Below are 55,829 nucleotides of genomic sequence, written 5' to 3'. Positions count from 1 at the left end.
TTCACGTCGAGCCCGCCGCGCTCCCACCACGCTGTTCCCCAGCGGGCGGCCAGGTGCCGGGCCATCCAGCCGACGTAGTGCAGCGACTGGGCGTTGGTCTGCTCCAGCCCCGCGGACTGGGCGAACGACTCGTCCGTGTGCGCACCGCCGCCGGTGTCCTCCCAGCCCCACCGGATCGCCCCCTGGGCAGCGAACACCGCCATCGCCTCCTGGCTCATCGGGACCGTGGCGACCGTCTCGAAGACCGGCTCGGGACGCGGTTCCGCCGGACCCCCGGTCCGCGGCTCCGGCCGGTACGACGGATCGCGCAGCACGCCGACCGCGATGGTCGTCTCGTTGACCACGAAGACCCGGCCGTCGGCGGACGCGTGCGTGAAGGAGAGGGTGAAGTACCGGAAGCCCCGGCGCTCGAACTTCTCCACGACGCGGCCGGTGGCGGTGACCGTCGTCCCGATCTCCAGCGGCCGGTACGACGTGAAGCGGTGACTGGCGTGGAAGCCCACCGTCTGGCCGAAGTCCAGCACCAGCGGGCTGTAGTCCCCGCAGAACAGCTCGGGCGGGACCCACCCGGCGGTGCCCTCCGGCGCGGGCGGACCGCCCACGGCGGTCAGGTAGCGGGCGACGTGCTCGTCGGTGACGGTGTAGCTCACCGGGGCGAGCTCGACGGCGACGGGGATGCGTTCCCAGACCTCGCGCATCTCGCGGTCGATCCGCCATGCCTCGTCGGGGACCGTGTTCTCGGCGGTCATCTGATTCCTTTCACGATCGCAGGTTGGTCGGGTCCATCGGGAACCCGAAGAGCTCCTGGTTGTGCGCGTGGCCGAGCTGGTGCAGCGCGAAGGCCTGGTCGACCGCGGCGCGCTGGCCCTGGGCGTCGACCATCGCGTTGACCGAGAGCTTGGCGAGCTTGAGCGCCATCAGCGGCTGCCGGCCTATCCGCTCGGCCAGCGCGTCCACCCGGCCCTCCAGCTCGTCGACCGGCGCCACGTCGGAGACCATGCCCAGGGCGAGGGCGTCCCGGGCGGACACCGGCTCGCCGGTGAAGAGCATGTGCTTGGCCCGGCGCGGGCCGAGCTCCCAGGGGTGCAGGAAGTACTCGACGCCCGGCATCCCGAAGGCCACCACCGGGTCCAGGAACTCGGTGTCGTCGGCGGCCACGATCAGGTCGCAGACCCAGGCCAGCATCAGGCCCGCGGCCATCACCTTGCCGTGCACCTGGGCGATGGTGGGCTTCGGGATCTCCCGCCACCGGCGGCAGAGCCCGAGGTACAGCTCCTCCTCGACGGCGAGCCGGCCCTCGCAGCCGGGGGCCTCGAACTCGCCCCAGGTCCCGACGGTGCTGCCCGGCTCCGGACGGCTCGGGTCACGCAGGTCGTGCCCGGAGGAGAAGTGCGGTCCGTTCCCGGACAGCACGATCACCTTCGTCGCCGGGTCCTGCGCGGCCTCGAGGAGAGCCCGGTCCAGGTCGTAGAGCAGCGCCGGGCTCTGCGCGTTCCGCGCGTCGGGCCGATCGAGCCGGATCCGCCGGACGCCGCCGGAGGTCGTCGGGTCCGACACCACCAGGCCGGTCATGAGCGACCGAGAACCTTCTCCAGACCGTCGAGCGCGGGCTCGAGCGTGCCGGCGAAGATCTTGAGCCGGGAGGCGGGGGCGGCGTAGACCGAGCTGACCACGACGGTGCTGCCGCCGACGTCGAGGACGTCGAGGGTGGCGCGGTGGGCGTCGACCTGGATGTCGCCGCCGGTGACCTCGTACTCCAGCCGGCGCAGCTCCGGGTCGACCTGGGTGATCGTCTCGACGATCGTCGCGCCGTTGCCGAGGGTCAGGGTGCGGGTCTCGCCGTCGACCACGCAGTCGGCGATCCCGGGGAACCAGTCACCGACCTTGGCCCAGTCCGACAGGATCGCCCAGACCTCGTCGGGCGTCGCGGACACGGTGCGGTGGGTGCGAGTGGACGTCATGACAACTCTCCTTCTGATTCACGGGTGTGCTTGAGACGTGCCAGCGTGCGGCGCAGCGACGACGTTGTCGCTGCGCCTCCGCGCGCCAGCCGGTCCACCCCGGCGGCGAGTCCGCCGGGGAGGAAGATCACGATGGCGAGGAGGACCCCGCCGTAGACGTACTGGTTGGTCGTGGCCGAGAACTCCAGGAAGCTCGGACCGGCGACCAGGACGATCCCGGCCAGGATCGGCCCCCAGGTCCGGGCCGCTCCCCCGACCGCCACGATGACGAACGCCTGGAAGGAGCTGGTCAGGAACGAGAACGGGCCGGGGTTCACGTACTGGATGACGAACGCGTAGAACACCCCGGCGACCGCCGCGAGCCCGGCCGTCACCGTGAACGCGAACACCCGGTAGCCGAGCGTCGTGTAGCCGAGCGACTGGCAGAGCAGCTCGTCCTCCCGGATCGCCTCGAGGGTGCGCCCGACCCGGTGGCCGCGGATCGCCGCGAACACGGCCAGGACCGCCACCAGGGCGACGCAGATCAACAGGTACATCGTCCGCAGCGACCCGGGGTCGCCGTCCTCGCCGAAGAACGGCAGCGGACCGGGGCGGGTGATCCCCGGGATGCCGAGCTCGCCGCCGAGGTCGTCGTTGCTCGCCACGATGTCGACGAAGATGCCGTTCAGCGCCAGCGTCGAGATCGCGAAGTAGAGGCTGCGGGTCCGCAGCAGGAGCGGTCCGACGATCAGCGAGACCACGACCGCGATCGCGACGGCGACCACGAGCGAGGCGCCGAGCGAATAGCCCTGCTTGGTGTTGAGCAGCGCCGCGCCGTACGCGCCGCAGCCGTAGAACACCCCGACCCCCAGGTTGACCGAGCCGCCCAGGCCCATCGAGACGTTCAGCGCGATCGCGACCATGATCGCCAGCGCCGAGGTCGCGGCGAGGGTGAGCAGGTAGGGGCTGCCGGTGCCGAGGATGCCGAGCCCGGCCACCAGGGCGGCCCACGGAAGGAACCTAGTCACGGGCGCGCTCCAACCCGAAGAGCCCGTTCGGCCGGGCCACCAGCACGACGAGCATGAAGAGGAAGACCATGCTGTCCTGGTAGCCGCCGGGGAAGACCGTGCCGGCGACGGCTTCGACGACCCCGAGCAGGACTCCTCCCCAGAGCACGTGGGCCACCGAGCCGATGCCGGCCAGGATGATCACCACCAGTGCCGAGAAGGTGACGTCCAGGCCGAGCGTCGTGGAGACCGGGAAGACCGTGCTGTAGACGCTGCCGGCGACCCCCGCGAGGGCCGAGCCCACCGCGAACGCGATCGCCCAGTTCTTGCGGACCGGGATGCCCATCAGCTGGGCGGTCTCGGCATCGGCGGCCATCGCCTTCATCGAGACGCCGGCGGTGGTCCGTGAGACGAGGAGCGCGGTGGCGCCGATGACCGCGGCGCTGATCGCGGCCAGGACGGCCCAGCTCCACGGGATGATCGCGTCGCCGATCTCGAACGAGCCGCTGACGCCGCCGGGAGTGACCCGCGGCGTGCTCGTCCAGATCGCGATCGCCGCGGTCTGGGTGATCACCACCGCGCCGAGCGAGGAGGCCAGCAGGTTCCACTCCGGGTGGTTCCGCATCGGCCAGTACACGGCGAAGCAGAGGAAGAGTCCGTAGCCGACCGAGGCGGCGACACCTACGGCCGCGCCGAGGAGCACCGGTAGGTGCAGGCTGGTCACGGCCCAGCAGGTCATCATCCCGGAGACCATCACTGATTCGCCGTGCGCGAAGTGCGGCACCCGGACGACGCCGAAGATCAGCACCAGGCCGGCTGCGATGAGCGCGTAGACCGTGCCCTGAGCCACGCCGTTGAGCAGCTCTTGCATAGGTCCTCCGTTCGTGGGGAAGGGGTGTCGGCGACAGGGGCGGCGAGGGCCGCCCCTGTCGTCGGCAGCAGGGTCAGCCGATCGCCTTGACCGTGGTCCAGGCGGCGCCGTCCCACGCGCGCAGGACCAGGGAGAAGTACGCCTGGTGGTCCTTGAAGATCCGGTCGCCCTCCTGGGGCACGACCTTCTCCGCGAGCTCGGGGACGTCGGCGACGGTGAGGTCGTCCAGGGCCTCGCGGACCTTGGCGTAGTCGGTCGTCGTGCCGGCCTTCTCCAGGGCGGCCGCGAGGATGTGGACACCGCCGTAGGCGCTCGCCGAGGTGTAGCCCGGCGGGGCGCCGAACTCCTTCTCGTAGGCGTCCGCGAACTTCTGCGCCGCTTCCGCGTTCAGCTTGAGCGCGACCAGGTCGGCCGGGAAGGCGGTGCCGATGTCGAAGACGTTCTTCAGGGCGTCGGCCGACACGTCGGCCTGCTTGACCTGGTCGGCGGTGGCACCGGACGCGGCGACCACCGTGCCGTCGTACCCCTGCGCACGGGCCTGCTTCACGAAGGTCATCAGGTCGGTGCCGTACCCCTGGAACAGGGCGACCTTGTTGCCGGCCCGCTTCAGCGCCGCGATCTGCGAGCTGAACTGGGTGGCGCCCATCTCGAAGTCGACCGGTCCGACGACCGTCTTCCCGGCCGCCTTGATCGCGTCGACGATCTTCGGAACCGCGACCGCGTTGGACTGCAGCTTCTTGTCCGACAGCACCGCGATGTTGTCGGTGCCGAGCTCGCCGGCCGTCTCGAGCGCGAGGGTCACCTCGGCGTCGACCGACTGGAAGGCGTCGGCCCGCGGGCGGTAGACCGAGATGTTCTCGTTCAGCCCCGGGTTCGCCGCTCCGACGACGATGTCGATGATGTCCTTGCGGTCCTTGATCACCGGCAGGTAGGCGCTGGCGACGGCACCGCTGAGGCTGCCGACCAGGTAGTGCACGCCGTCCTTGGTGAGGAGCTTCTGCACCGCCGTCACGCCGACGGTCGGGTCCGACTTGGTGTCCTCGGTACGCAGCTTGATCCGGACCTTCTTGTCGCCGATCCGGATGCCGCCAGCGGCGTTGATCTCGTCCACGGCGAGCTTGATCGCGTTGTGCTGCGGACCGCCGACCGCCTCGGCGGCTCCGGTGAGCTCAGCGACCTCACCGATCACGAGCTCCGAGCCGTCGGAGGATCCGCTGTCTTCACCGCACGCCGCTAGACCCGTGACTGCGAGGGCGGCGCCCGCCACCCACGCGATTGACCTGACTCTCATTCGTTCTTCCCATCGGTGAGGGCGCGACCGGATCGCGCGGTTGTTGGAACATCTGCGCCGGCCGCCCGGTAGGCGGCGAGCAGGTTGGCGCGGTCGGACCCGCCCGAGTCGACCTCCCGCAGCCGGCCGTCCACCAGGAGCTGGTGACCGCCGACGATTCCGTCGACGTTGTTCGCGGACTGCTCGGCCACGACCAACGCCACACCCCAGTGCTCCCGGATCGTCCTGAGGTGCTCCGCGACGCGCTTCACGACGACCGGGGCCAGGCCCATCGCCGGCTCGTCGACCAGCAGCACCGACGGCCGGCCCATCAGGGCACGGGCGATGGCGAGCATCTGCTGCTCGCCGCCGGACATCGTCTGCGCCTGCTGGTTCAGGCGCTCGCGCAGGCGCGGGAAGAGATCCAGGACCGCGTCGTACGGGTCGGCCGAGGACCCGGCCCGCGCGGCACCGGCGATGGTCCCCGTGCGCAGGTTCTCGTGCACGGTCAGGCCGCTGAAGACCCGGCGGCCCTCGGGGACGTGCAGCACCCCGGCGCGGGCGATCCGGTCCGGGCTGAGCCTGGTGATGTCGCGGCCCTCCAGCAGGATCCGCCCGGAGGCGGGCGCCACCAGTCCGGAGATCGTCCGCAGCAGCGTGGACTTGCCGGCACCGTTGGCGCCGACCACGCCCAGGCCCTCGCCCGGGCCGACCGAGAACGAGACGTCGTCGATGACCCGTGACCCGTGGTAGCCGGCGACGAGGGACTCCACGGTCAGCAGCGACTCGCTCATGCCGTCTCCTCCGCGGAGCCCAGGTACGCCGTCAGCACCCGTTCGTCGCGCAACGCGTCCTGGGTCGCACCGGTGAAGATCACTGCACCCAGGTCGAGGACGACGCTGGTCGGCGCGAGGGACGAGACGATCTCGAGGTTGTGCTCGACCAGTGCGACCGCGGCCCCGTCGCCGGCCATCGTCCGGATCGCCTCGGTGACCGCGTCGCGGTGCTCGGGTCCGACGCCGGCGTACGGCTCGTCGAGCAGCACGACCACCGCGCGGCCGACCCAGAGCATCGCCAGGTTGAGGAGCTTCTGGTGCCCGTACGGCAGGTCGGTGACGACCTGGTCGAGACGGTCGCCGAGGCCGAAGCGGTCCGCGACCGCCTTCCGGTCGCGGATGCCGCCGGAGCGCGGTGCGGACGCGGCCAGCCGCAGCATCGAGTCGACGGTCGCCCCGGCGAGCAGGTGCGGGTGCTGGAACGACCGGCGGATGCCGAGCCGGGCCCGACGGGCCATCGACGTACGGGTCACGTTGGCGCCGCGGAGCCGGATCGATCCCTGGGTCGGCCGGAGGAGTCCCGACGCCAGGTTGATCATCGTCGACTTGCCGGCCCCGTTCGGACCGATGAACCCGGTCACCTCGCCGGCGGCGAGCGCGCAGCTGACCGCGTCCACGGCCCGCACCCCCGCGAAGTCCTTGGTGACCCCGCTCAGCTCCAGGACCGGCTCAGTCATCGTGCTCGCCCCTGCTGATCCACCGCGGCTTCACCGCCGCGACGTCGGGTTCCCCGGTCGTCGCCAGGTCCCGGAGCGCCTCGCGGAGCTCCCGCTTGAGCACCTTGCCGTTGGAGTTGCGCGGGAGCGCGTCCACCGCGACCACGAACTTGGGCACGTTGTAGCCGGCCAGCTGCGACCGGACCCGCTCCTGGATCGAGGATGCGACCTCTGACGGATCCGCGTCCGCGAAGGCACCGGCCAGGACGACCACGGCGCAGACCGTCTCCACGAGCACCGGATCGGGCACCCCGACGACGGCCACCTCGGCGACGGCCTCGTGCCCGGCCAGGCCGGTCTCGACCTGGGCGGAGAAGATGTTGTGCGCACCGGAACGGACGATGTCCTTCTTCCGGTCGACCAGGACCAGGAAGCCGTGCTCGTCCTCGATCGCGATGTCTCCGGTCCGCAGCCCGCCCGCCAGCCGCGACTCCGCGGTCTCCTCGGGACGGTCCAGGTAGCCGTCGAAGGACGGACCGAACGCGACCACCTCGCCGGCGGTTCCGCGCGGCACCAGGTTTCCGTCGTCGTCGACCAGCTCCACCCGGACGCCGGGGATCGGCCGGCCGACGGCGGCCGGGTTGAGCGCGACCTCGTCCGGCGTCATCAGGGTCACGTACGGCCCGAACTCGGTGAGCCCGTAGGTGGCCGCGAACGCCACCTCCGGGTTGTGCTCGCGCAGCCGTCCCATGAACTCGTCGGCCAGGCCGGTGCCGTCCGCGTAGGCGCCGGCGTAGACCAGCCGCAGCGAGCTGAGATCCGCTCCGGCGAACGGCGCGCTGTCCATGAAGAGCCGGAGCATGGTGCCGCCGGCGAGCACTACGGTGACCCGTTCGCGCTGGATCTTCTCCACCACCACGGCAGCGTCGAAGTCCCGGATCAGCACGATCGAGGCACCGACGAGGAAGTACAGCTTCAGGTGGTCCCAGGACCCGGAGTGGAAGGTTCGGAAGCAGTCGATGTAGACGTCGTCGCGGCGCAGGCCGAGGGCCAGCGACATCCCGTAGGCGCTCTCGACGGTCCGCGCCTCGGAGAGCAGCGCGCCCTTGGGGGTGCCGGTCGTCCCCGAGGTGAAGATCATCATGTGCGGGTGGCCCGCGACCAGCGGCCGGGCGTCCGGGTCCGCACCCGCCGGCACCTCGCCGTACAGGGCGGTCCAGGGCGGCGAGACCTCGTCGTCACCGTGCCGGCCGTCCTCGACCACGACCACCGGTGCGCCGACCTCGGCGGCGAGCCCGGCGACCTGCGCCTCGAACTCGCGCTCGCAGACGACCAGGTCGGGGCGGGCGATGGCGAGCACCTCGCGCTGCTCGCCCTCGCGGTGCCAGTAGCTCAGCGGGACCATCGTGATGCCGGAGGCGGCGGTCGCGAAGTAGAGCGCGACGAAGTCGACCGCATGCCGGGACATCACGGCGACCCGGTCACCCGGCTCCAGCCCGCGCTCGGCCATCCCGGCCCGCAACGCCACGGCTCGGCCGAGGAGCTCGCCGTAGGAGACCCGCTCCGCGCCCATGACCACCGCAGGGTGGTCGGGAAGATGCCTGGCGTTGTTCCGCAGGACATCGAAGAGCCTGAGCACTGGAACCAACCCCTTGAACTAATGGTCATTAGTTTGAACGACACGAAACCTAACGGATCGGGTCCGCGACTTGTCAAGGGCTTCGTGAAATAAGTGGAAAACTTGTCCTCGTGACTTGGCTAGCGCGACGAATGGCCGTTAGTCTGCGCTCGTGAACTCAGAGACAGAGCGCATTCCCGGACCGATGAGCGGACGCGGTTCGGTCGGCGCGAAGGCCGCCCCGCGGGGCGCCGATCGGACCGACGAGATCCGTGCCGTCGCGCTCCGGCTGTTCGCGACCAACGGCTACCAGGCGACGACGATGGCCCACATCGCCGACGAGCTGGGGATCCGGGCACCGAGCATCTACAACCACGTCGGCTCGAAGAACCAGCTGCTGCGCGAGATCATCGTCCGGACGCTGGACTCGCTCACCGAGGGTTTCGACGAGGCGATCCGGTCGAGCCAGTCGCCGACGATCCGGCTGCGCCGGGCGTTCGAGGCGCACGTCCGCTTCCACGCGCGGCACAAGTACGAGGCGTTCATCGGGACCCGGGAGACGCGCAGCCTGGACCCCGAAGCGCTGGCCGAGGTGCTCGAACGCAGCTCGAGCTACGAGCGGCGGTTCCGGGAGCTGATCCGGGAAGGGGTCGACGCCGGTGAGTTCAACGTCGCGTCCGTCCACCTCGCCTCCTGCGCGCTGATCGACATGGGCATCGGTGTCGCCGCCTGGTACGAGGAGGACAGGTCGACCGGCGAGGACGGTCTGGTGTTCCACTACGGGGAGTGGGCGATGCGCCTCCTCGGCGTCGGCGCTGCCTGAGCGAGGGCTCAGGAGAGCACCAGCTCGCCGTCGTCCCGCCGGCGCCGGGCATCGGCGCGCAGGGCGCCCTTGGCGAGCTTGCCGCCCTCGGAGACCGGCAGCTCCTCGACGAGCACCAGGTACTCGGGCAGCCACTCCTTGCTCACACCCTGGTCGGCGAGGTGCCGGCGTACGGCGTCGAGGGTGACCGGCGCACCGGCCGGGATCACGTAGACGCACACCCGCTCGCCGAACACCTCGTCCGGTACGGCGACCGCCGCCGCCCGAAGCACCCCCGGGACCTCGCTGACGAGCTCCTCGACCGCCGGTGCGCTGATGTTCTTGCCGCCGCGGATGATGAAGTCCGAGGTCCGACCGACCACCTGGAGGTAGCCCTCGGCGTCGATGGTGACGAGGTCCCCCATCAGCATCCAGCCGTCCTCGGTGTACAGGGCGCGGTTCGCCTCGTCGTCCTGGTAGTAGCCGCGCGAGCGGACCGTCCCGATCAGGCCCGGCTGCCCGGGCCCGGACCCGAAGTCGATCTCGTTCCGGTCGGCGTCGAACAACCGCACCTCCACCTCCGGGATCAACCGGCCCGCGGTCGTGTGCCGGCGCTCGGGCGGGTCGTCGGTGGTGGTGTAGCTCAGCACGCCGCTCTCGTTCGAGCCGTACATGTTGAGGATGACGGCCCCGGTTCGGCGCTCGAACTCCTCGGCCTTGTGCCGCGGCACTGCCTCGCCTCCGGTGAACATCACCCGGAGCGCGGAGAGGTCGTAGTCGTCGAAGTCCGGCTGGCCGAGCATCATCACGAACTGGGTCGACACCGCCATGAACACCGTGACCCGCTCGTCCTGGAGCAGTTGGAGGGTGGCCCGCGGGTCGAACCTCGGAAGCACCACCGTCGGCGCCCCGAGCAGCGTCGGCGTGAAGTGCGCCGTCCAGAGGCCGAACCCGAACGGTGCCGGCACCACGCTGAGGCAGACGTCCTCGGTGCTGAGGTCGCCGCAGTCCACCGAGTACTCGTGGTACATCAGCCAGCGACGCTCGTCGTGCGCCACGCACTTCGGCAGCCCGGTCGTCCCCGAGGTGGAGTTGATGATCGACAGCGCGTCCACCGGCCGGCGACGACCCGCGATCCGCTGCTCCGCCCCGGCCAGCGCGTCCCGGTCCCCTGCCGAGCGCACCTCGCCGACGGGCGCGGGCACGATGCCCGGAAGGTCGAGGTAGCGGGTCAGCCGCGGCAGGTCCGCGGCGACTCGGTCGAAGACCTCCCGGGTCCCGACCTGCCCGATCGACGGCACCGTGAGCAGCGTCGTCGCCTCCGTCCGGGACAGCAGGTGCCGGACCTCGCGCTCACCGGAACGAGCGCCGATCCCGACCGCGACCACGCCCGCGCGCAGGGCGGCCGACAGCGCGGCGTGCACCAGGACGCCGTCCGGGATCCAGAGGGCGACCCGTTCGCCCGGCTCGATGCCGGCGTCCACCAGGGCCGCGGCGATCAGCGTGACGTAGCCGTCGTACGCCGCCCAGCTGAGCCGTCCGGCCGGTTCGATGTACGCCCAGTCGTCGGGCCGGGTCGCGGCATGGCTCCGGATCGCCTGGTCCAGCGACTCCCAGACGGGCACCCGGGACATCGCGTCCCGCAGGCGTTGCGTGGGCTGCATGGCTCACCCTCTCCGCGACCGGCCGGCCGAGGTCACTCGGCGCGGTGCGCGCCCGCTCCGCCGGCATCCACGCCGACTCCCGTGGACAAGGTCTGGCGCAGCCGCCGTACCGACCCGAAGAACTCCTCGGAGGTACGCGACTCCGCGTTGCGGGGCCGGGCCAGCGGGATGTCGACGACGTCGACGATCCGGCCCGGTTCCTTGCCCATCACGGCCACCCGGTCGGCGAGGAAGACGGCCTCGTCCATGTCGTGGGTGACGAAGATGATCGTCCTGCCGGTCGCGGACCAGATCCGGAGCAGCTCCTCGTTCAGCCGTTCGCGGGTGAACGCGTCGAGCGCTCCGAACGGTTCGTCCATCAGCAGCACGTTCGCCGAGTTGACCAGCGAGCGGGCGATCGAGACCCGCTGCTGCATGCCGCCGGAGAGCTCGGAGGGGAAGCGTCCCCCGAAGCCCTCGAGCTGGACCAGCTCGAGCAGCTCCTGGGCGCGCGCCTTGGCCTCCGCCTTGGGCACCTTCTTGCCGCGCCCGAGTGCGAGCGGAAGCATCACGTTCTCCAGGACCGTCTTCCACGGCAGCAGCCGCGGACTCTGGAAGACGATGCTGAAGTCCTCCTGCGGCCTGGTGATCTGCCGGTCCCCGACCCAGATCTCGCCCTCGGTCGGCTTCAGCAGACCGGCGATCATCCGGAGCAGGGTCGACTTGCCACAGCCGCTCGGGCCGACCAGCGCGAGGAACTCGCCCGGCTCGACCTCGATCGATGCCTCCTTCAAGGCCAGGAAGGGTGCTTCCCGCGGAATCTCGAAGCTCTTGCTCACGCCCCGAACGCTGATGCTGGCCCGAGCGACTGTGGCTGTCGTCATTTCTCTGGATCCTCTTGTCTCAGTAGTTCTTCGCCGAGTCGAGCGGTCCGCTCTCGTCGAAGTCGTTGTACTGCTTGGCGAACTCAAGGTCGACCAGCTGCTTCAGGTCCGGCATCTTCGGGAGGATCCCCGCGTCGACCTGGAACTGCAGCGACCCGGCCAGGTCCTTCTCGTCCGCCGTACCGTAGAAGCCGTCGGGGCCCTTGCCGAGGTAGGCCAGGTCGATCCGCTCCTTGATCGTGGCTGCCCACTGCGCGAGGACCTCGGGCTTGTCACCGTCAGCCGCCTTGGACGTCGGGTAGCGCTCCCAGTGGATCTTCACCGCGGCCTCGGGGTTGGCGTTCGCGAACGTCAGGCCCTTCAGGGTCGCCCTGATGAAGCCGATGATCGCCTCGGGGTTCTTCTCGATCATCTCGCGGCGCACCAGCCAGCCGCCGAACGCCGGCAGGGTGTCCGAGGGGACCGAGATCACCCGCATCGTCTGACCGGTCAGCTGGCCGATCACCGAGTTGAACGAGTCGGCACCGGCGTACGCCTGGATCTGGCCCTTCTCGAACGCGGCCGCGGCCTGGGTGCCGAGGCCCACCGGCAGGAACTTGACGTCCTTCTCCGGGTCGAGCCCGCCCTGGCTGACGACGGCCTTGCCGTACTGGATCATCGGACCGGCCATCGCGAGCACGCCGATGGTGGCGCCCTTGAGGTCGGCGGCGGTCTTGATGTCGCTGTCCTCGGGTACGACGAACCGGAACGAGTGCGACTTGTTCAGGTAGACGGCCACCAGGCTGTCGTCCTTGTCACCGGCGAACTGCACCATCGCGGGGCCGCCGGCCTGGACGATGTCCGCCTGACCGGACTGCACCATGGCGGCAGCGGCGTCAGCACCCTGCACACCGCGGGTCTCGACCGAGAGGCCCTCTTCCTTGAAGTACCCGAGCTTCTCGGGGACCGAGGAGTGGAACGCGGTCGTCGCGCCGAGGCCCGGGTCAGCGTTGACCTGGACGATCTTCGTGAGCGACTTGCCGTCCGCGCCCTTCTCGTCGTCACCCCCGCACGCGGCGGTCGTGACGAGGAGCCCTACAACCAGGCCCGCTACGTACATCTTCTTCTTGAACATACTTTTCCTTTCGCAGGTGTTGCCGTGACTCCCCGGGAAGTCAGTTGGGTGTGACATTTTTGGGACCGAGCTGGACGAGGGCGACCGCGAGCGCCTTCATCAGCAGGCCGATGATCGCCATGCAGAACAGGGCCGCGAAGACTCCCGGGGCATCGCCCATCTGGGAGAACTGGAGGACCAGGAAGCCGAGGCCCTCGCCGGACGCGACGAACTCGCCCGCGATCACGCCGAGCAGCGCCCCGACGATCGCCAGGTCCAGCGACGGGAGGATGAAGGCCAGCGCCCGCGGCACCCGCAGCAGCCGGAACTGCTGCCAGACCGTCGCCCGGTTGGACTCGAAGAGCTCGATCTCGTCGCGGTTGACCTCGCGCAGGCCGGCCGCCGTGTTGGCCAGCACCGGGAAGAACGCGATCGAGGCGCCGACCGCGACCTTCGAGGACATGCCGTAGCCGAACCAGAGCACGAAGAGCGGCGCGACCGCGATCTTCGGGAACGACAGCCCGATCAGCACGAACGGGTACAGCGTCCGCCGGGCCAGCGGCACGAACGCGAACAGGGCCCCGGCCGCGACCCCGATGCCGAGGCCGATCGCCACCGCGATCAGCGTCGCCAAGGTGGTCGCCCAGATGTGCGGCCAGTAGAGGTCCGACTCCAGGACGCCGGCCCGGAACGCGTCCCAGGTCTGCATCGGCGAGGGCAGCACGATGTTCGACATCAGCTCGCGGTCGTAGGTCCACTGCCAGCTCATCACCAGCAGGACGCCGACGATCGTGACCGCGACGGTGGTCACCGCCGCGCTCTGCAGGCGTTGAACCGATCGGCTCGAACGCCCCGAGCGCTTCGACGCGCCGTCGGTGAGTGCGGAGACGGTCTTGGTGCTCACGGAACTGTCCTCTCAGACTGACTTGCGGACGACGTGGGGTCCGGGCGGGCGCCGAAGAAGACGGTCTCCTCGACCTCGTAGATCCGGACGTTGGACTCGATCTCGGTGTCCATGAAGTTGACGTGGTCCTCGAACATCGCCGCCAGCTGCGGCCGCGCGAACGCCGCCTGCATGCTCGTGGCGTCGCGGAAGTACAGCTCGCAGAAGGCGTCGAAGTCCGGGACGACCTCGCGCCGCTCCGGGCGGTTGAAGTCGTTGACGGCAGCACTGCGCACCCGCTCGTACGCGACCGCGATGAAGCCGTCGACGCCGTCGAACCCGGCGCGGGCCAGCTCCATGTGCACGCTCCGGTAGTGCGCCTCGCACTCCTCGGCGGTCATGCCGGGGCGGTCGCGCCACCCGAATCTCATCTTGATCATGACGACGGAACTCCGTTCGGACAGACGACGACCTTGATCGCCGCGGCTGCGGGGTCGACTCCGGCGACGACGTCGATCGCCTGATCGGCGGCGGCAAGGTCGAAGCGGTGCGTGACCAGCGGCGCCAGCTGCTCGGCGTGCGCCGCCAGGAGTACGGCGGCCGCCGGGGCCGCGCTCGGACGGTTGGACAGGACGCCCTGCCAGCGCACCTGCTTCCAGATCAGGTCGCGCAGCGGCAGGCCCACGTCGTCGGTGGTGTTGATCGGGCTGGCCGCCACGATCGTCCCGCGCGGACGCACCGCGAGGGCCGCCGTGCGCGCGCTCTCCCGGTTGCCCGACACGTCGAGCACCACGTCGGCCATCGCACCGTTCGTCCGGGCGGCGACGACCTCGAGCACCGACTCGACGTCGGCCTCGACGACCACGTCGGCACCGAGGCTGGTGCCGGCGTCCAGGCGGTGCCGGTCACGGGCAAGACCGACCAGGATCACCTGCCCGGCTCCGCGAGCCTTCGCGGCGAGGCAGATCGCCAGCCCCTGGGGACCGGGGCCGAGGACCAGCACGGTCTGACCCGGCTGGACGCTGCCCCCGGTCTCGCCGGTCCAGTCGACCGCGTTGGCCAGCGGGCTGAACCAGCCGGCGGCGACGTCGGCACCGACTGCGTCGTCGACCTTGGTCAGCACCGACCCGGGGGCCAGGTGCATCAGCTCGCTCAGGCCGCCCCAGAGGGCGGGGGCGACGTCGGTGGTGACGTTGGACCCGTAACCGAGCCGGGCGGCGCAGGTCTGGGCGAAGCCATCCAGGCAGGAGCGGCAGGTCCCGCAGGCGATCCCGGCCTCGACCGCGACCCGGTCCCCCGCCTCGACGCCCCAGCGCTCGCGGGCGAGGTCGCCGATCTCGAGGATGCGGCCGACGACCTCGTGCCCGAGGATGCGCGGGACGTCGGCCCCGTCGCCGCGGAAGTGCACGTCGGTGCCGCAGATGCCGTTCGCCTCGACCAGGAGCAGCGCCGAGTCGGCATCCGTCGGCGGCCGGGGGAAGGTCTGGAGCTCGATCGCACCGGGGCCGGTGAGGACCGCGGCGCGCACCTGCTCGGACGGGCTCATGGCAGCCTGCCGAGGTTGCGGGCGACGCCGTCGACGAGCTGCTCGGCCAGGTCGGCGAGGAACTCCGCCGACCGGGTGGCGACCGGGTGCGGCGCGACCACGACTCCGTAGCCCGGAGCACCGAGCTTGGCGGCGTACGACGCGATCCGGCCCTGGAAGGGATCCGAGATCAGCACCGTGGCCGGGCGACCGGCGCGCTCCATCAGCAGCGCGTCCTGCAGGCTGCACGCCGAGCACCCGCCGCAGTCGCCGAGGCCGGTGAGGAAGACGTCGCCGCCGGCCGCCAGCTCCTGGACGGTCTCGTCGCTGACGGGCTGGGACGCGCCCGGCTTGGAGAAGATCGTGACCGCGGCCAACCCGTGCCGCTCCTTCAGCCCGGCGGCGAGCGCGCCGAGGAGCTCGTGCGCCCGCGGCTTCCCGTTCTCGATCACGGTCAGGCGCAGGCCGGCGAGCTCCCCGCGGGGCGCGAGCTCGGCACGTGCCTCGTCGTCCGGTTGCTCGGCGACCGGGCTCAGTACCGTCAGCTCGCTCATAGCCGTCCCTCCATCGCCGTCGGGTCGATCGCACAGGAATCCGGGCCGCAGTCGGGCAGCTCCTCGCCCTTGACCCGCACCCGGCGGGTGGCGATCTGGGCGTGCTGCCGGGGCGCCCAGGACGGGATCACCGCGGACCAGCCGGCCCCGGCACCGCCCGCGGAGACCACGTGGATGTCGGCGTCGGCCGCGACCGTCCGGAGGTAGCCGTCCGCGTCCGCGCTCATGTCGTGGTGGGTGCCCTCCTCGATCACGATGCCCGCCGCCCGGAGCTCGTCGACCCGGATCCGGCTGCCCTCGCGCAGCCGAGCCCGCAGGTCCGCCCGGGTCCAGCCGTTGTCGCGGAACGCCGCCTCGTGCTCGACCCCGAGCGCGATCACGAACTGCGCGCCACCTTTGCCGGTGGTGAACAGCGACGGCATCCGCATCGCCGCCGCCAGGCTCGCGGCGATCGCGTCCGGCTCCGCGGTGAGGTGGTTTCCGACCTGGATCGGTCCGGTCGTCGGCGCGACCGTCACGGTGGTGTCCTCCTCGGCGTACCCGAGGTCCTCGCGCAGCGACGACCACCCGGTCACCGGACGCTCGGCGAAGCAGAAGGTGTACTTGCCGGGGTTGCCGATCGACGACCCGTCGGTCCCGTCGACCTGGGTCCGCAGCAGGTTGACCGCGGCGAACCTGACCGCTCGGCCGATGGTCGCGTTCGCCCGGTTGCCCGAGGCGAGCGCGTTGTGCTCGGCATTCATCGCGAGCTCCGCGGCCAGCGGACCGCTGACGATCGTGCAGAGCGCCGGACCACCGGTGCTGGTGCAGGCGACCTGCAGGTTGAACAGCGGATCGAGCGTCGCTCCGACCGCGGCCAGCACGATCGGGAAGTACTCCGGGACGCACCCGGCCATCACGGCCGCGGTGGCCGCGTGCTCGGCGTCCATCGTCACGCCGTGCGCGGGGATCGCGCCGAGCACCTCGTCGGCGGCGACCCCGCCTCCGGCCAGCATCGCTTCGACCGCGGCGGCGGTCGGCGCGACGATCGGCAGCCCGTCGGTCCAGCCCTGGTCGTAGAAGTGCGACTGCAGGTCGTCAGCCGCGATCGTCATCGTCGTCCTCATCGCGATCTCCCTTCGTTGCGCCCCGCGTACGCCCCGGTCTGCTCCGCGAACCGGAGGGGCGCGTCCTCCAGCTCGGGCTTCAAGGTGTCGTTCCAGCGGTTGAAGAGGCCGAAGAGCGCGACCACCGCCACCTGCTCGGCGATCTGGCCGTCGGTGAAGGAGGCGCGCAGCTCGTCGAAGTCGGCGTCGGTGGTGGCGTTGGGGCTGTGCGCCGCGCCCAGCGCCAGGTTCAGCGCGGCCCGTTCGGCGCGCGAGAACAGCGGATCGGTCGCGAAGTCCCAGAGCGCGGCGACCTTCTCCTCGCGGACGCCGGCGGCGTGGGCGGCGTGGTAGCCGGTGTGCGCCGAGCAGTACTGGCAGCCCGCGGAGAGACTGGCCACGTGGGCGACCATCCACTTCAGGCCGGCGTCGATCCGTCCCGGTCCCATCACCGCCTCGCTGAGGTCGCCGACGGCCTCGAGCAGTCCGGGGACGTGCGCGAGCAGCGCGAAGCTGGACGGCTCGGAACCGTACGCGCCGCGGATGGTGGCGAGCAGGTCGGCATGGTTCCGGTCCAGGAGCTCGTCGGCGACCGGCTGGATCCTAGGCATCGGTGCTCACCGCCTCCGCGTCCCGCGGTGCCCAACCCAGCTGGTAGGGCATCGGCAGCCCGGGCACGTCCCAGCGGACCGTGCTGACCCGTCCCAGCCCCACCTCGGTGACGAAGAGCGTGCGCAGGTCGCTGCCGCCGAAGCAGACGTTGGTGACGTCGTTGCCGAACGGGATCCGGCCGAGGTCCTCGCCGTCCGCGGTGAACACCACGACGCACCCGGTGCCGGCGCCCGCGACGATCACCCGCCCGGCGGAGTCGAAGCAGAGCCCGTCGGGCAGGGTGCCCTCGCCGAGGAACGCGAACGGCTCCGGCTGACCCAGCCGGCCCGGGCCGAGGATCGGGAAGCGGTGCAGCCAGGAGGTGTACGACTCGGCCACGATCAGGGCGTCACCCGCCGCGGTGACGGCGAGACCGTTCGGGAAGCGCAGGCCCTCGTGCTCGTAGTGCGCGCGACCGTCGGCGGCGCGGTAGCCGATCTTCCCGGCGGACACCTGGCCGTCGGCGTCCGGCCAGACCGGGTCGGTGAACCAGAGGCCGCCGTCGCCGTCCAGGCAGAGGTCGTTGGGAGAGGTCAGCGGCCGGCCGTCGATCTCGGTCAGCAGCGGCGCCAGGTCGCCGTCCAGGGTGAGCCGCCAGAGCAGGCCCGGCTGGTCCCCCGGACCCTCACGAAGGTCCGCCGCCGACTCGGCGACCCAGCGGCCGCCGTTGTCGCAGACCCAGAGCGACCCGTCCGGGGCCACCACCTGACCGTTGGGCGAGCCCGCGAAGGTCGCCAGCGTGCGCTTGCCGCCCCGGGCATCGATCCGGGTGACCCGCCGTCCGGCCAGCTCGCAGACCACCAGGTCCCCGGACGGGAGCACGACCGGGCCTTCCGGGAAGAGCAGCCCCTCGACCCGGACCTCGGTCTCGAGGTCCAGGTCCGGGCGCCCGGTGGCGCTGCTCTTCGCGGTCGGCATCAGCGTCGGGCGCCTGCGTCGAGAGCGCGGCCGAGGGCTTCGACACCCTGGGCGATGATGTCGGTGGAGACGTTGCTGTACGCCATCCGCAGGTAGCGCTGCCCGGAGGCGTCGCCGGAGAAGCGCTCTCCCGGCCGGCAGAAGACGCCTTCCTCGGCGACCTTCTTCGCCGCCAGCTCCCAGTCGACCTGCTCGGAGATCCGCAGCCACAGGAAGAACGAGCCCTGCGGGACCTCGAAGTCGACCCACGCGCCGCAGTACTCGCGCAGCGCCTTCACCGCGGTGTCCCGCTTGGCGCGGTACACCTCCCGGATCTGCTCGATGTGCCGGTCCAGCTGGCCGGACTCGGTGTACCGGGCCATCACCCGGGCGTGGAACTGGTTCACGCCGAGGTCCTGGCGCACCGCCGCCACCGCCGCGATCGCCTGCTCGGAACCCAGCACCCAGCCGAGGCGCAGGGCAGGCGCGACGGTCTTGCTGAAGCTGTCCGACTGGATGACGATGCCCTGGTCGTCGAGGCTGAAGAGCGTCGGCAGGTACTCGCCGTCGTAGCGCAGCTGCGCGTAGACGTTGTCCTCGTGCACCATGATCCGCTCGCGCTGGGCGAGCGCGACCAGCTGGCGACGCCGCTCCAGCGGCATGCAGGTCCCGGTCGGCAGCTGGAACGTCGGGATCGTGTAGATCAGCTTCGGACGGCGGCCGGCAGCGCGCAGGTTCGCGATCTCCTGCTCCAGCAGGTCGACGCGCATGCCCTCGGAGTCGACGGGGACGGTCACGACCTCGGCACCGGCGGCCTCGAAGAAGCGGACGGCGTACGGGAACGTCGCGGCCTCGACCAGGACCACGTCGCCCGGGTCGAGGAACGCCCGGGCGACCAGGGCGATCCCGTGCACCGATCCCGAGGTCAGGATCACGTTCATCGGGTCGAGCTCCACCCCGTCGCGCGCGGCGAACCGGTCGGCGAGGACGCCGCGCAGGCCGCGCCAGCCGTAGACCAGCTCCTCGTAGCCGGTGTCGGCGTCGAAGTAGTCGAAGCTCGGTCCGCCGATCTCGCGGCGCACGTCCGCCTCGATGGCGGCCAGCTCGTCGAGCGGGAAGGTCTCCGTCGCCGGATTCCCCTGGTCGAAGTTGTAGTGGATCGGCTCCTCCGGCTGCGGGAAGAACATCGGCGGTCCGCCGGAGACTTCGGCGGAGACGAGATCGTCGATCGTGCGGGTCATCGAGGGCCTCTCAAGATTCAGGGGTGTGGTCGGGATCGGGAAGGACGGCGGTGACGTCGAGCTCGAGCAGCGCGCCGGGAAGGAGCAGCTCCTGCACCACCACGGCCGTGGTCGCGGGGAGCTGGTCGAGGAAGGTGCCGCGGGCCTCGGCGTACGCCTTGGCGTTCGCCTGGTCGGTCAGGTAGCAGACGAGCTTGACCACGTCGGTCAGCTGCCCGCCGGCCGCCCGCAGGATCGCCTCGACGTTGCGGAAGCACTGCACCGACTGGGCGTAGCAGTCGTCGGCACCGACCAGTCGGCCGTCCTCGCCGAGGCCGAGCTGGCCCGAGATGAAGACCTGGCGCCCGACCCGTACGGCGTGGGTCTGGCCCAGGCTCGCCAGCCCCGACACGTCGCTGATCGCGGCCCGGCCGGCGGTCGCCACCGGCGACACGCGGGCCGGGTCGGACCTAGGCGCCGTGGTAGGCATTCCAGCCACCCGCCACGTCGAGAGCGGCGCCGGTGACGTACCGCGCGCCTTCCGAGGCGAGGTAGAGCACCCCCGCCGTCGCGTCCTCGAGCTCCAGCCACGGGACGTGCATCGGGTTCAACCCGGCGAAGGTCTCGCGGACGTCGTCCTCCTGCGGATCCGCCAGGTCCGGGCGGAACAGCTTGTAGGTCGCCTCGTTGTGGCACATGTCGGTGGAGACCGACATCGGCGAGAACGCGTTGACGGTGATCCCCAGCGGCGCCAGCTCGATCGCCACCGACTTCACGAAGCCGATCACGCCCCACTTCGAGGCGGCGTAGTTGGCGTTGTTCGGGCCGCCCTCGCGGGCCACCGAGGACGAGGTCGCGATGATCCGTCCGGAACGCTGGGCCACCATCGTCGGGATCACCGCCCGGATCGACGTCGCGACGCCGTCCAGGTTGGTCGAGACGACGTCGTCCCACATCGGGTCGGTCATCTCCACGACCGGCCCGAAGCTGGCGACACCGGCGTTGGCGACGAAGACGTCGACGCGTCCCCAGCGCTCGACGGCGGTGTCGACGAACCGGCGCATGTCCGCGCTGCTGCGGGTGTCGCCCACCAGGGCGAAGGAGTCCGCACCGGCCTCGCCGAGCAGCTTCTGGGTCGTCGCCAGGTCCTCCTCGGTGGCCATCGGCGCGGAACCCGGGAACTGGCGGCAGATGTCCATCACGCCGACCCGTGCACCCTGGCGCGCGAAGGCGAGGGCGTGGTTGCGGCCCTGACCCTTCGCGCCGCCGGTGACGAGCACCACCCGGTCAACTGGCTCGGTCATCTCTTCCCCTCACTGGATTGGCTGGAGTACGTCGCAGCGGAGCCCGCTCCGCAGAAGTACGGCGTCATGACGAGTTCAGGGCGCTCAGCCCCGCCGAGACGTCCAGCACCGACCCGGTCATCGACGTACCGCCGCCGAGGAGGAACCGCGCCGCGCGGACGACGTCCTCCATCGGGACCCACGGCTCGCAGTTCGGGTGCCGCCGGCCCATCGCCTCGATGGCGTCCTGTCCGTGTACGACGTGCCGCAGGTCGGCGACCGCGGAGCGGAACTCCGCCGACGAGGACAGCTCGGTGTCGACCGGGCCGAGGCTGAGGACGTTCACCGCGACCCCGGCATCAGCGGTCTCCAGGGCGAGCGACTTGGCCAGCCCGATCGTCGCCCAGCCGGCGGCGCTCACGTGCGACAGGCCGGCCGCGCCGCGGCGGGCGGAGTCGCCCACCACGGCCACGATGTTCCCGGAGCCGCGCGCCGTCATGTGCGCCGTCACCGCACGGACCAGGTTGTAGAAACCGTTCAGGTTGGTGTCGACGACCTCCGACCAGGTGAGGTCGTCCATCTCCCCCGCGTCGGAGACGCTGCCGACGCCGGCGCAGTTGACGAGCATGTCGATGCGTCCCGCCTCGGCGATGCAGCGCTGCACGGTCTCGGCGACCCGCGGACGGTCGCGGACGTCGAGCTCGTACCCGGTGCAGGTGCCGCCGGCGGCCCGGATCTCCGCGACGGCGGACTCCAGGGCGTCGGCGTCCGGCAACGGGTAGCCGAGCGTCTGCATCGGGGCCGGCGCGTCGACCAGGACGATCTGCGCTCCGGCTCCGGCCAGCGACGTCGCGATCGCGCGCCCGATGCCGCGGGCGCCTCCCGCGATCATCACTACTTTGCTCTCGAACTCACTCATCGTTCACCTCGGATCTGACGAAGGGTGGGGGCACCTGCACGGCGGCCGCTCAGTAGCCGGCGAACCCGGGTCCGGCCTCGGGGGCGACGACGCCGTCGAAGAACGGCCCGGTCTTCATGGACTTCTCCCAGGCGTCGTCGGAGGCGAAGGTCCGCGCCATGGTCAGCCGGAACGCGTCCTCGCCGATCGGGATCCGCACCGGCGGGTTCTGCTGGAGCTCGACCATGTCCGCCATCACCATGCCGACGGCCTCCGGACCGGGCCGGGTCTCGGCCATCACCCGGAAGGCGTCGAGCGCCTTCTCGGCCGACTCCTGGTACGGGCTGGTGCCGGCGCTGAGCGCGTCGCACACCGCGAGCGAGGTGGTCGCCCAGTCGCTCTTGTACATGCCCGGCTCGAGCATGGTGACCTTGATGTTGAACCGGTCGACCTCGTAGCGCAGCGCCTCGGACATGGCCTCGATCGCCGCCTTGGTCGCCGAGTACATCCCGGTGAGCGGAGCCACGAAGCGCGCGCCGAGCGAGCTGACGTTGACGATCGTGCCGCCGCCGGCGGCGCGCATGTGCGGGACGACGGCCTTGCAGACCCGCCACTCACCCATGAAGTTCGTGTTGAACTGCTGGAACAGCTCCTCCTCGCTGAGGTCCTCGACGGCGCCGTACAGGCCGTAGCCGGCGTTGTTGACGACCGCGTCGATCCGGCCGTGCTCGGCGACGATCGACGAGACCACCGCGTTCACCGCCGCCGGGTCGGTGACGTCCAGGCTGACCGTCGTCATCAGGTCCTCGTAGCCGGCGCGCACCTTCTCGCCGTCGACCTCCGGCTTGCGCATGGACGCAATGACCCGGTGCCCTCGGCGTGCCAGTTCCCGGGCGGCGACCTCGCCGAATCCTCGAGACGCTCCGGTGATGAGCACAACGCGCTGGTCCACTTCGTTCTCCCTGTTTGTCCGTGTGGCGAGCACCACAGCTGATGGTGAGGCCAAGTTGAACATAGATTCATATGTTGAGCAAGTGTTCAGATCTTGAATTCCTATTCAATGTTGTTGAGACTGTCGATGACCACCAACGACCACCAGATAGGTTGCGACCATGGCCGCGGATCCGGAGGAGTCAACGACGGGCTCCCCTCTCGCAGGGACTGCTCCTCCGACGCCGGAGAAGGCCGCCGGAACAAGCCGCGGCCGGGACCCCGGGGGCCTGACCAAGCAGGGCCTCCGCACCCGTCGTCAGCTGCTCCGCGGCGCCAAGCGGGCCTTCGAGAAGCAGGGCTACCACCGCACCCGGGTCGCCGACATCACGACGGCCGCCCGGACCGCGGTCGGCTCCTTCTACACCTACTTCGACTCCAAGGAAGAGGTCTTCCACCTGCTCCTGGTCGAGCTCGAGAACGAGGTCTTCGACGAGCCGACCCGGCTGCCGCGGGACGCGGCCCCGTACGACCGTCTCCGCGACACCAACCGCCTGTACTTCGAGGCCTTCCGGCGCAACGCCGCGTTCTGGGCGGTGGTCGAGGAGGCCGCGATGCGCGACGAGAAGGCCAGGCTGGTGCTGACCTCCCGCCACCAGAACAGCCGGGAGCGCACCGAGTCCGCCTTCCGGATCTGGCAGGAGCAGGGCATCATCCCGGCACACGTCGACATCGCCTTCTGCGCGACCGCCCTGGGAGCGATGACCGAGCGCTGCGCCTTCCTGTGGTTCGTGCTCGGCGAGCCGTTCGACTTCGACGAGGGTGTCGAGCGGGTCACCGCCTTCTGGGCGCAAGCACTGCAGATCCCGCCGGCCTGAGCCGGACGGGAGCGCAGCCGCTCGATCGGCGCTCAAGGTCTCAGTCTTCGACTCGCTGGTTGACCTCGACCACGTTCATCGACGGGTCGTAGGTGTACAGCTGGTGGAATCCCCGGTACGACCAGCTGCCGGCGTCGTTGTACGGCATGTTCTGCTCCTTGAGCCGACGCATCACGGCCTGGATGTCGTCGACCTGGAGCGCGATGTGGCCGTTGATGACCGGGTGCAGGCGCAGGTCGTTGTCCCACGGCAGCGACGGGGTCGGCTTGCAGATGTGGATCTGCCGGCCGTTGACGTCCTCGAAGAGGGCGACGAAGTCGCCGCCGGTCTCGAGCTTGCCCTTGTCGCCGTCACCGGACCACGGGAACGGCACCTCGTTCATCCCGAAGACGCTGCTGTAGAAGTTGACCATCGCGCGGACGTCGTGCGCGGGAAGATTGACGTGGTGCAGGTTCCAGCTCATGGTGATGAATGCCTTTCGGGACGGATTTTCGAGAGGTGAGTGGTCGTGGCGGTCACATGCGGAGCGGGAACCCGCCGCCGATGACGAGGGTCTCCCCGGTCATGAACGCGGAGGCCTCGGAAGCCAGGAAGAGCGCGGGGCCGACGAGGTCGCCGGTCCGCCCCTGCCGCTGGATCAGCTGCTTGTTCGCGATGAACTCCTCGAGCAGGCTGCTCGGCAGGTCGGCCATCGCCGACTCGGTGTCCATCGGGCCGGGCGCGAGGCAGTTCACCCGGATCCCGTCGACGGCGAGCTCGGCGGCGAGCGCGGTGGTGAGGCCGCGGACCGCGAGCTTGCTGACGCCGTACACGTCGCGCGGCACGATGCCGGAGACCGACGAGATGTTGATGATGCTGGCGTTCTCGGACCGCGTCAGCCAGGGCCGCGCACTGCGGGCACACCGGACCAGGCCGACGACGTTGACCGACAGGATCGACATCCAGCCGGCCGAGTCGATCTCCGTCGGTGGCCGCGACCAGGCCATCAGGTGCAGGCCGGCGTTGTTGACCAGGCAGTCGATGCCGCCGCCCCACGCGGCGACCTGCTCCATCGCGGCCTGGACCGAGGCGTCGTCACCGACGTCGCACCCCACCCCGAAGGCGACGTCGGACCCGAGCTCGGCCGCGGTCGCCCGGGCCTGGTCCTCGTCCAGGTCGGCGAGTGCGACCCGGGCGCCGTTCGCGATCCAGTTCTCCGCGAGCACCCGGCCGATCCCGCGCGCGCCACCGGTGACGACGACCAGCGGAGCCGCGCTCACCGGGCACCCCTGGTCCGGACTGAAACAATCATGACTACCTCGTGTGTTCAGCAGAAAGAACGTTGTTCACTATTGACGACTGTAGTGTGGATCACAGTCACGGTCAACGATTTCCGAGACGACCCTTGTCTTTTATCGCAGAGCGGAGACGCCGAGGAGCTGCCGCCCCATCTGGAGGACCTGGATCTGCGAGGTTCCCTCCGGGATCGTGGCCTCGCGGGCGTCCCGGAAGTACCGCTCCACCGGGAACTCCTCCATCAGTCCGGCGCCCCCGTGGACCTGCAGCGCCAGCGTCGCGCTGCGACCGGCCGTCTCCCCGCAGTAGTACTTCGCCATCGAGCACTCGTACCGGGCGTCCGCACCGGCATCGAGGGCGCGCGCGGCGTCGTACCCGAGCAGCCGGGCGGTCTGGGTGCCCACGGCGATGTCGACGACCATCTGCTGGATGAGCTGGAACTCGGCGATGCTCTTGCCGAACTGCCGGCGCTCCTTGCTGAACCGCACCGCCGCCTCGAGGCAGGCCTGGGAGAGGCCGACGGCGCCCATCGCCATGTTCAGCCGGCCGATGTTGACCGCGGCCATCGCCTGCCGGAACCCCGACCCCGGCTCGCCGAGCAGGTTGGCCGCCGGGATCTCGGTGCCGTCGAAGACGAGCTCGCAGCTGGACGTGCTCCGGACCGGCATGTGCGCGATCTCGCTGACCCCGTACGGCGATTCGGCCGCCTCGACCAGGAACGCGGAGACGCCGAGGTCGGTGCCGTCGGCGTCGAGGTGGCGGGCCACCAGGATCCCGAAGTCCGAGCCCAGCGCGTTGGTGATGTAGATCTTCCGGCCCTTCAGCACGAACCGGTCACCGACCCGCTGGGCCGTGGTGGTCAGCGCGCCGGCGTCCGACCCGGCCTCGGACTCGGTCAGCGCGAACCAGCCGAACCGGGCGCCGGCGAGCATCGGGTCCAGGAACGTGCCGCGCTGCTCCGGCGTACCGGAACGGCTGAGCAGCATCGCGACCATGCCCTGCACGTTGACCGTGGTCCGCAGCGATCCCCAGCAGCGGCCGGCCTCCTCCATCAGGACGGCCTGCATCATCGCGCTCAGCTCGTCGCCGCCGTGCTCGGCCGCCACCATGCCGCGGACGTAGCCGAACTCGTAGAGGCCGGCGAGCACCTCCCAGGGGAACTCGCGGCGCTCCTCGTGCTCCGCGACCAGGGGCGCGATCTTGGTGTCGAGGTAGCGCCGGACGGCCAGCTGAAGATCTTGCTCGTCGGCGTTCAGGGCGATTGACATCGCGAATCCTTGCTCTAGGCTGTTCACTGTTGAGAACATCAAACAACATACAGAACACTCTGTCGAGAGGACGCTGATGAAGTCCACCGCCGTCATCGTGGATGCGGTACGCACGCCGATCGGACGCAGGAACGGTTCCCTCTCCGGAGTCCACCCCGTCGACCTGACCGCCCACGTCCTCGCCGCGATCACGGCGCGCAACGGCCTGGACCCGGCCCAGGTCGACGACGTCGTCTGGGGCTGCGTGACCCAGATCGGCGCCCAGTCGAGCAACGTCGGCCGCCTCGGAGCGCTGGCGGCGGGCTGGCCGGAGTCGGTCCCCGGCACCACCGTCGACCGGGCCTGCGGCTCCAGCCAGCAGGCCCTGCACTTCGCGGCAGCAACGGTCGCGGCCGGGCACCAGGACATCGTCATCGCTGGCGGCGTCGAGTCGATGTCGATGGTGCCGATCGGGTCGGCGCGGTCGGTGGGCGAGCCCTACGGGCCACGGGTCCGGGCCCGCTACGACCGGGACACCTTCAGCCAGGGCGAGGGCGCCGAGACCATCGCCCGTCGCTGGAACCTGAGCCGGACCGCCCTCGACGAGCTCTCCCTGGAGTCGCACGCCCGGGCCGCACGGGCCACCGACGCGGGCGCGTTCGCGGACCAGGTCATCGAGGTCCGGCTCCCCGAGGGCGAGCTCGCCGTCGACGAGGGCATCCGACGCGACACCTCGCTGGACAAGCTGGCCGGACTGAAGCCCGCCTTCGCCGACGACGGCGTGGTGACGGCCGGCAACGCCTCGCAGATCTCCGACGGCGCCGGCGCCCTCCTGATCATGACCCAGGAACGTGCCGAGCAGCTCGGACTGCGCCCGCTCGCGGCGTTCCGGCACGGCGTCGTCGTCGGCGACGATCCGGTCACGATGCTCACCGCGCCGATCCCGGCCACCCGGAAGCTGCTCGCGCGCAGCGGTCTCGGGATCGGCGACGTCGGCGCCTTCGAGGTGAACGAGGCCTTCGCCTCGGTCGTCGCCGCCTGGCAGGTCGAGACCGGCGCGGATCCCGAACGGGTCAACCCCAACGGCGGCGCGATCGCCGTCGGGCACCCGCTCGGCGGTTCCGGCGCGATCCTGATGACCCGCCTCGTCCACCACCTCCGCGACCAGAACCTCCGCTACGGGTTGCAGACGATGTGCGAGGCCGGCGGCATGGCCAACGCCACCCTCGTCGAGAACCTCTCCTAGTCCCCCGTCACCCTGAGAAAGGGAACCCTCTGTGCAGATCGAAGACTCCACCTTTGTCGTGACCGGCGGCGCCTCCGGGCTCGGTTCGGCGACCGCTGCGCTGCTGCTCGAGCAGGGCGCACGCGTCGTCAGCACCGACCAGCGCGCTGTCGAGACCGACGACCCCCGGCACCTGTTCCTCGAGGCCGACATCACCGACGAGGTGACCACCGCGGCGGTCTTCGACCTCGCCATCTCCTCCTTCGGGGGTGTCGACGGGGTGGTCCACTGCGCCGGACGCGGCGGCGACCGGGTCCGGATCCTCGACCGGGACGGCGAGCCCGGCTCGCTGGAGTCCTTCAGCGACGTGATCCGGACGAACCTGATCGGCACCTACAACGTGCTCCGGCTCGGCGCCAAGGCGATGCGCGGCAACGAGCTGCGCGAGGGCGAGCGCGGCGCCGTCGTCCTGACCGCGTCGGTCGCGGCGTTCGACGGCCAGATCGGGCAGACCTCGTACGCCGCCTCGAAGGCAGGCGTCCACGGCATGGTGCTGGTCGCGGCCCGCGACCTGGCCACGCACGGGATCCGGGTCAACGCGATCGCTCCCGGGATCTTCGACACCCCGATGCTGGCGCGCCTGCCCGAGACGGTGCGCGGCTCGCTCGCCGAGACCGTCCCCTACCCCAAGCGCCTGGGCTCCCCGCGCGAGTACGCCGCCCTGGCGGTGCAGATGCTCTCGAACGGCTACCTGAACGGCGAGACGGTCCGCCTCGACGGATCGATCCGGATGGCGCCCCGCTGATCAGGACGAACCAGTGCCCGGACGCCTCCCACGTCCGGGCACTGCTGTTTCCGGGCCCGGGATCGACCGGGTCAGTCCGCGACCAGGACCGCGTCGCGGGCCAGGTCCTCGGCGTCGGTGGCGAGCTGGGCGACGCGCTGACCGAGCCAGGCCAGCGGGCCCTCCTGCGAGAACCCGATCGCGCCGTACGCCTGGTGCGCCTGGTAGACCGCCTCGCGGGAGGCGGCGGCCGCGGCCCGCAGGGCGGTGTGCACGGACCGGGACTCCCCGGCACCGCCGCCGGCCTCGTCCAGCACCGCGGCCGCGCGCCGGGACAGACCCGCAGCAGCACGCACCCGGGCGTCGCACTCGGCGAGCGGGTGCGCCACCGCCGCAAAGTCCCCGATCCGGGTGCGGAACTGGGTGCGTTGCGCGGTGTAGGCGACCACGTCGGTCAGCACCCGCCGACCGGCGCCGCTCAGGTAGGCGGCCAGGCCCAGCTTGGTGAGCAGCTCGATGCGGGCCGGGACCGCGATCTCCGGCCCGTCGCCGACGAGGTCGCCCGCGAGCACCGGTTCGTGGCCCAGGGAGATCCAGGACTCGCGCACTCCGGCAACCCGCACCGGCCGCAGCAGCCAGGACCGGTCCGCGGCCTCGCCCAGCTCGAAGACGCGCTCGGCGACGGCGGCCCAGGGCACCCGGTCCGCCGTACCGGCGGTGACGACGACCTCCCCGGCCATCGCGGCCTCGGCGTCCTCGAGCACCGGGATCACCAGCAGCGACTGCCACCACGGACCCGGACAGCCGCCGTGGCCGAGCGCCTCACCGGCCGCGACCAGGTCCAGCGCCGAGGCACCGGTCTCCGGTGACGTCAGCGCGAGCGCGCCGGTCCGGCCGACCGCCTGCCAGTGCGCCCACGGGAACGCTCCCGACTCGTCGACCTCGGGAAGGGCCGGCTGGACGCGAGCAAGGGTGCGCTGGAAGTCCCGCTGTTCCTCCGAGTAGGGCCAATCAGTGCTCACCGAGCCACTCCTTCACTGCACGCTTGTCGACCTTCATCGCGGTGGTCAGCGGCAGCTCGGTGCCGACGACGACCCGCTTGGGAACCTTGTAGCCCACGAGTCGCTCCCGGCAGTGCCGGACCAGCTCGTCGACGACCTGCGCGGAGGCCGGTGCCCGGAGGACGACCATCGCCTCGACCCGCTCGCCCCACTCGGGGTCCGCGACACCGACCACGGCCGCGGTGGCCACCGCCGGGTGGTCGCACAGGACCCGCTCGACCTCGACCGGGAACACGTTCTCACCCCCGGTGATCACCAGCTCCTTGAGCCGGCCGCGCAACCGGATCCGGCCGTCGGCCTCACGGACGGCCAGGTCGCCGGAGCGGATCGCACCGTCGGCGACCGGTTCTAGACGCCCGTCGACGAGGTAGCCGGCCATCTGCCAAGGAGCCCGTACGACGACCTCGCCGACCTCTCCGTCCGGGACCGGCCGGCCGTGCTCGTCGACGATCTCCAGCGCGGCGCCCGGAACCGGCCACCCCACGCCGTCGAGTCCGTCGGGCGACTCCCACGAGCGCAGCCGGGTGACCGCGCCGAACTCGGTGGCGCCGTACCCGGTGACCAGGGTCGCGCCCGGGAACGCGGCCCGGAGCCGATCCGGCAGGTCCGGCTCGGAGGACGTCGATCCGAAGAGGACGCTGCGCACCGAGCCGGTCCGGGTCAGGTCGAGGTCGGGGTGCCCGATGATCCGGTCCAACGCGGTCGGCGGCCCGAAGAGCCGGGTCACCTCGCCCCGGTGGATCTTCTCGACGGCGCGCCCGGCGTCGAAGCGCGGCTCGAAGGTGACGCTGCCGCCGGCGTAGAGGGTGCTCATCGCGCACGTCGCCAGCGCGATGTGGAAGAAGGACGCGAAGTACAGCTCGACGTCGGTACGACGGGCCTCGAGCACCAGCGCACTGGACGCCAGGTACTCGGCCAGGCCGCCGGAGGTCCAGACGGCGCCCTTGGGCGTGCCGGTCGTGCCACCGGTCCCGACGACGAACGCGGGTGCGGTCGGCTCGGTGGGGACGTGGGTCCAGGTGCCGGCGGGCGCGCCGACGAGGTCGCTCTCCGAGCAGGTCGGGGAGCCCCCGGCGTCCGTCGCCGACCCCGTGACGACCAGGGTCGGCCGGAGGGCGCCGAGGTAGGTCTCCCGTTCGTCCGGTGCCAGCTTGAGGTTGACCGGTGCCGCTGCGGCGCCGGTCGCCATGATCCCGATCAGGACGCTCAGGTGCGCGACGCCGGGAGGCAGCGCGGTCGCGACCAGGTCACCGGGTCCGATGCCGCGCTTCGCGAGCGCCGAGCCGATCTCGCGGGAGCGCTCCCACAGCTCGCGGTGGTTCCAGGCAGCGTCCGGGTCGGAGACCGCCGGAGCCAGCGGTGCCTGGCTGGCGTGCCGGGCGATCACCTCGACGAAGGACGTGCTCATCGCGGGTTCAGGCCGAACTCGGTGCGGGCCAGGACGCTGCGCATGATCTCGGAGGTCCCGCCGGCGAGGGTCTCCATCACCGACTCGCGCCAGAGGAAGGCGAGGTCGCCGTCGCGATCGGTGGCCTCGACGTAGCCGTGCTCGAAGGCCGCGCGCGCGATGTCCTGGGTGGCGCCGGAGCCGACGAGCTTCACCCGGGCCGCTTCCGCCGCGCAGTCGGCACCCTCCAGGGCGCGCGCCAGCGCCTCGGCCGCGAGCACCTCGGTCGCGCAGACGTCGATCTCGAGCCGGTCCAGCCGGGCCCGGAACACCGGGTCCGCGAAGGCCCTCGTCCCTCGCGCCCAGGAGACCAGATCGTCCAGGTCCCGCCGTACCCGCCCGGGCAGCACCATCAGGTGCCGCTCCACCGCCAGCGCCTCCCGGATCAGGTTCCACGCCTGGCCCTCGTCACCGACCCGGTGGGCGACCGGCACCACGACGTCGTCGAGAAAGACCTCGTTGAGCCGGTGGCCGTCGATGGTCTCGATCGGCCGGATGTCGACGCCTTCGGCCCGGAGGTCGAGGATCAGCAGGGTGTGCCCTCCCGCCTCCCCGGCACGGCAGAGCAGCCAGAGGTAGTCGGAGCAGTGCGCGTCCGAGGTCCAGCGCTTCTCCCCGGTCACCCGGTAGACGTCGCCGTCGCGGACGGCGCGGGTGCGGACCGCCCGGAGGTCGGAGCCGGCCTCGGGCTCGGAGTAGCCCAGCGCGAAGCCGATCCGGCCGGCGGCGATGCCGGGCAGGAAGGTCTCCTTCTGCTCGTCGGTGCCGTGCACGACCAAGGTCTTGGCGACGATCCCCGAGGCCAGGTCCGGACGCGCTGCCCGGGCGTAGGCGAGCTCGTCCCAGAGCGCGAACTCGTGCGCCAGGGTGGCCGGGACCGCGCCGGTCGGCTGCGGCCAGCCGAGCGCGAGCCAGCCGCGGCGGCCGAGCTCCTGGTACAGCTCGCGGGTCGCACCGCCGCGGCCGTGGAAGAACTGGCGCGGATCGAGCCGGGAGCCGAAGTCCGCGAGCACGGACCGGACCTCGGCGCGGAACACCTCCACGTCGAGGTCGGCGACCTCGGTCGCCACCTCGTGGGTCACGGTTCCCCCACCGTCCAGCGCGGGGCGCGCTTCTCCGCGAACGCCCGGGCGCCCTCCAGGAAGTCCGGGTGCTTCCAGTGCTCCTGGGCGATCTGCCATCCGGCCGCTTCGGCCTCCTGCCGCGGCCGTCCGAGCGAGTCCCAGAGGACCGCGCGCGAGAGCTGGACGGCACGCGGCGAGTTCGCCGCGATGCTGCGGGCGATCTCCAGGGCGGTCGTCTCCAGCTCGGCCGCGGGCACCACCTCGTCGACCAGCCCGAGAGCGTGCGCGCGCGCGGCGTCCAGCCGGTAGCCCGTCCCCTGGAGGGTCATCCGCATAGCGGTGCCGAACGGCAGCCGGTGGGTCAGGCCGACGTTCTCGACAGCCCCGACCTGGCCGACGCTGACGTGGGTGTCCAGGAAGGCGGCGTGCTCCGCGGCGATCACGATGTCGGCATCGGCCACGAAGTGCAGTCCCCCGCCGGCCGCGACTCCGTTGACGGCGCAGAGGACCGGCTTGCGGACCCCGCGGGCGACCGGCGACCAGACGATCGGCTCGTCGGCCGCGTCGCCCGACGGGACCGCGCCGTCGCCGGCGATCTCGCGGACGTCGGCGCCGGTGCAGAAGTGCCGGTCACCGGCACCGGTGACCACCGCGACCCGGAGGTCGTCGTCGGCGTCGAGCCGCTCCCAGATCCGGGCCATCGGCTCGCGCATGCGCCTGCTGAGCGAGTTCCCGACCTCGGGCCGGTTGATCCGGACCAGCAGGACGTGGTCGACGATCAGGACTTCGAAGCCGAAGAGGTTCTCCGCCCATTCGGGATCAGACGGGGATGACGCCCGCATCGCTCCTCGATTCAGTATAGAGAATGTCGTTCACCAGAGAGTACGAGCCGGAACTCAGGGCGTCAAGGCGACCCGGCGGAGAACGCCGCGCCGGCGGCCACCAGCCGTTCGATCTCCTCGGTCCGGTAGCCCAGTCCCGCGAGCACCGCACCAGTGTCCGCCGCGGGTCCGCGGCGCGGCTTGGCGACGGCCGGGCTCGCCGACAACCGCGGCGCCGGCGCCGGTTGCCGGATGCCGTCCCACTCGACGAAGACCTCCCGGGCCGCGAGCTCCGGATCGGCCGCTGCTTCCTCGGGCGTGGCCACCCCGCTGACGCAGGCATCGGTCCCCGCGAAGGTCGCCACCCACTCCGCCCGGGTGCGGGCCGCGAAGATCGCCGCCAGGGCCTCCCGCTGCTCGGGCCAGCGGGCGCGATCGTGCTGCGGCCACTCCTCGGGGTCGATCCCGAGACCGTGCAGCAGCGCGCGGTGGAAGGCGGGCTCGATCGCACCGACGGCGACGTACCGGTCGTCCCGGGTGCGGTAGGTGCGGTAGAACGGCGCGGCGCCGTCGAAGAGGTTGGTGCCGCGCTCGGATCCCCAGGACCCGGACGCCATCATCGCGTGCAGCATCGTGGTCAGCGAGGCCGATCCGTCGACCATCGCGCAGTCGATCACCTGTCCGGTGCCGGTGCGACCGCGCTGCATCAGGGCCGCCAGCACGCCGAGCGCGAGGTAGCTCCCGCCGCCGCCGAAGTCGGCCACCAGGTTGAGCGGCACCGTCGGCGGCCGGTCGGCGTCACCCAACGGGTAGAGCGCCCCGGCACGAGCGATGTAGTTGATGTCGTGGCCGACCTGGGAGGCGAGCGGCCCCTGCTGGCCCCAGCCCGTCATCCGCGCGTAGACGAGGCCGGGGTTGCGGGCACGCATCTCGTCGGGCCCGAGGCCGAGGCGCTCCATCGCACCGGGGCGCATCCCTTCCATCAGCACATCGGCCGACGCGATCAGCCGTGCGGCCGCCGCTGCGCCGTCGGGGCTCTTCAAGTCCAGACCGACGGAGAGCTGGCCGCGGGTGCGCGGATCGTCGCCGAGGGAGGTGCCGATCACGCCGGCCGCGCCGGCCCGGTCGATCCGGATCACCTCCGCGCCCAGGTCCGCGAGCAGCATGGCCGCGAACGGCACCGGCCCCAGGGCCGCGGGGAACACCACCCGTACGCCGCTCAGCGCCTGGTCCGGGTGATCGGTCCGGCTCTCCTCGACCACGGTCATCGGCGGGCTATCCGCTCAACTGCCGCGACTGGGCGCTGACCGCGCCGATCCGGTCGCACACCTGGCGGAGGTCGGCGCCGTACTCGGCGGCCGTGGCGTCGTCGATCAGGTTGGAGAACCCGACGGCCGCGACGACCAGGGACACCCGTCCCTCGGAGTCGAAGACCGGCGCCGCGACGGTCGAGATGCCGAGCGCGTAGCCCTCGTGGTCGACGGCCCAGCCCCGCTCGCGCACCCGGCCCAGCTCGTCGCGGAAGGCCTGGACGTCGGTGACGCTCTTCGGGGTGAACGCCTGCAGTCCGTGCCGGAGCACCTGCTCCAGCGACTCGGGGCTCTCGTAGGCGAGGAACGCCCGCCCGAAGGATCCGCCCTGGATCGGGATCCGCTCGCCGGGCTGCAAGGTGATCCGGACCCGGTTGGGGCGCTCCATCTTGTCCAGCAGCGAGATCTCCTCGAGGCCGACCCGGCGGTAGATGACGATCGTGGCCTGGACCTTCTCGATCAGCTCGCCGAGATAGCGGCGGGCGAGGGCGAGTTCGCCGTACTGGCCGCTCGCGGCGGCGCCGAGCTCGAGCAGCGTCGGCCCGAGCCGGTAGGTCCGCATCCGCTCGTCGTAGTCCACCGCCTCCAGCGAGGTCAGCGTGCGCAGGATGTAGAAGGCCGTGCTCTTGTTGATGCCGGTCTCCTCGACGATGTCGGCCAGGACCGAGGGACCCTTGCTGGCCAGGAACCCGAGCACGCTGAACGCCCGGGTGACCGCTGGGGCGCGATCCTTGTCATCGACCATGGCCACTGTCCTCTCGGTGCACTGTCATCCAACCCACGACGCGGGCGACACTACTCGGGAATCAGAGATCGCGATCCCCTCCGACCAGGCGGTTCGCGACCAGTCGTCGGAGGATCTCCGAGGAACCGTCGGCGATCTGCACGGTCCGCACCATGTTCCAGGCCTCCGACATCCCGACCTCGGTGGTGATGCCCATGCCGCCCAGGGTCTGCATCGCGCGATCGATCGTCCGGGTCGCCATCTCCGTGGAGAAGATCTTGGACATCGCGGCCTCCATGATCGCCGGGTCGCCGGCGTCGATCCGCGCCGCCGTGTCCAGGCCGAGCACGTGCGCGGCATGGACGTCGGTCGCGCACGCGGCCAGCGGGAACATCACGCCCTGGTGCTCGGTCAGTTTCTTCCCGAACGACCGGCGTTCGGCCGCGTAGTCGAGGGCCTGGTCGAGTGCCCACCGGGACAGCCCGACCGACTTCGCGCTGTTGTACATCCGGCCCAGGTTGATGCCGCCGAGCCCGATACCGGCGGCGGCCCCCTCGGCACCGACCAGCTCGCGACGGCTCACCGCGACTTGGTCGAGCGAGATGATCGAGTGGTTGCCGCCGGTCTCGCCGTACAGGCCGATCACGCTGTCGACCTTGAAGCCGGGGGCGTCGGTGTCGACGAGGAAGGCGCTCAGCCCGCCGCGGCGCTGCTCCAGTGCCTCAGCATCGGTGACCGCGAAGACCATCCCGAAGTCGGCGTACGGGCCGTTGGTGGTCCACTGCTTGGTGCCGGTGATCCGCCACCCGTCCCCGTCGGCGACAGCGCGGGTGCGCATCGCCCAGGCGTCCGAGCCGGCATCGGGCTCGGACATCATGAAGCACATCGTCTTCTCGCCGGACATCAGCTGCGGCAGGACGCGGTCACGCACCTCGTCGCCGACGAGGCCGAACACGAAGCTGGGACCGGTGGCCCAGTGCGCCAGGATCTCGTGGGCCAGCCAGCGGTGCGGACCGCTGAGCCGGTAGATCAGCTCCCAGGCGGCGTACGTCGGCACCGCACCCAGCCCGCCGCCGCCGAGGTCGCTCGGCACCGTCATCGTGAAGTAGCCGGCCTCCGCGGACGCCGTCCGGACCCGGCGCCGCAGCTCCTCGACCTGCGGGACGTGCCGTCCGTCGGCGGAGTAGCGCTCGCGCGGGTTGTTGAGGACCTCGGCGTACTCCTCGTGGAGCGGGAACACCTCCGCAGTGAGGAAGCCCTCGAGCCCTCGCAGGATCGACGTCGTTTCCTCTGACAAAGCCATGGGCGCTTGCTCCTTATAGAGAACGGTGTTCTTGATGTAGAATAGCGTTCTCGACGTCACTCGTCTATCTCCGGAGGCTCCATGACACAGGAAACTGGCGACGCGGTACGGGTCGACGCTCGGGACGGCGTCCTGACGATCACGATCAACCGACCGGAGAAGCGCAACGCGGTGAACCGTGAGGTTGCCGAGAGCATCTCCGCCGCGCTCGACCGGCTCGACGCCGACAGCAGCCTCCGGGTCGGCGTGCTGACCGGCGCCGGAGAGACCTTCTGCGCCGGCCTGGACCTGGGTGCGTTCGCCCGCGGCGAGGTCGCCCGGTCGGCGACCCGCGGGTTCGCCGGGATCGTGGAGAAGCCGCCGACCAAGCCGCTGATCGGAGCCGCCGAGGGCTGGGCGCTCGGCGGCGGTCTGGAAATCCTGTTGTGCTGCGACCTGATCGTCGCCGCCGAGACCGCGCGCTTCGGCCTCCCCGAGGTCACCCGCGGCCTGGTCGCTCGCGGCGGTGGTGCCATCCGGCTCACCCAGCGGCTGCCGCGCTCGCGCGCCCTGGAGATGCTCCTGACCGGCGAGCCGATGACGGCCGAGGAGGCCTGGCGGTTCGGCCTGGTCAACAAGCTGGCCGCCGACGGCGAGGCCCTGGGTACGGCGACCGAGCTCGCTCGGCTGATCGCCGCCAACGCCCCGCTCGCCGTGGCCGCCTCCAAGCGGGTCGCGCTGGAGTCGCCGAGCTGGCCGGTCGAGGATTCGTTCGCGCTGCAAGGCGCCATCCTGGAGCCGGTCTTCAGCTCCGAGGACGCGCGCGAGGGCGCGCTCGCCTTCCAGGAGCGCCGCCCGGCCCGCTGGTCCGGTCGGTAGCCCTCAGCCGGCACCGAGAGTCGCGACGACCCAGCCACTGATCTCCTCGGTCATGTCGGCAAGACAGCCCACGTAGCCGCCGTCGAGAGCATCCGACGCGAGTTGCTGAACGGCGCAGACCACGCCGACGTACGCACTCTCGACCAGGGTGGGATGGTCCGGCCAGGTCTCCTCCCGCATCGCCTTCACCAGCCTGCCCATCCCCTGGTTCGCGCGGCGGCGGCGCTCGCGCGCGGGCCTGCCGAGGGCATCCATCTCGACCTCGAACGCCCTGGCCACGACCGGGTCGGCATCGAGCGCAGCGAGGTAGGAGCGCACGACCTGCCGAACCCGCTCCTCCCACTCCGTGCCCTGCTCGAGCGCCGGTTCCAGGCGGCCGAGCAGCACGACGACGAAGCGGTCGTAGGCAGCGAAGTAGCAGGCGTCCTTGTCGGTGAAGCAGTCGTAGAACGTCGCCAACGAGACCTTGGCCCGCCCGACGATGTCCCGCACGCCGACCCCGCGGTACCCGTGCTGCGCCACCAGCTCGGTGACCGCGATCAGCATCCGCTCGCGCTGGGCCAGCCGGACCTCGGCGCGTCGGAGGTCGTTCCCGCGGCGACGGAACTCGGCAGGGACGACGAAGAACGCGCCGTCCGCGACGCGCGACCTGCTCATCGTCGACGGCTTCACAGGCTCGAGGTCAGAGAGGTTTGAGACCGATGATCGCCCAGTTGCCGCCCTTGCGCTCGGCGGTGATGCTCAGCTGGGCTGCGGACACGGAAGCCTGCTTGTCGTTCTCACGGGTGCTCTTCTGGTCGAGGAAGACCAGCAGCTTGGCCCGGGATTCGGTCAGCTCCTGGACACCGACGACCTGGACTTGCGCGGAGAGCGTCAGCTTCTGGCCGGGCGCCCGTTGCTGGAGACTCGCGAACAGGGTGTCGTACTCCTTGCGAGCCTGACCCTGCAGGACCTGCTCGGCAACCGCTCGGGTTGCGTCAGGATCCTGCCAGTCGTAGCTCAGCACGGACGTCAGGCTTCGGGACACACCTGCCACCAGCTCGTCGGCGTCCCGCTGGTCGAGGAGCGCCCGGTTGGCCAGCACCGGGTCGTCGTTCAGGCGCTTGGCCTGCAAGGCGAAGACGCCGGCGGTCACCAGCAGCGCCACCGCCACCAGTACGACGATCCCCTGCCGGGTGCCTACCTTGCGCACCAGCAACCCGATCCGCGCCCTCACAGCTTCACCGCCACTTGCTGAAGGTCTTCGAGCTTCCAGGTGCCCTTCACCAGGACCAGGTCCGCCGCGTAGCGGTTTCGCTTCACCGCGGGCTCGGCATCGGTCTCGCTGTCTCGGACGGTGACCTCGACCGCCACGATCATCCGCGCCGTACTGCCCTTGAGGTCGGTCAGCGCTGCCTGGACCACCCGCCCGGTGGCGATCTTCCCCTGGTCGGCGAGCAGCTTCTTCTGGTCGGCGTCGATCGCGATCAGCTGGTCGTGCAGAACGCCGGTGGAGACGCCCTGCCAGGCCTTGACCCCGGCTTCCACATCGCGGTGGTCCATCGTGTTCATGGTCTCGACCGCCTTGATCCCCTGGATCATGGCGAGATCGCGAGCCGCGCCACGGGCGCGGTCGGGGTCACCGTCCGCGCTTCGCCAGGAGGTGAAGGCGATCACGACCGCGACGACTGCAGCGGCGAGGAACAGCCAGGTCCCAAAGCCGGCGCCCTTGCTGGCCGGTTGCGGCGTCTCGACAGGCTCGACGCCCTTGCTGGCCGGTTGCGGCGTCTCGACAGGCTCGACGTCCGAGGCCGGCACAGGCGTCTCGACAAGCTCGACGTCCGAGGCCGCCTTGCCCTTGCGTCCGCGGAACTCGAAGGGCTTCTCCGTTGTCACTCACTGCCTCCCAGCAGGTCTCCCAGGTCGTCAGCCTGGTCCACGGTCGTGGTGCGCGAGCCGGCCGGCCTCTTGTCGAGGACGGCGCGCGGGCCGCGTACGTTCACTCCCGAGGATGGTGACATGGTGCAGCCGGCCTTGGTGTTGAACGGCTTGCCCGGCGAGGTATCGAGACCTGGGCGCATCGTGGTGCCTTCGTACCCCTGAACGCAGGGCAGCGGGTTGAAGAAGCTCAGCTGCACACCCGAGCGCATGCCTTGGCTGGTCATCGTCGCGAAGGTGATCGAGATGCCCTCGGGGAGTCTGATCAGGGTCTCCTTGACGGCACCCGCGTTGGTGCCGAAGACCTCGGCTGTCGAGATCAGGTTGGTCATGAGCTGGCCCAGCGGAACCCCGACGCCGCTGAAGAGCCCGTCGAGCGCGCGCATCGACGGCGGTACCTGCCGGATCACCTCGCGCCAGTCGGCGTCCTGCTCGGCGAACGCGTGCGCCAGCAGGCGCATGTCCTGGGAGAAGCTCTGGAAGCTGGCCGCGGTCGACTCCTGGGTGGCGAGCACCTTCCCGGAGTTGTCGATCAGGCTGGCGGTCATCAGGAAGTTCCGGTCCGCGGTCTCGGCGAACTGAGCCGAGGTGTCAAGCAACCGGGAGAGGTTCTGGCCGTTGCCGCGGGTGAACTCGTACCCCTCGTCGATGACCGTGTTCAGGTCCACCGACGGCATGGACGCCACCATGTCCCTGCTGCTGCGGAGGAGCTTGTCGATCGCGGGCGGCAGGTCAGCAGCAGTCATGGTCACGCGGGCACCGTCACCCAGTTCGTCGTTGCCGACCGAACCGCCGCGCAGGTCCAGGTACTGCTCACCGATCGCCGACCGGTTCACGACCCGGGCAGTGACCTCGGCCGGCATCTCCGGGGCGCCCGACTCGATGTGGACCACTGCCCGGGCACCGTCCTTCGTCGCCTCCAGCGACTCGACCCGACCGACCGGCACACCGCGGTAGGTCACCTCGGAGTTCTTGAAGAGACCACCGGCTTCGGGCATCTCCACCGTGATCCGGTAGCCGCCGCCCAGCAACCGGTCCAGGCCGACGTAGTGCACGGAGAGGAAGGCGGTCGTGGCCAGCGACAGCGCGACGAACACGGCCACCTTCGTCTTGGTCAGGAATGTCAGCATCAGCGGGCCTTACGTGCGGTGGGGACCTGGACCGAGCGCTGCCCGAGTCCGGGAGCCGCGGAATCGGTCGGGGGGAGCAGGCTCGGCGACGGAGTCACGGACGGCGTCGAGGTCGGCCCGTCCGTCGGCGAGGCCGAGCTCGACGGCGACGGCCCGGGACCGGCTGGCGTCGCGGACCCCGACGGCGACGCAGGTCCGGACGGCGACGCGGACCCCGACGGCGACGGCTGGTCGGACGCTGCCGGAGGCGAGCTCGGAGCGGGAGCGACCAAGCCGGGCATCGCCATCCGTCCCGCCGAATCCAGCTCCGCTTCCCAATCAAAGGGCGGCATGGTCCCGGTGTCCGGCATCTGCGGCCACGGGCACCCGAGCCCGGTGCAGCTCGCCGGCAGCGAGGTGTAGTTCGCGGTCGCGAACACGTTGAAGTAGTCACCCCTGATCGCGTTCAGCACCTCGTCCGGGAACGGGTAGGTCAGCAGCAGCTCGAGCGAGTCCGGGAGCGCATTCCCCGATTCGGCCAGCTCGCGCAGAATCGGCTCGAGCAGCTTCATGTCCTCGATCATGTCCTCCTGGGACGCGTCGAGGGTGCGGACCGACACGGTGCTCAGCTTGTCGAGCGCCGTGAGCATCGAGACCAGCTCCTTGCGCTGGTCGACGAGCACCTGCATCCCGGGACTGAGTCCCTCGAGGGCCTGGGCGATCTTCTCCTTGTCCTGGTTCAGCGTGGTCGAGAGCCCGGCCATCGCGTCGAGCGCGTCCGTCACGGCGCCCTTGCGCGCATCGAGGCCCGCCACGAAGGTCCCCACGTTGCGCAGGAAGCCGCGAATCTCCTCCGGACGACCGGTCGAGACCTTCTGGAGCTCCCGCGAGATCTCCTGGAACTTGGCCACGCCGCCACCGTTGATCACCATCGAGAGGGCTCCGAGCACCTGCTCCACCTCGGCGACCTGGCTGGTCTCCCGGATCGGGATGTTCGCGCCCGAGCGCAGCGAGCCCGATCCGGCCTCGCCCTCCTCGGGTCGGACCAGTGCCACGTACTTCTCACCGAGGAGCGACGTCTGCTGCAAGCGAGCCGCGGTCCCCTCGGGGAGGTCGACGTCGCCGCGGATCAGGATGGTCGCCCGGGCGCTACGCCCGTCCTCGTTCAGCTTGATCGACTCGACCCGACCGACGGCGATGTTCTCGACCTTGACCGCGCTCTGCGGCACCAGGTCGAGCACGTCCGAGAAGTCGGCCGTGATCCGCACCGGGTCGGAGCCGACGTCGGCGCCTCCCGGGAGCGGCATCGAGTACAGGTCCGTTCCGCACCCGCTGAACATGAGCGTTCCGGTCAGCGCCAGGCCGCTCACCAGTGCGACCGTCTTCTTGGTCCTCATCGGGTGCTCCGATCGTTCGTGCCGGCCAGCAAGGTCGGCGGTGCGTTCCGCGACGTGCGGGCGGTCAGCCCGTCGTTGCTCCACAACGACACCTCGTTGACGTTGCCTCGACCCGCGATCAGGTTGTTGACCGGGTCGTAGCTGTCCTTCAGGTTCGCCAGCAGGAGCGGCCCGAGCCGGACCATCGTGTCCAAGGACTTCCGCTGCTTCTTGAGCGTCTGCACCGTCGGCAGCAGGTTCCGAACACTCTGGTCCAGGTGGTCCTGGTTCTCGGTAATGAAGTCGTCGAGGATCGTCATCGCGGCCGCGAGGTTCTCGGCCGCCTCCCCCATCTCGTCGCGATCGTCGGCGAGGAAGCCGGCCACCTCGGCGAATTGGTGATTCACCGCCGCCACCGCGTCGTCGTTCGCGACCAGCATGTCGCTGAGGTCGTTGAGGTTCTTCAGGGTGCCGAAGAAGTCCTCGTCGATGCTGGAGAGCGTCGCACTGGCCTTCCCGAACTCGGCGATCATCTGGTTCAGCTTGGCGCCCTGGCCCTGGAGGTTCTCGGCACCGGTGGTGATCAGCTCGCTCAACGCACCGTTCTTGTTGGCGCCGCGCGGACCCAGCGCCTCGGAGAAGTCCTCGAGACCGCGGTAGAGGTCGTCGATCTCGACGGGAACGGCGGTCCGCTCGGTGCTCAGCACGGTCCCGCTGCCGAGCCGGGCGTCACCCGAGCCCTTCTTCCACGGGGTGGTCAGCTGGACGAACCGGTCGCTGACCATCGTCGGCGCGATGATCACCGCCTTCGTGTCAGCGGCGACCGGCTGCTCGGGGTCGATCTCCATGGTGACCCGCACGCTCTCGCCCTCGACGAACACGCCGGTGACCTCGCCGACCGGTACGCCGAGCACCTGCACGTCGTTGCCGACGTACAGGCCGACCGTCGAGTCGAACATCGCGGTGATCTTGACGGGGTCGGTGCCGAACAGCGCCTTGGCGCCGATCCCGGCCACGACGAGCAGCCCGATCGCCACGAGGACGATCGTGCGCTTTCCGAGTGCTACTGGCCTACTCACTGCGCACCTCCGGGTCGGCAGTTGCGAACCACGTCGTTCTCCAGGACCGGCTCGTTGTTCCCGTCGAACAAGCCGCACAGGTAGGAGTCGATCCACTTGCCGTTGCCGGTCGCCGAGGCCAGCACGTTGTAGTACGGGCCCAGCTTCGCGAGCGCGGCGTTCAGGTTCGCCTGGTTGCGGTTGAGGATCGCCGAGACCCGGTCGATCTTCTCCAGGGCCGGGGAGAGCGCCTTCTCGTTGTCCTTGACCAGCCCGTGCAGGTGCTCCCCGAGGTCCCGGGTTCCGACCCAGAGCTTGTGCACGGCATCGCGTCGCTTCTGCAGTTCCCCGAGCAGGTCGGACCCGTCGGTGATCAGACCGGCCAGCTCGTTGTTGCGCTCGGCCAGTGTCCCGCTGACGCCCTTGGAGGCCTCGAAGAGCGAGGCGAGGTCGGCATCTCGGGTCGAGATGCTCCGCGACAGGTCCGAGAGACCGGAGACCAGCTTCTGGACCGACTCGGGGGTGTCCTTGAACGCAGCGGACAGGGCGCGGAAGCTGCCCTCGAGCTGCTCGGTGTCGATCTCCCCGAGCGTGCTGGCGAAGTCGGACACGGCCGCGTTGACGTCGTACGGCGTGAGCGTGCGCTCGAGCGGGATCGGTCCCGACAGCTTCCCGGATCCGAGGGGGTCGAGCGCCAGGTACTTCTGCCCGAGCATCGTCTTCACCTTGATCGCGGCACTGCTCTCGTCGGGAAGGTCGACATCCTTCGCCTGGAAGCTGACCCGGACCTGGTCGCCTTCCAGCTGGACCTTCGTCACTTCGCCGACGCGCACGCCGGCGACGCGGACCTCGTCCCCAGGACGCAGACCGGCGGCCTCGCGGAAGATCGCTTGACGTTGCTGCCCGTCACCGATGATCGGGAGCGAGGTGATGTTGACGGCCGCGTAGAACGCCGCACCGAGAGCGACCAACCCGACAACGGCGATCCAGACGCGGTTGCGTTCGGCGAACGCCAGGGGGAAGCGGGACATCAGCGGCACCTCCCGGCCACCGGCAGCACGCCGACGTCGCCCATGTAGCCCTCAGCCATCGGGATCCGTCCGTCCATGGAGCACAGGTAGAAGTTGAGCCAGGACCCGTAGCTGGCGGTCCGGGCGATCCGGTCGAGCTTGATCGGCGTCGTCCTCAGGAAGTTCTCGACGTCGTCGCTGTTCGTGTCGAGCGTCTGGGCGAGCACCCCGAGGTGCCTGATCGAGCGGCGCAGCGCGGGCCGAGTCTCCCCGACCAGGGTCGAGACCCTCGTGGTCAGCGCCCCCATGCCCTCCAGGGAGGCGCCGATCGCCTGCCGGTCCTCGGAGAGGCCGGTGACCAGCTGCTGCATCGTCACCAGGGTCGTGTCGAGCTGACCGGAGCGCGAGTTGATGTCGGTCAGCACGCTGCTCAGGCCGGTGATCAGCTCACCGATGACCTGGTCCTTCTCAGCGAGCGCGGTGGTCAGGCTGGCGGTGCTCTGCATCAGGCCCTCGACGGTGGCGTCCTCGCCCTGGAACACGGCGATGATCTGCTCACTCAGGTTGTTGACGTCCTCGGGGTCGAGGAGCCGCATCAGGGGGCGGAAGCCGTTGAACAGGACGGTGAGGTCCAACGCGGGGCGCGTCTGCTCGACGCCGAACACGTGGCCCGGCTCGACCCGTGCCGACGCGCTCACGGGCGTCGCGTCGCTCCCGGAGGGATCCGGTTGCTGCAGCGCGATGTAGCGCTGGCCGACCAGGTTGCGGAACTTGATCTGGAGGACCGAGTCCGACGCGGCGGGGACCCCGTCACGGATCGTGAACTTCACCCGCGCGAGCCGCTTGTCGGTGATCTGGATGTCCTCGACCGTCCCGACCTTGACCCCGGCGGCCCGGACGTCGTCGCCCCGGTTCAGGCTGGTGACATCGGTGAAGATCGCGGTGTACGTGTGCAGGTCCCCGGAGGATGAGTTCCGGATCGTCAGCGCGAGCAGTCCGGTGGCGACCCCCGTGATCAGCGTGAAGACGATGCTCTTGACCGCAATGACCCAGAGCGGACCATGGTTGGCGTCGTTGCTCATCGGAGCACCACCTTCGTGTTGCGCAGGGTCGGCCCGAGCAGCAGGCTGCTCCAGTCCGGGTACTCGGAGGGAGCCATGCCTTGGGTCGGGGCGATCAGCTCGGCGATCAGCTGGTTCTCGGCCGGGGAGTTCGCGTCACCCAGGCCCGTCAACGCTGCCAGGTGGGCCTGCGCGTGGGCTGCCGGCGGCGGCGCGATCTGCTGCGGGTCGTTGGTACCGCCGTCCGTCTCCGGCGCGATCGACCCGGAGCCGGCATCGGGCCAGACTGCCGCAGCTGCCGTTCTCTTGGCGGGGCTGGTTCCGACGGAGCCGGTGACGTAGGGGCAGCGGGGCGGCGGGGTGCCCTTGGTGTAGGTCAGGTTGTCCTTGCCGGCCAGGTACTTGGACCGGGCCGGAGTCACCTTGAGCACGGCGTGGATGCCCGGCTCGTCGGTGCCCTTGCCGAGCGCCTGCTCCATCCGCGGCTTCATCTTCACCACGGCCCGGAACAGGCAAGGGAACTGGGACGCGTACGGAGCGGTCGCGCGCAGGGCCGCCTTGCTCCGGTCGGAGAGCACCACGATGGTGTTCTCGTTCTTCGTCATCCACCCCCGCACGGTGTCGGAGGAACCGATGACGCTCGCGTACACGTCGCGCAGGTTCTCGCGCTCCTCGACGAGCGTCTGGGATGACGTCGTCATCGTCGCGAGGGCGTCGATCAGGTCCGGTGCCGCGATCTTGTAGGAGTCGGCAACGACGGCCAGCTTCTTGAAGTCCTCCATCATCTGAGGAACCTTCGGATTCATCTTCTTCATGTAGCTGGACCAGGCGACCATCGAGTCGCCCATCTCGGTCCCGTTGCCCCGCAGCATGTCGGAGAACTCGCCGAGCATCGCCGAGAGCTTCTCAGGCTGGATGGCACGCAGCACCGGCAAGAGCTCGTCGAGCACCTGCTGCAGCTCGGTGGCCTCGGCCGATGCGTCCTGGAAGACCACGTCACCCTGGGCCAGCGCCGCACTGCTCTTGATCTCGGGGACGACGAGCGCCACGTAGCGCTCGCCGAACATCGTCTTGGGCAGCAGCCGGGCGACGACGTTGGACGGCACGTCGTCCAGGACGTCGGGATCGAGTGCCAGGGTCAGGTCGGCGCCCTCGTCGGTGGCGGTGATCTTGGAGACCGCCCCGATCGGCACGCCGAAGTACTTCACGTCGGATCCGACCTGGAGCGCGTTGCCGACGACGTCGGTCCGCAGCGTCACGTCGCGGTGCGGCACCAGGGTCCGGTTGAACGAGAGGTAGGCGACGACGAGGCCGCCGACGATCAGGGCTAGTGCCAGGATCCCGAGGAGCAGGTCACGCACGCGTGCGGCGCTCATCCGGCGATCCTCACCGTGGTCGAGGCACCCCACAGGGCCATCGAGAGGACGAGGTCGAGCACCGCCACCGTCACCAGGCTCCGCCTTACGGCGCGGCCGACAGCGACGCCGACCCCGGCCGGACCGCCGGTCGCCTGGTAGCCCATCCGGCAGTGCACCAGGATGATGATCACCGAGAAGAACAGCACCTTGAAGAACGACAGCAGGATGTCCACCGGTGGCAGGAACAGGTTGAAGTAGTGGTCGTACGTCCCCGGCGACTGGCCGTAGACGAGGACCGTGATCAGGCGGGACCCGGCGTACGACGTGAGCAGACCGACGACGTACAGCGGGATGATCGCGACGAAGCCGGCGATCACCCGGGTCGTGATCAGGTACGGCACCGGCGACACCGCCATCGCACGGAGCGCGTCGACCTCCTCGTTGATCCGCATCGCGCCGAGCTGCGCGGTGAAGCCGGAGCCGACGGTGGCCGACAGCGCCAGCGCGGCGACCATGGGGGCGACCTCACGCGTGTTGAAGTACGCCGAGATGAACCCGTTGAGCGCGGCCGCGCCGATCTGGTCGAGCGCGGCGTAGCCCTGGATGCCGACGACGAACCCGACCGCGAGGGTCAGGCCGAGCATGACGCCGATCGTCCCGCCGATGACGGCGAGCGCACCTGACCCGAAGCTGACCTCCGACAGCAGCCGGAGCACCTCCTTCGGATAGCTCTTCAGCGTCGCCGGGATCTGGCCGAGCACCGACCCGTAGAAGCGGAGGTCGGCGCCGAGGTTGACCACCCGGTCGACCGGGCGCGACAGGAGCGCCGCGGCGCGACCCTGCGTCCTGGCGGGCGGACGCTGGGCCCGCCTGCGCGGCGCTGGCAGCTCGGGCGGAAAGGACGGTTCGGCGAACACGGCGTTGTCTGCCATGTCAGGCCCCCTTCATGGGAACGATCGTCAGGTACAGCGCCGTGAGGACGAAGTTGACGAAGAAGAGCAGCAGGAACGTGATGACCACCGACTGGTTCACCGAGTCGCCGACCCCCTTGGGGCCGGGAGCCGTGTTCAGGCCCCGGTAGCTGGCGACGACGCCGGCCAGGAACCCGAAGACGATCGCCTTGATCTCCCCGATCCACAGGTCGGAGATCTGAGCGAGCGCGGTGAAGCTGGACAGGTAGGCACCGGGAGTCCCGCCCTGGAGCACGACGTTGAAGAAGTACCCGCCGAGCACGCCGACCACCGAGACCAGGCCGTTGAGCAGGACCGCCGCCACCACGCAGGCGACGACCCGCGGTACGACGATCCGCTGCACCGGATCGAGACCCATCACCTTCATCGCGTCGATCTCGTCCCGGATCTTGCGCGATCCGATCTCGGCGCAGATCGCCGCGCCGCCAGCTCCGGCGATCACGAGCGTGGTCACCATCGGCGCTGCCTGCTGGACGACCGCGAGCACGCTCGCCGCACCCGTCATCGACTGCGCACCGATCTGCTTGGTCAGGGTGCCCAGCTGGAGGGCGATGACCGCTCCGAGCGGGATGGAGATCAGGACCGCCGGCACCCAGGAGACACTGACGACGAACCAGAACTGCTGCAGCGTCTCCTTCGCCGAGAACGGTCGCCGGAAGGCGGCGCGCAGGGTGTCGAGCCCGAGCGCGAACAGGTGTCCGACGCTGTCGAGCGCCCGAGCCGGGAGGATCGGCTTCGCGATGGACCGGTCTCGGTCGCTCTCCTCGTCGTCGGCGACGTAGAGGCTCGCTGCCCCGGAGGTGACCCGCTGGCGGTGCCGCTCGGCGCTGGCACGGACGGCGCCGGAACGGGGAGCCAGCTGCCGGGGCAGCACCTCGATGGCCCGCGCGCCGGTGTGGATCGTGGTGGACCCCGGGTAGGTGCCGTCGTAGTCGATCGGGTCGTTTCGCTTGTGATCAGCCTCCTCGCTCATCCCGATCGGGCCGTCGGGGTCACCGCTCATGAACTGGGAGACGACCGGGTGGTCGGTCATCAGGAAGTCCTCGCGCGGACCGAACATCACCAGCTCGCGCCGGTAGAGCATGCCGAGGTTGTCGGGCAGGGTGCGCGCCAGCTCGATGTTGTGCGTGACCACCAGCATGGTGGCGTCGGTGGCCGCGTTCACCTCGATGAGCAGCTGGGCCAGGTTGGAGGTCCGGACCGGGTCGAGGCCCGAGTCGGGCTCGTCGATCAGGATGATCTCGGGGTCGGTGACCAGCGAGCGCGCCAGACCGGCTCGCTTCTTCATGCCGCCGGAGATCTCGCCGGGCAGCTTGTGCTCCTGCCCGACCAGGCCGACCATCTCGAGCTTCTCCATCACCAGGTTGCGCACCTGGTGCTCCTTGAGGTTGGTGTGCTCGCGCAACGGGAACGCCACGTTGTCGTAGACGGGCAGGGACCCGAACAGGGCACCGTCCTGGAAGAGCACGCCGAACTTCTTGCGCAGCTCGAGCCGGTGCGACTCCCGCGCCGAGACCATGTCGATGCCGTCGATCAGGATCTGGCCCTCCTCCGGGTCGGTCAGCCCGATGATCGACTTGAGGAACACCGACTTACCGGTTCCCGAGGGGCCCATCATCGCGGTGATCTCGCCGGGGGGCAGGGTCAGCGTGACGTCGTGCCAGATGTTCTGGCGCCCGTACGTCTTGCTGAGTCCGAAGACTTCGACCGATCCGCCCACGGGGGACCTCCTGAATAGCTTGGTGACCCTGTCTGGGCCAGGTGGGTTGGTACGAAAGGTTGGAGAGCTGCCGTCTGCCGACGGGCCGCGCCTACTCGTCGCGTTCCGGGTACTCGAAGGGTTGCGGTCCGGCGCAGTTCGCCTTCTTCGGCGTGTTCTTGCCCGGAGGAGCGGGGACGATGATCGAGCCGGTCTCGTTCAGCTGGATGCAGGAGAACGGCCAGCCGGACCGGGCCTGCATCGGGTTGTCCGGCCCCGACGCCGCGAGCGTGATGAGCCGCGACAGGTCGTCACCGGCACTGGTCGTGCAACCCGTGAAAGGCGGGATCGTGATCGCCCCCTTCAGGGAGCCGCCGTACAACGGGTGGTAGTAGGTTTCCGGATCCTTCTTGGCGTACCACTCGGCCGCAGGGTTGGCGTCGGTGTCGCGGCGAACCGTCTCGGGCCCGACCACCCGGAACGGTGCTGGCTCCTTGGTCCGGCAGTTGCCGTTCAGCTGCATGTCCTGCCCGTCGACCCGGACGGACAGGACCCGGACGTTCACGCTGTCCTCGACGACGAACTCCCGGTTGTACTCGTCCCAGGTCCCGTCCGGTTGCTTGTACTGATCGGTCTTGATGAGGACCGGCACCGGGACGGGGAACCCGTTGCGTCGACGCTGGCTGATCTGGACCGTGGCCTCCACCGGCATGATGCCGAAACCCACGGAACGCACCGTCATGGGCTCCATGTAGCCGAACTGCTCCGGCGCACCGTCGGGTGAGACGAAGTAGCTCTCGGCCCGGATCTCCCAGTGCGCGATGGTCTGGTCGAGACTCTTCTGATCCGCGACGTACTCCGTCGTCACGATGCCGGCTGGAGCCTTGAACCACTGCTTCGCGCGCTTGGTGTACGCCATCCCGGACTGGGACGTCGACGTCCAGTTGCCGAACGTCGAATCAGGGAGTCCGGGGTAGTACTCGTACGCCTGGGAGGACGGCGCGACCATCCCCAGGGTCACAGCGAACGCGCCGACCAGCGCCCAGCGTCGAGCGCGTTGCTTGAACTTCATGCGTGGACCTTTCATCGGTGGCGGCCGTCACAGCAAGCAGAACGGCGAGAACGTCCGGCGCCGGGACCGCAGTTGTTACCCGGATGACAACTGCGGCCCGGCGTGCGGGCTGGGTTCGGCCCGTCCTACTTGGACTTGAACCGGATCGCTCGGGACTTCGCGGGCAGGTAGTAGGTGCTGCCCAGGTAGGTCACCGTCGCGGTCCAGGTGCCCTTCTTCAGCTTGGGGAGCCTGCCGACAGCCTTGCCGTTGACGACCCTCAGGTTCACCTTCTTGGTGACCCTGCCCTGCTTCAGCACGACCTGGGCGGTGCCGGCCGCCTTGACCAGTCCAGCTCCGGTCGCGACCGTCACGGTGGCCGTGCCCTTCTTCTTCGGACTCGCCTTGACGACCTTGAGGACGACCGCCCCGGACCTGCCCTTGCCAATCGTCAACGTCCCGGTCGCACTACCCGGACTGAACGACTCGCTCCCGGCATAGGTCGCCTGGAGAGCGTGCCTGCCCGGTGCCGTGGTCCCAGCGATGCTGAAGACGGCCTTGCCGCCGGACAGCGCCTTCGTCCCCGCCGGCCGGCCACCGATGGTGAGCGCCACGTTCCCGGCCGCCCCCGCGACAGCGACGGTGACCGCCGATGCCTTTCCGTACGCGCCGACCGCAGCCGTGACCTTGACACTCGCTGCACTCGGGACGGTCAACGACGACGAGGTCGAGGAGATGGTGGTCTGGCCGGTCTTCGACGCGGTCGACCGGTAGCTGATCGCCTTGCCCGCCATCGCGGAGGTCACCGTCAGCGTCGCCGTCACGGCACCCTCGATCGGGTCCCCGTTGGCCAGCCACTGACCGGCAACATCGTCCGGCGAGGCCGAGAACGTTCCCGGGGTCCCGGTCAGCGTGCTCCCGACAGCCGGGACACCGGTCACCTTCGGCAGCTCAGCCCGCAACAGCTTCCGGATCACCACACCCCCGCGGACCTGGGTCGGGATGGTGTCGATGTTGCCCGAGTAGTTGCCGATCACCATCTGGGTGATGTCCCGACCATTCAGGTCCGCAGGGATCTCACCCGGAATCGGGGCCGGGACCTGTCCCGGAGGATTCTGTCCGTTCCAGTAGTGGATGTTCCGATCGGCGTCAACGAACGCCATCTCGTAGTTGCCGGTTCCGCTTGCGATCAGGACGGGCTCCCCCGTATCGAAAACCGCGGGAGGCGGGGAGTAGTTGACCATCGTGGTGGAGAAGGCCATCTTGCCGCTCGGCAGGATCCCGATCGCGGCGAAGGGGTTGGTCGCCAGGGACTTGAGGATCGGCCGCACCGCAGTCGTGACGCGCGGCGAACCGGACGTCCAGCCCCCGACGTTGCAGGCGTCACCCCAGCTCTCGATCACGCCCTCCGGAGTCAGCGCCAAGTAGCACCCGGCTCCGGACGCCGCGATACTGGTGGCCACCAGCCCCTCCGGCACGTTCTTGACGCCGTAGTTGAAGGTTCCTCCGTCTCCCCAGGCCACCACCGATCCGTCGTTCTTCAAGGCAGCGGCTCCGAGCGCGTAGGTGGCGACCTGCTTGACGTCGGTGAGCCCTTCGGGGACGTTCAGCGGAGTATCGAACGCCCGCGTCTTGCCCCAGGCAAGGACACGTCCGTCCTCGGTGACTGCCAGCGCGTGCTGGTCACCCGCGGCGATCTGCACGACCTTGGCCGCTTGAACCACCGCGGGGATCTTCTCCAGCTGGACGGGATTCGCACCCCACCCGACAACCCGTCCGGTTGCGGTCAGCGCCACGACGCTGTCCATCGGGAGCAGCACCTGCTTGAACGCAACCCCGTCCAGCTCCGCCGGCATCGTCAGCTGACCGATCGAGTTGTCCCCCCACAGCCGCAGTTCGCCAGCCTGGTCGAACGAGACCGCCATGCCCGGTTGCGAGATCGGCGTGACCTCGACGGGCTCGTCCTCTGCCGACGCGGGCGTCAGACCCACGGGACTCAGTGCTCCCAGCACCAAGGCTGCCGCCAGTGCGACACCGCTCCAATTCAGCCGTCTGCGCATAACCACTCCTCCGGGAACGAAACCCGCACGTCGTCCGACGTGACCTGCGACACAAGGTAGGTCCGCCTGTGCGCCGTTCGACGCGCTCGCGGAAAATGCATCGCTCCCGGTCCCCGAACTTGTCACCCAGATGACGAATCCGGCTCCCACGGGCCGCCAGGCAGGCATCGATCGTGAGTGAAGAATCCGGCTCCCACGGGCCGCCAGGCACGCGTCGATCGTGAGTTGTGAGGCGGGTCACAACTTTCTGGGTTCTCCTTACCCGGTTGGTTCCCAAACCCCCTCAGCGTGCTCGACCTCAGGGATGGTCGGCGACACCACGGGAGGTGTCTGCCTCCACCGAACAGGAGAAGAACATGCGTCTAAGACATTTCCTGGCAGCGACAGCCGTCAGCAGCCTGATCGTCGGAGGGGCCGCCGTACCCGCGCACTCCGCAACCACTCTGCCGGCGGAGAAGGTCGGCACCCTCAGCACCTGGGGCAACACGGGACACTTCTGGGCGGCAGCAGCCATTCCGATCCCCGAGGATCTCACTGGTCCCGTGAAGTCCGTCGCCGTCGGGTTCCGTGCCACCGGCGTAGTCACCCTGGACGGTCATGTTCGGGTCTGGGGCGCCGCCTTCGCGCCCGAGTGGATGAGTGTTCCTGCTGGAATCACCGACGCCGAGGCGCTCTCTTTGTCGCTCGGCAGTGGCGCCGCGCTGCACACCGACGGCCACATCACTGCCTGGGGTGGCGAGACCGAGGAGTTCTCCGCACCTCCCAGCGAACTGCGGGCCAAGGCGATCGCCGTCATCAGCGACACCGGGTACGCCGTGCGTCCGGACGGGACGGTCGCCACCTGGGGAATTGCGAACCCGATCTTCCCGGTCCCGAACGGCCTGGCAGACGTGACCGACGTCGAGGCATCCACGACCTCCGTCCTGGCCCTCCGCTCCGACGGCACCGTTGCTTCGTGGGGCAGCACTGGTGCGCTCGAAGTCCCCGACTTCGAGGGCAAGAAGGCCGTCCAGATCAGCAACGGTCCGGGAGCAAGCGGCGTCATCTTCGAGGACGGCACCATCAAGACCTGGGGAACGGTTCCGGACGGCGAACCGACCTTCGACGGCCTCACCCCCGCCACCAAGGTGATCAGCCTCGCCATCGGGAACAACAGTGCCGCCGTCACCGCTGACGGTGTCGTGCACGCCTGGGGTGCCGAGACCGCGGTCACGACCATCCCGGACGAGCTGACCGGGGAGCCGGTCAACACCGTCGTGGTGGGCATGGCGCACGCTGCCGCCATCACGACGATCTTCCGCGACCTGACCAAGCCGACCATCGCGGGTACGCCGACCGTCGGACAGATCCTGACCGCCACGCCGGCCACCTTCTCCCTGGCTCCGGACGCCCCGGCGACCGGCCAGTGGTACGCCGGAGAGGACCCGATCGCCGGAGAGACCGGTACGACGCTGACCCTGGGCGTGGCCCAGCTCGGCCAGGCCATCAGCTACCGCACCAGCGCCACCCGCGGGGACGAGGACCTGGTGTCCAGCTCCGACGCGACTGCCGCCGTCGCCAAGATCACCTCGACCACCAGCGTCTCGGTCGCCCCCGGGACGTCACCGGTCGGGACCGTCAGGACCCTGACGGCCACCGTGACCGCCCCGGACGCGTCCCCCACCGGCACGGTGACCTTCACCGTGGACGGCACCGCTGGCGATGCCACGGCACTGACGGCGGGCACGGCCACGCTGGCCCTCCCTGCCGACCTGGCAGCGGGTGACCACACGGTGACGGCCGCCTACAGCGGTGACGCGTCGGTCGCCGGGTCCACCTCGGTGAACCTCGTCGTGACTGTGGCGAAGGTGGTGTCGACCACCTCCCTGACCGTCAGCCCCGGTACCTCGCCCGTCCGGACCGGTCGGACCGTGACGGCAACCGTGACCGCACTCGGAGGGACCAGCACCGGTTCGGTGACCTTCAAGGTAGGCACGACCACCTCGCCCGCCCGCCCCGTCAGCGACGGCAAGGCCACCTGGGTGCTGCCCGTCGGTCTGGCGGCCGGCACTCATGCGGTGACGGCGACGTACAGCGGTGACGCGACCACCGCAGGGTCGACCTCCCCGGTGCTCAACGTCGGCATCAGCAAGGCTGCCGCGTCGGCGGCGTTGAAGGCCAGGGCAACAGGCAAGACCAGGAAGCTGGCCAAGAAGGTCACGCTGACCGTCAAGGTCAGGACCACGGCAGGAATCTCCCCGGCCGGCAAAGTCACGATCACCCTGAAGGGCAAGACCAAGAAGAGGGTCGTCGCCAAGGTGAACGCCAACGGGGTCGCCACCGTGGTGGTCAAGAAGATCAAGCGCGGCAAGTACACGGCGACCGTGCAGTACGCCGGCAACACCAACGTCAAGGCGGTCACCATCAGGCCCAAGTTCAAGATCTGACCGCCCCTTCGACGTTCACGAAATAGTTGTGATGCGCATCGCAAGTTTTGACTCATTCCGCCGAGAAAGTTGCCGATTGCTAGCCCGCGCCCTTGCCAACCGGCTGAATGCATGCTGCGGGGCGCCGAACTTTCTCCCCCAGGTCGGTCCGGCGTCGTACCGCGGAGTTCCTGAGATTCCGCCCGCACGGTCACGGGGCCAGACGCCGACCCCGTGACCACCTATTCAGCAGAACCACTGACAGCCGATCCGGAAGTCCATAGGTTTCATGAGCGACGACAGGCCAAGGAACCGGGAGGCCGAGGATGAGATTGATCCACCCGCGGATGACGGTGCCGAGGCGATGACGGACGCCCCGATCCTGGCCCCGCGACCGACAGCCGGCCTGCAGTCCTACCGCGACGTGCTCCTCCAGCTCTCCCAGCCGATCGTCGACCAGGTCCGGGCCGAGGTGCCCGCCTACCGCGGACCGGACGGGGGCCGCCGTCACCAGTTGATCAGCCGCGCCGCCGACGCGGCCCTCGACGCCTTCGTCGAGATCGCCGCGCGACGGGCACCGGTGCCGCGCAAGCTCGACGAGCTCTTCCACCGGATGGGTTGGGGCGAGGCGCAGGACGGCAACGACACCGAGAACCTCGAGCTGGCGATGCAGGTGGCGATGCGGGTCATCTGGCGGCACCTGACCGATTTCGCAGTAGACCGCAACCAAACCGTCGAGGGCCTGCGTGACCTGATCGACGCGCTGCTGGAGTATCGCGATCACCTGCACGCCCAGCTGATGTCCGGGCACAGCATGTGGGGCCGCGACCCGTACTACGACGAGAACCGAGCACGCGTCAGACTCTGGGACCTCCTCTGGGGCGGCACCGTGGGCCGAATCTCTCCGCTGCGGCCCCTCGGCCTGGATACCGAGGTCATGAACGAGGCTGCGCTTCAGGCGGGCTGGCCCGTGCCCGACCAGGTCGTGGCCATCGCGGTCAGCTACCACGGCAAGCCACCACCGCTCCCCGAGACGGCCGAGGTTCTCGCCAAGCTGCAGGCCGATCGGCTGCACCTGCTCTGCCCGGCTGATCTCGTCGGAACGATCGTCTCCGACCTGACCAGGTCAGCCACCGACCGCCGCGTTGTCGTCAGCTGGCCGGTGACGCCGGAGGAATCGGGCTCGGCGTTGCTCTGGTCGCTCAGGGCACTCGACCTCGTGCAGCTCGGCGTCATCCCGCCGACCCAGGTGGTGCGCTGCGTCGACCACACCATCCAGCTCTGGCTGCACGCGGAACCGTTGATGCGTCGCCGCCTCTGCCAGGAGCTGCTCGAACCACTGCTCGCCGAGTCCCCCAACTCCCGCGAGATCCTCTCCGAGACCCTGCTCACCTGGCTGGAGACCCGCGACAGCGCACCCGCCATCGCCGCCCGGCTCGACGTGCACCCGCAGACCGTTCGCTACCGCTGGCGACGGATCAACGAGCTGTTCGGCGAAGCCCTTCACGACCCGGAGTTCGTCATCCAGATCACCCTCGTGCTCAAGTCCAGCCTGCTGCTCTGGAAGGGCGGCGACCAGCGGGACTTCGACCTCTTCCGGGACATGAAGGAAGCGGGCCAGTGAAGGGGCGCAGTACGGCGGCGCCCAAGATCGGGCTCAGCATCGCGCTCGCCATCGGTCTCGTGACAGCGGCAGCGACCTGGCTCGCTCCCGCTGACGGCAGCTCCACCGCAGCGGTGCTGGTCCTCGCCATGCCGATCGGACTGGTCGTTGCCAGCACGCTCTCCCCGTGGCTGATCCGACGCGCCGGTCGCACCCTCGGCGTGACGTCGATCGGCACCGAGGCACTCGAACGCTGGCAGCACGTCAGCACCCTCGTGCTCGACCCGTTCCACAGCCTCACCACCGGAAACCTGGTGGTGACCGAGGTGCACCCGATCGACCCCGACCACGAGCGGAACCTGCGCTGGTTCGCCGGCGCCCTCGCCCACTCGTACGACGACCCGGTCGGACGCGCCGTCGCCAAGCTGGCCGGTCGCGGCAAGGTCAGCAACTTCGCCCAGGAGCCCGGCCGCGGCATCCGTGGTTCGGTCGACCGGCACCCGGTGCGGGTCGGGCAGCCCGAGTGGCTCGGGTTCAGCAACGAAGACGCCCCGTCCCCCATCGGCACCACCGTCGCCGTCGACGTCGACCACCGGCCGCTGGGCCGG

55 protein-coding genes (2 of these 55 running past the window's edge) are annotated in these 55,829 nt (G+C 70.1%); 8 read left to right on the top strand and 47 right to left on the bottom strand.

The features are described 5' to 3' along the window. From EFK50_RS11905 to EFK50_RS11865, 9 genes are all read right to left on the bottom strand, one after another. On the bottom strand, positions 1–749 hold the 5' portion of the coding sequence (locus EFK50_RS11905; protein ID WP_123227765.1) for a hotdog family protein. 151 nt of this gene lie to the left of the window's left edge; the window shows 749 of its 900 coding nt (coding positions 1–749); it begins with the start codon at positions 747–749; its stop codon lies off the left edge, out of view. 10 nt (positions 750–759) lie between these two features. Continuing rightward, positions 760–1,572 (bottom strand): enoyl-CoA hydratase, encoded by an 813-nt coding sequence (locus EFK50_RS11900; protein WP_123227764.1) that lies wholly within the window; start codon positions 1,570–1,572, stop codon positions 760–762. Then, positions 1,569–1,961, bottom strand: a complete 393-nt coding sequence (locus EFK50_RS11895; RefSeq protein WP_123227763.1) for an SRPBCC family protein — start codon at positions 1,959–1,961, stop codon at positions 1,569–1,571. The genes EFK50_RS11900 and EFK50_RS11895 overlap by 4 nt, the downstream gene beginning before the upstream one ends. Then, on the bottom strand, positions 1,958–2,968 hold the full coding sequence (locus EFK50_RS11890; RefSeq protein ID WP_148046136.1) for a branched-chain amino acid ABC transporter permease: 1,011 nt from the start codon (positions 2,966–2,968) through the stop codon (positions 1,958–1,960). The genes EFK50_RS11895 and EFK50_RS11890 overlap by 4 nt, the downstream gene beginning before the upstream one ends. Further along, positions 2,961–3,818: a branched-chain amino acid ABC transporter permease gene (locus tag EFK50_RS11885; protein ID WP_123227761.1), complete on the bottom strand. Its 858-nt coding sequence runs from the start codon at positions 3,816–3,818 to the stop codon at positions 2,961–2,963. The genes EFK50_RS11890 and EFK50_RS11885 overlap by 8 nt, the downstream gene beginning before the upstream one ends. A 73-nt stretch (positions 3,819–3,891) precedes the next feature. Beyond that, entirely contained in the window at positions 3,892–5,109 is a 1,218-nt protein-coding gene (locus EFK50_RS11880; protein WP_123227760.1) for an ABC transporter substrate-binding protein, read from the bottom strand. Then, positions 5,106–5,882 (bottom strand): ABC transporter ATP-binding protein, encoded by a 777-nt coding sequence (locus EFK50_RS11875; protein WP_123227759.1) that lies wholly within the window; start codon positions 5,880–5,882, stop codon positions 5,106–5,108. Before EFK50_RS11875 ends, EFK50_RS11880 begins: the two co-directional genes overlap by 4 nt. Further along, positions 5,879–6,601, bottom strand: coding sequence for an ABC transporter ATP-binding protein (locus tag EFK50_RS11870; protein ID WP_123227758.1), 723 nt, complete (start codon positions 6,599–6,601; stop codon positions 5,879–5,881). Before EFK50_RS11870 ends, EFK50_RS11875 begins: the two co-directional genes overlap by 4 nt. After that, complete coding sequence (locus tag EFK50_RS11865) at positions 6,594–8,219, bottom strand: class I adenylate-forming enzyme family protein (protein ID WP_183407789.1); 1,626 nt, start codon at positions 8,217–8,219, stop codon at positions 6,594–6,596. The genes EFK50_RS11870 and EFK50_RS11865 overlap by 8 nt, the downstream gene beginning before the upstream one ends. Before the next feature lie 151 nt (positions 8,220–8,370). On the opposite strand from EFK50_RS11865, the gene EFK50_RS11860 reads away from it, so the two are divergent. Further along, entirely contained in the window at positions 8,371–9,021 is a 651-nt protein-coding gene (locus EFK50_RS11860) for a TetR/AcrR family transcriptional regulator (RefSeq protein ID WP_221177363.1), read from the top strand. An 8-nt stretch (positions 9,022–9,029) separates the two neighbouring features. On the opposite strand, the gene EFK50_RS11855 is transcribed toward EFK50_RS11860, so the two are convergent. The 15 genes from EFK50_RS11855 to EFK50_RS11785 form a co-directional block, all read right to left on the bottom strand. Continuing rightward, positions 9,030–10,664 carry a class I adenylate-forming enzyme family protein gene (locus tag EFK50_RS11855; protein ID WP_123227755.1) on the bottom strand — a complete coding sequence of 545 codons (1,635 nt, stop codon included), beginning with the start codon at positions 10,662–10,664 and terminating at the stop codon, positions 9,030–9,032. A 32-nt stretch (positions 10,665–10,696) separates the two neighbouring features. Beyond that, the gene (locus EFK50_RS11850) at positions 10,697–11,482 is read right to left on the bottom strand and encodes an ABC transporter ATP-binding protein (protein ID WP_221177362.1); all 786 of its coding nucleotides are present in this window, start codon (positions 11,480–11,482) and stop codon (positions 10,697–10,699) included. Positions 11,483–11,546: 64 nt separating this feature from the next. Continuing rightward, positions 11,547–12,641 (bottom strand): ABC transporter substrate-binding protein, encoded by a 1,095-nt coding sequence (locus tag EFK50_RS11845; protein ID WP_183407788.1) that lies wholly within the window; start codon positions 12,639–12,641, stop codon positions 11,547–11,549. Between the two features lie 40 nt (positions 12,642–12,681). Continuing rightward, positions 12,682–13,524, bottom strand: a complete 843-nt coding sequence (locus tag EFK50_RS11840; RefSeq protein WP_123227752.1) for an ABC transporter permease — start codon at positions 13,522–13,524, stop codon at positions 12,682–12,684. Beyond that, positions 13,521–13,943 (bottom strand): EthD domain-containing protein, encoded by a 423-nt coding sequence (locus tag EFK50_RS11835; RefSeq protein ID WP_123227751.1) that lies wholly within the window; start codon positions 13,941–13,943, stop codon positions 13,521–13,523. Before EFK50_RS11835 ends, EFK50_RS11840 begins: the two co-directional genes overlap by 4 nt. After that, positions 13,940–15,049 carry a zinc-dependent alcohol dehydrogenase gene (locus EFK50_RS11830; protein WP_123227750.1) on the bottom strand — a complete coding sequence of 370 codons (1,110 nt, stop codon included), beginning with the start codon at positions 15,047–15,049 and terminating at the stop codon, positions 13,940–13,942. Before EFK50_RS11830 ends, EFK50_RS11835 begins: the two co-directional genes overlap by 4 nt. Next, entirely contained in the window at positions 15,046–15,582 is a 537-nt protein-coding gene (locus EFK50_RS11825) for a UGSC family (seleno)protein (RefSeq protein ID WP_123227749.1), read from the bottom strand. The genes EFK50_RS11830 and EFK50_RS11825 overlap by 4 nt, the downstream gene beginning before the upstream one ends. Next, positions 15,579–16,688 carry a hypothetical protein gene (locus EFK50_RS11820; RefSeq protein WP_148046134.1) on the bottom strand — a complete coding sequence of 370 codons (1,110 nt, stop codon included), beginning with the start codon at positions 16,686–16,688 and terminating at the stop codon, positions 15,579–15,581. Before EFK50_RS11820 ends, EFK50_RS11825 begins: the two co-directional genes overlap by 4 nt. Then, positions 16,685–17,278 carry a carboxymuconolactone decarboxylase family protein gene (locus EFK50_RS11815; RefSeq protein ID WP_123227747.1) on the bottom strand — a complete coding sequence of 198 codons (594 nt, stop codon included), beginning with the start codon at positions 17,276–17,278 and terminating at the stop codon, positions 16,685–16,687. Before EFK50_RS11815 ends, EFK50_RS11820 begins: the two co-directional genes overlap by 4 nt. Then, positions 17,271–18,236, bottom strand: a complete 966-nt coding sequence (locus EFK50_RS11810; protein ID WP_123227746.1) for an SMP-30/gluconolactonase/LRE family protein — start codon at positions 18,234–18,236, stop codon at positions 17,271–17,273. Before EFK50_RS11810 ends, EFK50_RS11815 begins: the two co-directional genes overlap by 8 nt. Then, positions 18,236–19,456, bottom strand: a complete 1,221-nt coding sequence (locus EFK50_RS11805; RefSeq protein WP_123227745.1) for an aminotransferase-like domain-containing protein — start codon at positions 19,454–19,456, stop codon at positions 18,236–18,238. Before EFK50_RS11805 ends, EFK50_RS11810 begins: the two co-directional genes overlap by 1 nt. Before the next feature lie 10 nt (positions 19,457–19,466). Beyond that, entirely contained in the window at positions 19,467–19,925 is a 459-nt protein-coding gene (locus EFK50_RS11800) for a RidA family protein (RefSeq protein WP_123227744.1), read from the bottom strand. Further along, on the bottom strand, positions 19,906–20,739 hold the full coding sequence (locus EFK50_RS11795) for a mycofactocin-coupled SDR family oxidoreductase (protein WP_123227743.1): 834 nt from the start codon (positions 20,737–20,739) through the stop codon (positions 19,906–19,908). Before EFK50_RS11795 ends, EFK50_RS11800 begins: the two co-directional genes overlap by 20 nt. Before the next feature lie 64 nt (positions 20,740–20,803). After that, complete coding sequence (locus EFK50_RS11790; protein WP_123227742.1) at positions 20,804–21,637, bottom strand: SDR family NAD(P)-dependent oxidoreductase; 834 nt, start codon at positions 21,635–21,637, stop codon at positions 20,804–20,806. 49 nt (positions 21,638–21,686) lie between these two features. Continuing rightward, complete coding sequence (locus EFK50_RS11785) at positions 21,687–22,568, bottom strand: SDR family oxidoreductase (protein ID WP_183407787.1); 882 nt, start codon at positions 22,566–22,568, stop codon at positions 21,687–21,689. A gap of 160 nt (positions 22,569–22,728) precedes the next feature. Between EFK50_RS11785 and EFK50_RS11780 the strand changes: the two genes are divergently transcribed. Beyond that, on the top strand, positions 22,729–23,424 hold the full coding sequence (locus EFK50_RS11780) for a TetR/AcrR family transcriptional regulator (RefSeq protein WP_123227740.1): 696 nt from the start codon (positions 22,729–22,731) through the stop codon (positions 23,422–23,424). A 40-nt stretch (positions 23,425–23,464) separates the two neighbouring features. Here EFK50_RS11780 and EFK50_RS11775 read toward each other — a convergent pair whose 3' ends face one another. The 3 genes from EFK50_RS11775 to EFK50_RS11765 all read right to left on the bottom strand — a co-directional run bounded on the left by EFK50_RS11775 (position 23,465) and on the right by EFK50_RS11765 (position 25,967). Beyond that, the gene (locus EFK50_RS11775; RefSeq protein WP_123227739.1) at positions 23,465–23,887 is read right to left on the bottom strand and encodes a VOC family protein; all 423 of its coding nucleotides are present in this window, start codon (positions 23,885–23,887) and stop codon (positions 23,465–23,467) included. Positions 23,888–23,939: 52 nt separating this feature from the next. Then, on the bottom strand, positions 23,940–24,683 hold the full coding sequence (locus EFK50_RS11770) for an SDR family NAD(P)-dependent oxidoreductase (RefSeq protein WP_183407786.1): 744 nt from the start codon (positions 24,681–24,683) through the stop codon (positions 23,940–23,942). Between the two features lie 132 nt (positions 24,684–24,815). Further along, the gene (locus tag EFK50_RS11765) at positions 24,816–25,967 is read right to left on the bottom strand and encodes an acyl-CoA dehydrogenase family protein (RefSeq protein ID WP_123227737.1); all 1,152 of its coding nucleotides are present in this window, start codon (positions 25,965–25,967) and stop codon (positions 24,816–24,818) included. 76 nt (positions 25,968–26,043) lie between these two features. Between EFK50_RS11765 and EFK50_RS11760 the strand changes: the two genes are divergently transcribed. Together EFK50_RS11760 and EFK50_RS11755 are read left to right on the top strand one after the other, a co-directional pair. Next, a complete protein-coding gene (locus tag EFK50_RS11760; RefSeq protein ID WP_123227736.1) occupies positions 26,044–27,192 on the top strand; it encodes a thiolase family protein in 1,149 nt (382 codons plus the stop codon). Positions 27,193–27,223: 31 nt separating this feature from the next. Then, positions 27,224–27,976 (top strand): SDR family NAD(P)-dependent oxidoreductase, encoded by a 753-nt coding sequence (locus EFK50_RS11755; RefSeq protein ID WP_123227735.1) that lies wholly within the window; start codon positions 27,224–27,226, stop codon positions 27,974–27,976. A gap of 71 nt (positions 27,977–28,047) precedes the next feature. Here EFK50_RS11755 and EFK50_RS11750 read toward each other — a convergent pair whose 3' ends face one another. From EFK50_RS11750 to EFK50_RS11720, 7 genes are all read right to left on the bottom strand, one after another. Continuing rightward, positions 28,048–28,977 carry an acyl-CoA dehydrogenase family protein gene (locus EFK50_RS11750; protein ID WP_123227734.1) on the bottom strand — a complete coding sequence of 310 codons (930 nt, stop codon included), beginning with the start codon at positions 28,975–28,977 and terminating at the stop codon, positions 28,048–28,050. Then, positions 28,967–30,424, bottom strand: coding sequence for a class I adenylate-forming enzyme family protein (locus tag EFK50_RS11745; protein WP_123227733.1), 1,458 nt, complete (start codon positions 30,422–30,424; stop codon positions 28,967–28,969). The genes EFK50_RS11750 and EFK50_RS11745 overlap by 11 nt, the downstream gene beginning before the upstream one ends. Further along, positions 30,421–31,545, bottom strand: coding sequence for an acyl-CoA dehydrogenase family protein (locus EFK50_RS11740; protein ID WP_183407785.1), 1,125 nt, complete (start codon positions 31,543–31,545; stop codon positions 30,421–30,423). Before EFK50_RS11740 ends, EFK50_RS11745 begins: the two co-directional genes overlap by 4 nt. Further along, complete coding sequence (locus tag EFK50_RS11735) at positions 31,542–32,369, bottom strand: enoyl-CoA hydratase/isomerase family protein (protein ID WP_123227731.1); 828 nt, start codon at positions 32,367–32,369, stop codon at positions 31,542–31,544. Before EFK50_RS11735 ends, EFK50_RS11740 begins: the two co-directional genes overlap by 4 nt. A 62-nt stretch (positions 32,370–32,431) precedes the next feature. Continuing rightward, entirely contained in the window at positions 32,432–33,616 is a 1,185-nt protein-coding gene (locus EFK50_RS11730) for a CaiB/BaiF CoA transferase family protein (protein ID WP_123227730.1), read from the bottom strand. Between the two features lie 7 nt (positions 33,617–33,623). Beyond that, on the bottom strand, positions 33,624–34,403 hold the full coding sequence (locus EFK50_RS11725) for an IclR family transcriptional regulator (RefSeq protein WP_123227729.1): 780 nt from the start codon (positions 34,401–34,403) through the stop codon (positions 33,624–33,626). Between the two features lie 61 nt (positions 34,404–34,464). Beyond that, positions 34,465–35,685, bottom strand: coding sequence for an acyl-CoA dehydrogenase family protein (locus tag EFK50_RS11720; RefSeq protein WP_123227728.1), 1,221 nt, complete (start codon positions 35,683–35,685; stop codon positions 34,465–34,467). A gap of 81 nt (positions 35,686–35,766) precedes the next feature. Between EFK50_RS11720 and EFK50_RS11715 the strand changes: the two genes are divergently transcribed. Further along, the gene (locus EFK50_RS11715; protein WP_123227727.1) at positions 35,767–36,543 is read left to right on the top strand and encodes a crotonase/enoyl-CoA hydratase family protein; all 777 of its coding nucleotides are present in this window, start codon (positions 35,767–35,769) and stop codon (positions 36,541–36,543) included. 3 nt (positions 36,544–36,546) lie between these two features. On the opposite strand, the gene EFK50_RS11710 is transcribed toward EFK50_RS11715, so the two are convergent. The 13 genes from EFK50_RS11710 to EFK50_RS11645 all read right to left on the bottom strand — a co-directional run bounded on the left by EFK50_RS11710 (position 36,547) and on the right by EFK50_RS11645 (position 51,213). Beyond that, complete coding sequence (locus EFK50_RS11710; protein ID WP_148046133.1) at positions 36,547–37,200, bottom strand: TetR/AcrR family transcriptional regulator; 654 nt, start codon at positions 37,198–37,200, stop codon at positions 36,547–36,549. Positions 37,201–37,225: 25 nt separating this feature from the next. After that, positions 37,226–37,759 carry a hypothetical protein gene (locus EFK50_RS11705; protein ID WP_123227725.1) on the bottom strand — a complete coding sequence of 178 codons (534 nt, stop codon included), beginning with the start codon at positions 37,757–37,759 and terminating at the stop codon, positions 37,226–37,228. Beyond that, positions 37,756–38,418 carry a hypothetical protein gene (locus EFK50_RS11700; protein ID WP_123227724.1) on the bottom strand — a complete coding sequence of 221 codons (663 nt, stop codon included), beginning with the start codon at positions 38,416–38,418 and terminating at the stop codon, positions 37,756–37,758. The genes EFK50_RS11705 and EFK50_RS11700 overlap by 4 nt, the downstream gene beginning before the upstream one ends. Beyond that, positions 38,415–39,590 (bottom strand): MlaD family protein, encoded by a 1,176-nt coding sequence (locus tag EFK50_RS11695; protein WP_123227723.1) that lies wholly within the window; start codon positions 39,588–39,590, stop codon positions 38,415–38,417. The genes EFK50_RS11700 and EFK50_RS11695 overlap by 4 nt, the downstream gene beginning before the upstream one ends. Beyond that, positions 39,590–40,966, bottom strand: a complete 1,377-nt coding sequence (locus EFK50_RS11690; protein ID WP_123227722.1) for an MCE family protein — start codon at positions 40,964–40,966, stop codon at positions 39,590–39,592. Before EFK50_RS11690 ends, EFK50_RS11695 begins: the two co-directional genes overlap by 1 nt. Next, on the bottom strand, positions 40,963–42,024 hold the full coding sequence (locus tag EFK50_RS11685) for an MCE family protein (protein WP_183407784.1): 1,062 nt from the start codon (positions 42,022–42,024) through the stop codon (positions 40,963–40,965). The genes EFK50_RS11690 and EFK50_RS11685 overlap by 4 nt, the downstream gene beginning before the upstream one ends. Then, positions 42,021–43,034, bottom strand: coding sequence for an MCE family protein (locus EFK50_RS11680; protein WP_246004132.1), 1,014 nt, complete (start codon positions 43,032–43,034; stop codon positions 42,021–42,023). Before EFK50_RS11680 ends, EFK50_RS11685 begins: the two co-directional genes overlap by 4 nt. Then, on the bottom strand, positions 43,034–44,095 hold the full coding sequence (locus tag EFK50_RS11675; protein WP_123227720.1) for an MCE family protein: 1,062 nt from the start codon (positions 44,093–44,095) through the stop codon (positions 43,034–43,036). The genes EFK50_RS11680 and EFK50_RS11675 overlap by 1 nt, the downstream gene beginning before the upstream one ends. After that, positions 44,092–45,450 (bottom strand): MCE family protein, encoded by a 1,359-nt coding sequence (locus EFK50_RS11670; RefSeq protein ID WP_123227719.1) that lies wholly within the window; start codon positions 45,448–45,450, stop codon positions 44,092–44,094. Before EFK50_RS11670 ends, EFK50_RS11675 begins: the two co-directional genes overlap by 4 nt. Then, complete coding sequence (locus tag EFK50_RS11665; protein ID WP_123227718.1) at positions 45,447–46,364, bottom strand: MlaE family ABC transporter permease; 918 nt, start codon at positions 46,362–46,364, stop codon at positions 45,447–45,449. The genes EFK50_RS11670 and EFK50_RS11665 overlap by 4 nt, the downstream gene beginning before the upstream one ends. A 1-nt stretch (position 46,365) precedes the next feature. Continuing rightward, a complete protein-coding gene (locus EFK50_RS22965; protein ID WP_425454381.1) occupies positions 46,366–48,123 on the bottom strand; it encodes an ABC transporter permease in 1,758 nt (585 codons plus the stop codon). Positions 48,124–48,214: 91 nt separating this feature from the next. Continuing rightward, positions 48,215–49,174: a hypothetical protein gene (locus tag EFK50_RS11650; protein WP_123227717.1), complete on the bottom strand. Its 960-nt coding sequence runs from the start codon at positions 49,172–49,174 to the stop codon at positions 48,215–48,217. Positions 49,175–49,299: 125 nt separating this feature from the next. Beyond that, positions 49,300–51,213, bottom strand: coding sequence for an Ig-like domain repeat protein (locus EFK50_RS11645; protein ID WP_183407783.1), 1,914 nt, complete (start codon positions 51,211–51,213; stop codon positions 49,300–49,302). Positions 51,214–51,539: 326 nt separating this feature from the next. Here EFK50_RS11645 and EFK50_RS11640 point away from each other — a divergent pair, with 326 nt between their 5' ends. The 3 genes from EFK50_RS11640 to EFK50_RS11630 all read left to right on the top strand — a co-directional run. Next, positions 51,540–53,639 carry an Ig-like domain repeat protein gene (locus EFK50_RS11640; RefSeq protein ID WP_148046132.1) on the top strand — a complete coding sequence of 700 codons (2,100 nt, stop codon included), beginning with the start codon at positions 51,540–51,542 and terminating at the stop codon, positions 53,637–53,639. Positions 53,640–53,982: 343 nt separating this feature from the next. Beyond that, a complete protein-coding gene (locus EFK50_RS11635; protein ID WP_183407782.1) occupies positions 53,983–55,242 on the top strand; it encodes a PucR-like N-terminal domain-containing protein in 1,260 nt (419 codons plus the stop codon). Continuing rightward, on the top strand, positions 55,239–55,829 hold the 5' portion of the coding sequence (locus EFK50_RS11630) for a cation-translocating P-type ATPase (RefSeq protein ID WP_123227713.1). It continues 549 nt past the right edge of the window; 591 of the gene's 1,140 nt are visible here — the first part of the coding sequence; its start codon is at positions 55,239–55,241; its stop codon lies beyond the right edge, outside the window. The genes EFK50_RS11635 and EFK50_RS11630 overlap by 4 nt, the downstream gene beginning before the upstream one ends.

The sequence above is a fragment of the Nocardioides marmoriginsengisoli genome (assembly GCF_003725695.1).
GTDB classification, from domain to species: domain Bacteria; phylum Actinomycetota; class Actinomycetes; order Propionibacteriales; family Nocardioidaceae; genus Marmoricola; species Marmoricola marmoriginsengisoli.
The sequence above is the reverse complement of the archived record's forward strand: the minus strand, read 5'-3'. Positions and strand labels throughout refer to the sequence as shown.

Bases quoted from the DNA above. Each gene is read 5' to 3' on its own strand.
- EFK50_RS11900 (WP_123227764.1), bottom strand. From the start codon at position 1,572: ATGACCGGCCTGGTGGTGTCGGACCCGACGACCTCCGGCGGCGTCCGG.
- EFK50_RS11895 (WP_123227763.1), bottom strand. From the start codon at position 1,961: ATGACGTCCACTCGCACCCACCGCACCGTGTCCGCGACGCCCGACGAG.
- EFK50_RS11885 (WP_123227761.1), bottom strand. From the start codon at position 3,818: ATGCAAGAGCTGCTCAACGGCGTGGCTCAGGGCACGGTCTACGCGCTC.
- EFK50_RS11880 (WP_123227760.1), bottom strand. From the start codon at position 5,109: ATGAGAGTCAGGTCAATCGCGTGGGTGGCGGGCGCCGCCCTCGCAGTC.
- EFK50_RS11875 (WP_123227759.1), bottom strand. From the start codon at position 5,882: ATGAGCGAGTCGCTGCTGACCGTGGAGTCCCTCGTCGCCGGCTACCAC.
- EFK50_RS11870 (WP_123227758.1), bottom strand. From the start codon at position 6,601: ATGACTGAGCCGGTCCTGGAGCTGAGCGGGGTCACCAAGGACTTCGCG.
- EFK50_RS11855 (WP_123227755.1), bottom strand. From the start codon at position 10,664: ATGCAGCCCACGCAACGCCTGCGGGACGCGATGTCCCGGGTGCCCGTC.
- EFK50_RS11845 (WP_183407788.1), bottom strand. From the start codon at position 12,641: ATGTTCAAGAAGAAGATGTACGTAGCGGGCCTGGTTGTAGGGCTCCTC.
- EFK50_RS11835 (WP_123227751.1), bottom strand. From the start codon at position 13,943: ATGATCAAGATGAGATTCGGGTGGCGCGACCGCCCCGGCATGACCGCC.
- EFK50_RS11830 (WP_123227750.1), bottom strand. From the start codon at position 15,049: ATGAGCCCGTCCGAGCAGGTGCGCGCCGCGGTCCTCACCGGCCCCGGT.
- EFK50_RS11825 (WP_123227749.1), bottom strand. From the start codon at position 15,582: ATGAGCGAGCTGACGGTACTGAGCCCGGTCGCCGAGCAACCGGACGAC.
- EFK50_RS11820 (WP_148046134.1), bottom strand. From the start codon at position 16,688: ATGAGGACGACGATGACGATCGCGGCTGACGACCTGCAGTCGCACTTC.
- EFK50_RS11815 (WP_123227747.1), bottom strand. From the start codon at position 17,278: ATGCCTAGGATCCAGCCGGTCGCCGACGAGCTCCTGGACCGGAACCAT.
- EFK50_RS11810 (WP_123227746.1), bottom strand. From the start codon at position 18,236: ATGCCGACCGCGAAGAGCAGCGCCACCGGGCGCCCGGACCTGGACCTC.
- EFK50_RS11805 (WP_123227745.1), bottom strand. From the start codon at position 19,456: ATGACCCGCACGATCGACGATCTCGTCTCCGCCGAAGTCTCCGGCGGA.
- EFK50_RS11800 (WP_123227744.1), bottom strand. From the start codon at position 19,925: ATGCCTACCACGGCGCCTAGGTCCGACCCGGCCCGCGTGTCGCCGGTG.
- EFK50_RS11795 (WP_123227743.1), bottom strand. From the start codon at position 20,739: ATGACCGAGCCAGTTGACCGGGTGGTGCTCGTCACCGGCGGCGCGAAG.
- EFK50_RS11790 (WP_123227742.1), bottom strand. From the start codon at position 21,637: ATGAGTGAGTTCGAGAGCAAAGTAGTGATGATCGCGGGAGGCGCCCGC.
- EFK50_RS11780 (WP_123227740.1), top strand. From the start codon at position 22,729: ATGGCCGCGGATCCGGAGGAGTCAACGACGGGCTCCCCTCTCGCAGGG.
- EFK50_RS11775 (WP_123227739.1), bottom strand. From the start codon at position 23,887: ATGAGCTGGAACCTGCACCACGTCAATCTTCCCGCGCACGACGTCCGC.
- EFK50_RS11765 (WP_123227737.1), bottom strand. From the start codon at position 25,967: ATGTCAATCGCCCTGAACGCCGACGAGCAAGATCTTCAGCTGGCCGTC.
- EFK50_RS11760 (WP_123227736.1), top strand. From the start codon at position 26,044: ATGAAGTCCACCGCCGTCATCGTGGATGCGGTACGCACGCCGATCGGA.
- EFK50_RS11745 (WP_123227733.1), bottom strand. From the start codon at position 30,424: ATGAGCACGTCCTTCGTCGAGGTGATCGCCCGGCACGCCAGCCAGGCA.
- EFK50_RS11735 (WP_123227731.1), bottom strand. From the start codon at position 32,369: ATGCGGGCGTCATCCCCGTCTGATCCCGAATGGGCGGAGAACCTCTTC.
- EFK50_RS11730 (WP_123227730.1), bottom strand. From the start codon at position 33,616: ATGACCGTGGTCGAGGAGAGCCGGACCGATCACCCGGACCAGGCGCTG.
- EFK50_RS11725 (WP_123227729.1), bottom strand. From the start codon at position 34,403: ATGGTCGATGACAAGGATCGCGCCCCAGCGGTCACCCGGGCGTTCAGC.
- EFK50_RS11720 (WP_123227728.1), bottom strand. From the start codon at position 35,685: ATGGCTTTGTCAGAGGAAACGACGTCGATCCTGCGAGGGCTCGAGGGC.
- EFK50_RS11715 (WP_123227727.1), top strand. From the start codon at position 35,767: ATGACACAGGAAACTGGCGACGCGGTACGGGTCGACGCTCGGGACGGC.
- EFK50_RS11710 (WP_148046133.1), bottom strand. From the start codon at position 37,200: ATGAGCAGGTCGCGCGTCGCGGACGGCGCGTTCTTCGTCGTCCCTGCC.
- EFK50_RS11695 (WP_123227723.1), bottom strand. From the start codon at position 39,590: ATGCTGACATTCCTGACCAAGACGAAGGTGGCCGTGTTCGTCGCGCTG.
- EFK50_RS11690 (WP_123227722.1), bottom strand. From the start codon at position 40,966: ATGAGGACCAAGAAGACGGTCGCACTGGTGAGCGGCCTGGCGCTGACC.
- EFK50_RS11680 (WP_246004132.1), bottom strand. From the start codon at position 43,034: ATGTCCCGCTTCCCCCTGGCGTTCGCCGAACGCAACCGCGTCTGGATC.
- EFK50_RS11675 (WP_123227720.1), bottom strand. From the start codon at position 44,095: ATGAGCAACGACGCCAACCATGGTCCGCTCTGGGTCATTGCGGTCAAG.
- EFK50_RS11670 (WP_123227719.1), bottom strand. From the start codon at position 45,450: ATGAGCGCCGCACGCGTGCGTGACCTGCTCCTCGGGATCCTGGCACTA.
- EFK50_RS11665 (WP_123227718.1), bottom strand. From the start codon at position 46,364: ATGGCAGACAACGCCGTGTTCGCCGAACCGTCCTTTCCGCCCGAGCTG.
- EFK50_RS11650 (WP_123227717.1), bottom strand. From the start codon at position 49,174: ATGAAGTTCAAGCAACGCGCTCGACGCTGGGCGCTGGTCGGCGCGTTC.
- EFK50_RS11645 (WP_183407783.1), bottom strand. From the start codon at position 51,213: ATGCGCAGACGGCTGAATTGGAGCGGTGTCGCACTGGCGGCAGCCTTG.
- EFK50_RS11635 (WP_183407782.1), top strand. From the start codon at position 53,983: ATGACGGACGCCCCGATCCTGGCCCCGCGACCGACAGCCGGCCTGCAG.